This window comes from Phenylobacterium sp., assembly GCF_035944335.1.
Lineage (GTDB): Bacteria > Pseudomonadota > Alphaproteobacteria > Caulobacterales > Caulobacteraceae > Phenylobacterium.
The window spans coordinates 1-47,731 of the sequence record NZ_DASZBG010000082.1 but is presented as its reverse complement, the minus strand read 5'-3'; the positions used below and the strand labels follow the sequence as shown (position 1 = coordinate 47,731).

The 47,731-nt window shown below is 69.0% G+C and carries 37 protein-coding genes and 1 tRNA gene; 25 read left to right on the top strand and 13 right to left on the bottom strand.

The window, feature by feature from the left end:
• The 3 genes from VGT80_RS13760 to VGT80_RS13750 all read right to left on the bottom strand — a co-directional run.
• Nucleotides 1-802, bottom strand: an 802-nt coding sequence (locus tag VGT80_RS13760; protein ID WP_327456707.1) for a hypothetical protein, incomplete at its 3' end; no start/stop codon positions are given.
• Between the two features lie 84 nt (nucleotides 803-886).
• A complete protein-coding gene (locus VGT80_RS13755; RefSeq protein WP_327456705.1) occupies nucleotides 887-2,662 on the bottom strand; it encodes an ATP-binding protein in 1,776 nt (591 codons plus the stop codon).
• Between the two features lie 75 nt (nucleotides 2,663-2,737).
• On the bottom strand, nucleotides 2,738-3,991 hold the full coding sequence (locus VGT80_RS13750; protein ID WP_327456703.1) for a hypothetical protein: 1,254 nt from the start codon (nucleotides 3,989-3,991) through the stop codon (nucleotides 2,738-2,740).
• Nucleotides 3,992-4,112: 121 nt separating this feature from the next.
• On the opposite strand from VGT80_RS13750, the gene VGT80_RS13745 reads away from it, so the two are divergent.
• The 16 genes from VGT80_RS13745 to VGT80_RS13670 all read left to right on the top strand — a co-directional run bounded on the left by VGT80_RS13745 (nucleotide 4,113) and on the right by VGT80_RS13670 (nucleotide 21,338).
• Nucleotides 4,113-4,679, top strand: coding sequence for a hypothetical protein (locus tag VGT80_RS13745; RefSeq protein WP_327456702.1), 567 nt, complete (start codon nucleotides 4,113-4,115; stop codon nucleotides 4,677-4,679).
• A gap of 1 nt (nucleotide 4,680) precedes the next feature.
• Nucleotides 4,681-6,726: a TonB-dependent receptor gene (locus VGT80_RS13740; protein WP_327456700.1), complete on the top strand. Its 2,046-nt coding sequence runs from the start codon at nucleotides 4,681-4,683 to the stop codon at nucleotides 6,724-6,726.
• A gap of 21 nt (nucleotides 6,727-6,747) precedes the next feature.
• Entirely contained in the window at nucleotides 6,748-7,206 is a 459-nt protein-coding gene (locus VGT80_RS13735) for a DMT family transporter (RefSeq protein WP_327456698.1), read from the top strand.
• A 32-nt stretch (nucleotides 7,207-7,238) separates the two neighbouring features.
• The gene (locus VGT80_RS13730; protein WP_327456696.1) at nucleotides 7,239-8,144 is read left to right on the top strand and encodes a sugar kinase; all 906 of its coding nucleotides are present in this window, start codon (nucleotides 7,239-7,241) and stop codon (nucleotides 8,142-8,144) included.
• Nucleotides 8,145-8,251: 107 nt separating this feature from the next.
• Nucleotides 8,252-8,719, top strand: coding sequence for a helix-turn-helix domain-containing protein (locus VGT80_RS13725; protein ID WP_327456694.1), 468 nt, complete (start codon nucleotides 8,252-8,254; stop codon nucleotides 8,717-8,719).
• A gap of 147 nt (nucleotides 8,720-8,866) precedes the next feature.
• Entirely contained in the window at nucleotides 8,867-9,871 is a 1,005-nt protein-coding gene (locus tag VGT80_RS13720; RefSeq protein WP_327456692.1) for a PAS domain S-box protein, read from the top strand.
• A gap of 205 nt (nucleotides 9,872-10,076) precedes the next feature.
• Complete coding sequence (locus VGT80_RS13715) at nucleotides 10,077-10,706, top strand: lytic transglycosylase domain-containing protein (RefSeq protein ID WP_327456690.1); 630 nt, start codon at nucleotides 10,077-10,079, stop codon at nucleotides 10,704-10,706.
• Nucleotides 10,703-11,008: a TrbC/VirB2 family protein gene (locus tag VGT80_RS13710; RefSeq protein ID WP_327456688.1), complete on the top strand. Its 306-nt coding sequence runs from the start codon at nucleotides 10,703-10,705 to the stop codon at nucleotides 11,006-11,008. The genes VGT80_RS13715 and VGT80_RS13710 overlap by 4 nt, the downstream gene beginning before the upstream one ends.
• Nucleotides 11,008-11,292, top strand: a complete 285-nt coding sequence (locus tag VGT80_RS13705; protein ID WP_327456686.1) for a type IV secretion system protein VirB3 — start codon at nucleotides 11,008-11,010, stop codon at nucleotides 11,290-11,292. Before VGT80_RS13710 ends, VGT80_RS13705 begins: the two co-directional genes overlap by 1 nt.
• Nucleotides 11,289-13,679, top strand: coding sequence for a VirB4 family type IV secretion system protein (locus tag VGT80_RS13700; RefSeq protein ID WP_327456684.1), 2,391 nt, complete (start codon nucleotides 11,289-11,291; stop codon nucleotides 13,677-13,679). Before VGT80_RS13705 ends, VGT80_RS13700 begins: the two co-directional genes overlap by 4 nt.
• Nucleotides 13,676-14,827, top strand: a complete 1,152-nt coding sequence (locus VGT80_RS13695; RefSeq protein ID WP_327456682.1) for a type IV secretion system protein — start codon at nucleotides 13,676-13,678, stop codon at nucleotides 14,825-14,827. The genes VGT80_RS13700 and VGT80_RS13695 overlap by 4 nt, the downstream gene beginning before the upstream one ends.
• Nucleotides 14,824-15,609: a TrbG/VirB9 family P-type conjugative transfer protein gene (locus VGT80_RS13690; protein WP_327456681.1), complete on the top strand. Its 786-nt coding sequence runs from the start codon at nucleotides 14,824-14,826 to the stop codon at nucleotides 15,607-15,609. Before VGT80_RS13695 ends, VGT80_RS13690 begins: the two co-directional genes overlap by 4 nt.
• Complete coding sequence (virB10, locus tag VGT80_RS13685) at nucleotides 15,606-16,661, top strand: type IV secretion system protein VirB10 (RefSeq protein ID WP_327456679.1); 1,056 nt, start codon at nucleotides 15,606-15,608, stop codon at nucleotides 16,659-16,661. The genes VGT80_RS13690 and virB10 overlap by 4 nt, the downstream gene beginning before the upstream one ends.
• Nucleotides 16,662-16,665: 4 nt before the next feature.
• On the top strand, nucleotides 16,666-17,670 hold the full coding sequence (gene virB11 / locus VGT80_RS13680; RefSeq protein ID WP_327456677.1) for a P-type DNA transfer ATPase VirB11: 1,005 nt from the start codon (nucleotides 16,666-16,668) through the stop codon (nucleotides 17,668-17,670).
• A 151-nt stretch (nucleotides 17,671-17,821) separates the two neighbouring features.
• Nucleotides 17,822-19,729, top strand: coding sequence for a DUF1800 domain-containing protein (locus tag VGT80_RS13675; RefSeq protein WP_327456675.1), 1,908 nt, complete (start codon nucleotides 17,822-17,824; stop codon nucleotides 19,727-19,729).
• A gap of 10 nt (nucleotides 19,730-19,739) precedes the next feature.
• Nucleotides 19,740-21,338, top strand: a complete 1,599-nt coding sequence (locus VGT80_RS13670; RefSeq protein WP_327456673.1) for a DUF1501 domain-containing protein — start codon at nucleotides 19,740-19,742, stop codon at nucleotides 21,336-21,338.
• 223 nt (nucleotides 21,339-21,561) lie between these two features.
• Here the strand turns inward: VGT80_RS13670 and VGT80_RS13665 are convergent, their stop codons facing one another.
• The 3 genes from VGT80_RS13665 to VGT80_RS13655 form a co-directional block, all read right to left on the bottom strand.
• The gene (locus VGT80_RS13665; RefSeq protein WP_327456670.1) at nucleotides 21,562-21,819 is read right to left on the bottom strand and encodes a hypothetical protein; all 258 of its coding nucleotides are present in this window, start codon (nucleotides 21,817-21,819) and stop codon (nucleotides 21,562-21,564) included.
• A 10-nt stretch (nucleotides 21,820-21,829) separates the two neighbouring features.
• Nucleotides 21,830-22,996: a serine hydrolase domain-containing protein gene (locus tag VGT80_RS13660; RefSeq protein ID WP_327456669.1), complete on the bottom strand. Its 1,167-nt coding sequence runs from the start codon at nucleotides 22,994-22,996 to the stop codon at nucleotides 21,830-21,832.
• Between the two features lie 75 nt (nucleotides 22,997-23,071).
• Nucleotides 23,072-25,045, bottom strand: a complete 1,974-nt coding sequence (locus tag VGT80_RS13655; protein ID WP_327456667.1) for a serine hydrolase domain-containing protein — start codon at nucleotides 25,043-25,045, stop codon at nucleotides 23,072-23,074.
• Nucleotides 25,046-25,166: 121 nt separating this feature from the next.
• Here VGT80_RS13655 and VGT80_RS13650 point away from each other — a divergent pair, with 121 nt between their 5' ends.
• The 4 genes from VGT80_RS13650 to VGT80_RS13635 all read left to right on the top strand — a co-directional run bounded on the left by VGT80_RS13650 (nucleotide 25,167) and on the right by VGT80_RS13635 (nucleotide 31,897).
• Complete coding sequence (locus VGT80_RS13650) at nucleotides 25,167-27,290, top strand: S9 family peptidase (RefSeq protein WP_327456665.1); 2,124 nt, start codon at nucleotides 25,167-25,169, stop codon at nucleotides 27,288-27,290.
• Nucleotides 27,291-27,400: 110 nt separating this feature from the next.
• The gene (locus VGT80_RS13645) at nucleotides 27,401-28,705 is read left to right on the top strand and encodes a dipeptidase (protein ID WP_327456663.1); all 1,305 of its coding nucleotides are present in this window, start codon (nucleotides 27,401-27,403) and stop codon (nucleotides 28,703-28,705) included.
• Nucleotides 28,706-28,732: 27 nt separating this feature from the next.
• Nucleotides 28,733-29,839 (top strand): hypothetical protein, encoded by a 1,107-nt coding sequence (locus VGT80_RS13640; RefSeq protein ID WP_327456661.1) that lies wholly within the window; start codon nucleotides 28,733-28,735, stop codon nucleotides 29,837-29,839.
• Nucleotides 29,840-29,935: 96 nt separating this feature from the next.
• Nucleotides 29,936-31,897: a serine hydrolase domain-containing protein gene (locus VGT80_RS13635; RefSeq protein WP_327456659.1), complete on the top strand. Its 1,962-nt coding sequence runs from the start codon at nucleotides 29,936-29,938 to the stop codon at nucleotides 31,895-31,897.
• A gap of 24 nt (nucleotides 31,898-31,921) precedes the next feature.
• Here the strand turns inward: VGT80_RS13635 and VGT80_RS13630 are convergent, their stop codons facing one another.
• Genes VGT80_RS13630 through VGT80_RS13615 form a run of 4 tightly spaced genes read right to left on the bottom strand, consistent with a single transcriptional unit; the run spans nucleotide 31,922 to nucleotide 38,666 of the window.
• Nucleotides 31,922-33,544 carry a serine hydrolase gene (locus VGT80_RS13630; protein WP_327456657.1) on the bottom strand — a complete coding sequence of 541 codons (1,623 nt, stop codon included), beginning with the start codon at nucleotides 33,542-33,544 and terminating at the stop codon, nucleotides 31,922-31,924.
• A 22-nt stretch (nucleotides 33,545-33,566) separates the two neighbouring features.
• Nucleotides 33,567-35,687: a S9 family peptidase gene (locus VGT80_RS13625; protein ID WP_327456655.1), complete on the bottom strand. Its 2,121-nt coding sequence runs from the start codon at nucleotides 35,685-35,687 to the stop codon at nucleotides 33,567-33,569.
• A gap of 55 nt (nucleotides 35,688-35,742) precedes the next feature.
• Nucleotides 35,743-36,693: an ornithine cyclodeaminase family protein gene (locus VGT80_RS13620; RefSeq protein ID WP_327456653.1), complete on the bottom strand. Its 951-nt coding sequence runs from the start codon at nucleotides 36,691-36,693 to the stop codon at nucleotides 35,743-35,745.
• Between the two features lie 8 nt (nucleotides 36,694-36,701).
• Nucleotides 36,702-38,666: a serine hydrolase domain-containing protein gene (locus VGT80_RS13615; RefSeq protein WP_327456651.1), complete on the bottom strand. Its 1,965-nt coding sequence runs from the start codon at nucleotides 38,664-38,666 to the stop codon at nucleotides 36,702-36,704.
• A 260-nt stretch (nucleotides 38,667-38,926) separates the two neighbouring features.
• On the opposite strand from VGT80_RS13615, the gene VGT80_RS13610 reads away from it, so the two are divergent.
• Nucleotides 38,927-39,646 carry an XRE family transcriptional regulator gene (locus VGT80_RS13610; protein ID WP_327456711.1) on the top strand — a complete coding sequence of 240 codons (720 nt, stop codon included), beginning with the start codon at nucleotides 38,927-38,929 and terminating at the stop codon, nucleotides 39,644-39,646.
• Here the strand turns inward: VGT80_RS13610 and VGT80_RS13605 are convergent.
• Nucleotides 39,609-41,060, bottom strand: a complete 1,452-nt coding sequence (locus VGT80_RS13605) for a M81 family metallopeptidase (protein ID WP_327456709.1) — start codon at nucleotides 41,058-41,060, stop codon at nucleotides 39,609-39,611. The genes VGT80_RS13610 and VGT80_RS13605 overlap by 38 nt on opposite strands.
• A gap of 89 nt (nucleotides 41,061-41,149) precedes the next feature.
• On the opposite strand from VGT80_RS13605, the gene VGT80_RS13600 reads away from it, so the two are divergent.
• Both VGT80_RS13600 and VGT80_RS13595 read left to right on the top strand, forming a co-directional pair.
• Nucleotides 41,150-42,487: an MFS transporter gene (locus VGT80_RS13600; RefSeq protein WP_327456649.1), complete on the top strand. Its 1,338-nt coding sequence runs from the start codon at nucleotides 41,150-41,152 to the stop codon at nucleotides 42,485-42,487.
• The gene (locus VGT80_RS13595) at nucleotides 42,484-43,638 is read left to right on the top strand and encodes an FAD-binding oxidoreductase (RefSeq protein WP_327456647.1); all 1,155 of its coding nucleotides are present in this window, start codon (nucleotides 42,484-42,486) and stop codon (nucleotides 43,636-43,638) included. Before VGT80_RS13600 ends, VGT80_RS13595 begins: the two co-directional genes overlap by 4 nt.
• Here VGT80_RS13595 and VGT80_RS13590 read toward each other — a convergent pair.
• On the bottom strand, nucleotides 43,626-44,321 hold the full coding sequence (locus VGT80_RS13590) for a hypothetical protein (RefSeq protein WP_327456645.1): 696 nt from the start codon (nucleotides 44,319-44,321) through the stop codon (nucleotides 43,626-43,628). The genes VGT80_RS13595 and VGT80_RS13590 overlap by 13 nt on opposite strands.
• Before the next feature lie 120 nt (nucleotides 44,322-44,441).
• Between VGT80_RS13590 and VGT80_RS13585 the strand changes: the two genes are divergently transcribed.
• On the top strand, nucleotides 44,442-44,924 hold the full coding sequence (locus tag VGT80_RS13585; RefSeq protein WP_327456643.1) for an Lrp/AsnC family transcriptional regulator: 483 nt from the start codon (nucleotides 44,442-44,444) through the stop codon (nucleotides 44,922-44,924).
• A gap of 287 nt (nucleotides 44,925-45,211) precedes the next feature.
• Complete coding sequence (locus tag VGT80_RS13580; protein WP_327456641.1) at nucleotides 45,212-47,422, top strand: TonB-dependent receptor; 2,211 nt, start codon at nucleotides 45,212-45,214, stop codon at nucleotides 47,420-47,422.
• A gap of 148 nt (nucleotides 47,423-47,570) precedes the next feature.
• Here the strand turns inward: VGT80_RS13580 and VGT80_RS13575 are convergent.
• Nucleotides 47,571-47,646 (bottom strand) — tRNA-Ile (locus VGT80_RS13575).
• Nucleotides 47,647-47,731: the final 85 nt, after the last annotated feature.

Sequence of the window (47,731 nt, the reverse complement as noted above, 5' to 3'; positions counted from 1 at the left end):
GCGGCTGATAGGAGGGCTGCGGACGGCGCTCGGGCGCGACCCGCGGAGCGAGCTGCGCCGCATAGGCCTGGCGCATCGCTTGCTCGCGATCCCAGCGCGCGTGGTCCTCGCTCTGGTGATCGGCATGCCAGGCGCGCCATTCGCTATCCTGCTGCTGCTGGGCCTGCCACGCTTGCTGCTGGTCGAGGATGGCGTTGCGCCGAGCCCGCCAGGCCGCGGCATAGGCGGCCTGGCGCTGGTCGTGCAGGGCTGCGGCATGCAGGGCGCGCGCCCGGGCGAGGTAGCGCGCCGAGCGCTCCGCCGCGCGGGCGTCGTAGTCCATGGGCCGGCCCCGGGCGTCGTAGATCACCACCAGCGCGCCCTGGTCGTAGCCGTAGGCATATTGCGGATCGCGCACCAGGAAGGGCTCGTCGCTGTCGCCCGAGTAATAGTAGTCGCGCTCGCCGTCGGGCGTCGGCTCGACCACGCGGTAGTCGCCGTTCTCCGATCGCCAGATCCACGGGCGTTCGCCCTGATAGTCGACGGTGTAGTCCGGCGGGCTCTCGCCGAACGCCTGGCCCATGGCGTAGGCGCGGTCGATGTAGCTGTAGCGGGCCCGCGGCGGCGGCCGTCGGACAAGCACGGGCGGCGCGGGCGGCAGCTGATCGGCGATCGGCGCATAGGCGGTGGGCGGGGCCGCCCCTTCCGCGAGCGGCAGGCTGGCGATCGGCGCGCCGGTGGCCGGCGGCGGCTGTGCCTGGCGATCGCAGGCCGTTAGGCCGCCGGCGAGGGCGAGCGGAAGGATCAGCAGGCGTGGGCGCATGGGGCGTGGCTCCAGGACGTGGTCCGTCCAGGAGATAGAACGCGTGAACATGAACGAGGGGGGAATGGGGCCGGGCCGAACGTCCTAGGCCACCGCGCTGGCCTCGTCGCCGTCGGAGCTTTCGAGGACGGCGGAGAGGGCCTGGAAGAGGTCGGCGGCGGAGATCGGCTTGGCCACGTGGCGGTCCATGCCGGCGGCGCGGTACTGCTCCACGTGATGGGCCATGGCGTTGGCGGTCAGCGCCACGATGGCCGTGCGCCGGCGGCCGGTTTCCCGCTCTATCTTGCGGATCAGGGCGGTGGCGGCCAGGCCGTCCATCACCGGCATCTGGACGTCCATCAGGATCACGTCCCACTCGCTGGCGCGCCAGGCCTCGACGGCCGCGGCGCCGTCCTCGACGACCGTGGGCTCGAGGCCCAGCTGGTGCAGCAGGGTCTTGAGGACCAGCTGGTTCACGGCATTGTCCTCGGCGGCCAACACCCGCAGGCGCATGGGCCTGAGGTCCGTGGCGGGCGCCGGAGCGAGCTGCGGCGAGGCCCTCTCCTCGCCGATCATCGGCATCGGCAGGCGCACGATGAAGCGCGAGCCCTGGCCCACCTCGCTCTCGACGGCGATGTCGCCGCCCATCAGCTGGGCGAGCTCGTGGCAGATGGCCAGGCCCAGCCCCGTGCCGCCGTAGCGGCGGGTGGTGGAAGAATCCAGCTGATCGAACTTGTGGAACAGGCGGGCCAGGTTCTCCGGCGAGATGCCGACGCCGGTGTCGGAGACCACGATCTCCAGCACAGCGCCATCGTGGCGGGCCTGGACGCGGATCTCGCCCTGGTCGGTGAACTTCAGGGCGTTGGAGATCAGGTTATAGAGCACCTGCCGCAGGCGGGTCGGATCGCCCAGGTAGCGGCCGCGCGCAGCGGCGATGTCGAGACCGAAGGACAGGCCCTTCTTGTTGGCGAGCGCGGTGAAGGCGGAATAGGCGCCCTGGGCCACCTCGCCGAGATCGAACTCGATGGTCTCCAGCTCGAGCTTGCCGGCCTCGATCTTGGAGAGGTCGAGCACGTCGTTGAGGATGGCCAACAGGGCCTCGCCGGAACGATGGACGACGCCCAGGCGCTCGCGCTGGACCTCGCTGAGCTCGTCGGCGGCCATGGCCTGGGCCATGCCCAGCACGCCGTTGAGCGGGGTGCGGATCTCGTGGCTCATGGTGGCCAGGAAGGTGCTCTTCGCCGCGTTAGCCGCGTCGGCGGCGTGCTCGCCGAGCTGGGCCTGCTTGCGGGCGGCGCGCAGGACGGTGCGCGACCGGTCGAGCTGCCGCCGCGCCAGGAAGAAGAAGTTGACCAGGGTGACGAGCGCCGCGCCCACGGCGACCACCTCGCCGCTCTTGAGGCCGTCACGCAAGGCCAGGTCGACGCCCATGTAGAGCATCAGCATCGCGTAGGGGGTGAGCAGCAGGCGGAACAGGCCGAGGTCGGAATAGTACTGCAACAGCACATAGGCGGAGCCGACGAAGGTGCAGGTGAGCGCGAAGAAGCCGGCCACCGCATCGCCCGTGCGCCACAGCGCCACCAGCAGGACGACCTGGACCAGGGTGCCGACGATGCTGTTGGCGGTGATCGCCCGCATGGGCCGCGGTCCGCCGGACGTCGCCGCGGTCAGCCGCAGCCCCACCATCAGGCCCGTCCAGACCGCCATCAACCACAACAAGGTCCAGCCGGGGCCGACATAGCAGGCGCCCACCGCGCCGAGCGCGAGGCTGGAAATCAGGCGTGGAATGAGGTTGCGCGCCGAGACGGCGAACAGGTGTGCGCCGCTGGCGTGGTCCTTCGGCGACGCGCTTTTCCCCGCGCTGTCGGCTGAATGGCTCAACAGCCGCCTCCCCTTTTGTTGTCGGGAGAATGCCTGCGGCGGGTTAACCACGCGTCAAGTTCGACGAACGCCGTTTCAGCCGGCGGGGAACTGCGGGGCGTTCCTGGGCGGCGACCAGATGTGGGCCGCGTCGAGCGGCGCGCCGACCAGCAGGCGTCCGCCGAGGTTGGCGCGGCGCATCCCCTCGGCCTCGAACAGGCCCTCGAAGGCGTCGCTGCGGCCGGCGGCGGCCAGCAGGCCGTTGAGCGCCGCGGGATTGGTGACCGCCTCGGCGGTCTGCATCAGGCCCATGTCGCGGGCCCCGGCAAGGATGACGATGCGGTTGCCGCCGGGCCCGCGGAAAGCGGCGAAATAGCCGAGGTCGCGCTGGCTGGCCTGGCCCTGCGCGGGGCCGCCCTCCTGGCTGGCGTAGCGGCGGCCAGTGCGGGTGTCGATGAGCTCGTCATAGGTCTCGCCGACGCGAAACCTGGAGCCCGCGAAGACCGGGTCGCGCAACAGGCGCAGCGCGCTGAGATAGCCCACGTAGAGCACGTCGTCGCGCTTCAGCATCTCCGGCGTCAGGTCGGAGGCCTGGACCACGCGGACTTCGTCGTGACGGCCGGTCCGGGGGGCCAGGAGCGGCATGACGTCGCGCAGCGCCGCGGCGGTCCCCACCGGGAGGTAGAAGAGGTCGAGGTCGCGATAACGGCCGACCGCCTGGGGGTGGTCCATCAGCCAGGCGTCGAGGTCCTGGGCGGAGTTGACGCCGTATTCGCGCACCAGGCGTCCGGCGCCGGTCGCCTGATCGAGGTCGCCGAAGATGTAGTAGTCGCCGACCACCACCAGCAGCGGACGGTCGCGACCCAGGAGCTGCGCCCAGGGCGGCATGCGGCGGACGGCCTCGTAGCCGTCGCGGTGGCTGGCCCACCAGCCGGCCCAGGCGGCGAGGTTCAGCGCCGCCAGCACGGCGAGCGCCATCATCCACGGCCGCAGGCGGCGCGGCGTCAGGGAAATAGGCCGCGGGGCCTGTTCGGACGGCACGGCGATCAGCCGGTACTCGCCGCGCGGCACGGTGAGGTGGAGCGGCTCGTCGCGCCCGGGACCGGAATAGTAGTCCACGAGCTTGCGGCGTAGCCGGTGCACCGCGACGCGGACCGAGGCGTCCTGGGCGCCGTCGAAGGTGGAGTCGCGCCGGAAGACGGCGGCGGCGACCTCGACCTCCTTCGGCCTCCCGCCGGCGGCGGAAACCTTGGCGAGGTAATCGAACAGGCGGTTCATCACCTCGGACCGGCCAAGGGCCTCGGCGCCGCGCAGGCGCTCGGCCAGGATCGCGATGTCGTCCGCGGCCACCGGTGATTCCCTTGCTGTAACGTCGCTGTAACGGTCCCTGACACCGTTCTTAACCGGACACGGCCACGGTTGGCAAAGTATGCAGGCTCAGCCAAGCTGGCGGCCGTCCGAGGATCGACCTTTGAAGCGCATCATGACCTTCGCGGCCTGCGCCGCTCTGTTGACCGCCTGCTCGCCGCAGAAGCCCGCCGCGCCGGCCGCGCCTGCGGCCCAGGCCAAGTTCAACACCAGCCTGCCGACCAACGAGCTGATGGCCCACGTGGTGGACCCGGCCTCCTTCGTCTACTGGAAGGGCGCCGGCGAGGAAGTCACCGCCAAGGGCGTGCGCAAGCTGGCGCCGACCACCGACGAGGGCTGGGAGAGCCTGGAGAGCGCGGCGGCCACCCTGATCGAGGCCGGCAACATGCTGCAGCTGCCGACCCGGCCGCGGGCGCCGGAGAAGGACTGGGACGGCTTTGCCCAGCAGCTCACCGATCTCGCGATCATCGCCAAGGCCGCCGCCGAGAAGCACGATGAGAAGGGCGTCTATGACAGCGGCGCCAAGATCTACCAGGTCTGCACAAGCTGCCACGAAGAGTACGTGATCCAGCCGCAGTTGAAGGCCACGGGCCCGGCGCAGGGGAACCCCCTGCCCGACTGGCCGGCCGACGTGAAGGCCAAGCAGCAGAAGTACGCCGGCAAGCCCTGAGATGCGGCTCCAGCTGCTCGCGGCCGCCGCCTCACTGGCGGTCGCCCACCCATGCCTGGCCGACGATGCGGCGCCGGCGCCGAAGCAGCTGTCGGAGGTGGTGGTGACCGCTTCCACCCAGGACGTGCTGGGCCAGGCGACCACCGCCTCGGAGGGCGTCGTCACGAAGCAGGAGCTGGAGCTGCGGCCGGTCTACCGTGTGGGCCAGCTCTTGGAGACGGTGCCGGGCCTGGTGGTGACGGTCCACTCCGGCGAGGGCAAGGCCAACCAGTACCTGCTGCGCGGCTTCAACCTCGACCATGGGACCGACCTTGCGACCTTCGTCGGCGGCATGCCGGTCAACGAACGCACCCACGCCCACGGCCAAGGCTACACCGACCTCAATTTCCTGATCCCCGAGCTGGCCTCGGGCGTGCGGTTCACCAAGGGGCCCTACTATGCCGACGAGGGCGACTTCTCCTCGGTGGGCTCCGACCACATGGGATTGGTGCAGGACTTGCCGGCGCAGATGGCGCTCAGCGCCGGCACGCTGGGCGACCAGCGGCTGTTCGCCGGCGCGACCTTCAGGCTGGGCGAGGACGCGCGGCTGATCGTGGCCGGCGAAGGCGTGCATCTGGATGGCCCGTGGGACCATCCGGACAACCTCAGGAAGGTCAACGGCGCGGTGCGGTATGCTGAGGGCGACGCGGCCAACGGCTTTGCGGTGACGGCGCTCTACTATCACGGCCTGTGGAACGCCACGACGGACCAGCCGCTGCGCGCGATCCGCGAGGGGCTGATCGACCGGTTCGGGACGCTCGATCCCTCTGACGGCGGCAAGTCGGAGCGGTTCTCGCTATCGGCGGAATATGCCCGCGAGGACGTGGGTCCCGGGCGCATCGCGGCCAACGCCTATGTGATCCGCAACCAGCTCACCCTGTTCAACGACTTCACCCATTTCCTCGACGATCCGGTGCGCGGCGACCAGCATGGGCAGAACGATCGGCGCATCACCGCGGGCGGCGAGATCGCCTACCGCATGGACGGGACGGTGGCCGGGCAGCGGGTCGAGACGGAGTTCGGCGTGCAGGGCCGCTACGACCGCATCTATGTGGACGCGCGCCATACCCAGAACCGCCAGGACCTCGAGACCCTGATCGCCGACCGGGTGGAGGAGTGGAACCTCTCGGCCTACGGCCAGGCGACGCTGCACCTCGGCGACTATGTGCGCGCCGTGGGCGGCCTGCGGGTCGACCGCTTCCAGGGCGATGACCACAACCTGGCGGGCGGGCTGTCGGCCAACGAGGGCCAGAGCCTGGCGCAGCCGAAGGCCAGCCTGATCTTCGGGCCCTGGGCCAGGACCGAGCTCTATGTCAGCGCCGGCCGCGGCTTCCATTCCAACGACACCCGCGCCGGCACACTGGCCGACGTCGGCATCGTCGCGCGACCGCCGTTCCTGGTGAAATCGACCGGCTATGAGGTGGGCCTGCGCACCAGCGCCATCCCGCACGTGCAGGCCGCCGCCACCCTGTTCCAGATGGAGTTCGCCTCGGAGCTCACCTACAATGCCGACGCGGGCCAGACCGAGGCCGGGCGCCCCGGCCTGCGGCGCGGCCTGGAGCTGACGGCGCAGTACCGGCCGGTCCACTGGCTCGAGCTCAACGCCAATGTGGCGATCAGCCGGGCGCGCTATACCGACGGCGATCCGGCGGGCAGTCACATCGAGGACGCCCCGGCCCTCGTGGTTTCGGCCGGCCTGCTGCTGGACAACCTCGGGCCCTGGTTCGGGGCCGTGGAGGTCCGCGACCTCGGCGCCCACCCCCTGATCCCCGACAATTCGCAGCGCTCGGCCGGCTACCGGGAGGTGAACCTCAACCTCGGCTACAAGATCACCCCGAAGCTGCGCGTGCAGGCCGACGTCTTCAACCTGTTCGATTCCAAGGACGACGCGGCGGACTACTTCTATGTCGACCGCCTGCCCGGCGAACCGGCGGCCGGCGTGGCGGACATCCACGTCCATCCGCTGGAACCGCGCTCGGCGCGGATCGGAATCACCGCTAGGTTCTGACCTCGGAAGGCGGGGGCGGACATGTTCAGATCATCGGCCGAGGCGGCGCTGGTCGCCCTCGTCATCGTGGCCGGGGCCTTGCTGCCCCTGCAGGCGCTGATCAATGCGCGGCTGGGGGGTGCGCTGGGCAGTCCCCTGTGGGGCGCGGCGGCGCAGAACCTGATCGGCGCCCTGGGGATGATCGCGATCATCATGGCGTTGCGGCCCGCCACGCCGTCGCTCGCGGCCGTCGGGGCCGTGCCCGCCTGGGCCTGGCTCGGCGGGCTGATGGGCATGGTCTATGTGTTCAGCGTGCTGGTCGCCGCGCCGGCGCTGGGCGCGGGGCGGATGATGGTCTGCGTGATCGCCGGGCAGATGGTCTGCTCCATCGCCCTGGACCATTTCGGCGTGCTGCACGAGCGCCGCCCGATCAATTTCAGCACGCTCGCCGGCGCCGTCCTGCTGCTGGCCGGCGCCGCCCTGGTGCTGCGGCGCGAGTAGTGCCCGCCCTTCGTCTCTGCTAGGGCGCAGCCATGGTCGACGCAGTGGTCATCGGCGAGTGCATGGTGGAGCTCAGCCTGGCGGGGAGCGACCACGCCGAGCTGGGCTACGCCGGCGACACCTTCAACACCGCGGTCTATCTCAGCCGGCTGGGGCTTTCCGTCGACTATGCGACCGCCGTGGGACGCGGCGATCCGTTCAGCGCGGGGATCCTGGGGCTGATGGCGCGCGAGAGTCTGGGCCGCGGCCTCGTCGTCGACGCCGAGGGGCGGCTGCCCGGCCTCTATGCGATCGGCCGCGACGAGCGCGGCGAGCGCAGCTTCTACTACTGGCGCGACCAGGCGCCGGCGCGGGACTATCTGGCGCTGGTCGACCGCCCGGCGCTGGGCCGGGCCCTGGCCGCCGCGAAGCTGGTCTATGTCTCGGCCATCACGCTCGCGATCCTGCGCGAGACGGGCCGCCAGGCGCTGACCGACAGCCTCGCCGCCGCCGTGCGCGCCGGCGCCACGCTCGCCCTCGACACCAACTACCGCGCCCGACTGTGGCCGGGCCCCGAGGCGGCCCGCGAGGCTATCGAACCGCTGGCGCGCCTGGCCGGCTACATTTCGACCGCCGAGCCGGATCTGGAGGGCCTTGGGCTCGATCCGGACGGCGCCGTCCGCCGCTGGGCCGAGCCGGGATGCGAGGTGGTGCTGCGCCGCGAGCGCCGCGAGATCGAGGTGGTCTCCCGCGGCGGCACGGAGACCTTCGCGGCCGAGCCGCCGGTCACCGTCGTCGACACGACCGGCGCGGGCGACGCCTTCAACGCCGGCTATCTGTCCGCGCGGCTGGGCGGCGCGAGTGTCGCTGCAGCCATCGCCACGGCGCGCCGGCTGGCGGGCGCGGTGGTGCAGCATCGCGGCGCGATCATCCCGCGCGCCGCCATGCCGGGCGGCTGAGGGTCGCAGGGGCCGCAACAAGCGGGCGACAAAAGATCGCTTCACGATATAATTCTCGGCGGCCAGGCGACCCTCCGGCTCGCGCAAGGCCTGCCTGCGAGGTGCTCGTGAAGCGCGCGTCCGTCCCCGTCCCGACCCCACCGCGGCGCGCGCGGCTGTCGGCGGCCGACTACCAGGCGGTGGGCGCCTTTCGCCTGGCGCTGCGCCGGTTCGCCGCCTTCGGCGACGCCTCGGCCCAGGCGGCGGGCCTGACGCCCCAGCAGCACCAGGCCCTGCTGGCCATCCGGGCCCACCCCGGCCCCCAACCCATGACCATCGGCGAGCTCGCGCAATGCCTGCTGATCCGGAACCACAGCGCCGTGGAGCTGGTCGCCCGGCTGGTCGCCGCGCAGCTGGTCACCCGCGCGCCGTCGGGCGCCGATCGGCGTCGGATCCTGCTGCGCCTGACGCCGGACGGCGAGAATCGGCTGGAGGCCGTCACCCGCCAGAACCTGCGCGAACTGCGAAGCACCGCGCCGATCTTCCGCGACCTCCTCAAGACCCTGCGCCGGATCGGGCGCGAGACCGACGACTGACGCCAAAGCCCGGCTATTTCGGCCCATCGAGGTCGCTCAGCGTCGCCGCGGAGGCGGCTCCGGGCGGACCGAAACGCGCCGGGAGTCCAAGATACCGGCGTTATCCATTAACCGGATCACAACCGGATAGTGAAAGGTCCAGGGTTCATGCCCGCTGCCTCGCCCCGGACATCGCTGAAGACGCCCTTGATCGGCTTCGCCCTCGCCTTGACGGCGGAGGCGCTGCATCTGGTGTTGACGGGACCGCCGAGCCCGGCCGGCGTCGCGCTGCATCTCGTCGCCCTGGCCGCGGTCGCCGGCGTCGCGGTCTGGGCGATGGCGGGCGCGGCGGCTTCGCGGCGCGAGTTGGCCGAGACGCAGGCGCAGTTGGCCGAACTGCAGCACGCCATCGAGAGCCAGGAAGAGCTGATCGACGGCGCGGGCGAGGCGATCGTGGTCATCGACGATCAGGCGACCATCGTCACCTTCAACCGCGCCGCCGAGCGGATCTTCGGCTATGGCGCCGCGGAGATGATCGGAACCAGCCTCGAGCGGCTGATGACCGAGGGCGGACGGCGCGCCCACGCCGAATACATGGCCAGGACCGGCGTCACCGCCATGGTCGAGGCGGCCAAGCTGCGCACCGTCCACCGCGGCGTTCGCAAGCGCGGCGACGTCTTCGCCTTCGAGCTGACCATGACCGAGTGGTCGGACGCCGGGCGACGGATGTTCACCGGGGTCCTGCGCGACGTCACCGACCGCGAGCGCACGGCGGACGCCCTGCGCGACGCCAACGCTCACTTCAACCAGCTCTTCGAGGCGATCGGCGACCCTCTGTTCGTCTACGCGATCGGCGGCGACGGCGGATTCGTGCTGGATTCCATGAACTCCGCCGCCGAGGCCTTCACCGGCCGCTCCCGCTACGCGATCGGCGGCTGGGCGCCCGAGAAGCTCGCCAAGGACGAGGGCCGCGCCCTGAAGCGGGCGCTGCTCGAGTGCCTGAGCTCGGCCGCGAGCACGACGGCCGAGGTGGCGCTGCTCGCCACCGACGGCCCCCGCACCACGGCCCTGACCTTCACGCCTATGCGCAATCCGACCGGAGAAATCACCCGCGTGCTCGTCCACGGCCGGGGCGCGCAGAGGCCCGCGGCGCGGACCAAGGACGCCGCCTAGGGCAAGGCCACGCTTTCGTTGAACTGGGTGACCTCGGGCTGGGTCAGAGCCACCCGCATGTCCGCTGATCGGCCCGGCAGGGCTTAAGTCATCGACAGACCCGGATCCCGCTCGGCCCACCGCGACGTCCTGCCGCCCTGAGGCAGTGCTTCCGCCGGCCGTGACGCATGAGTATGGTGGAACCTCACAGGTCGGGGAGGACCGTTTGACGCGCGCTAAGGTCGGCCTAGAGCCACCGCCGCTGAGAACCGCCGCGCTGGCCTTCGGGCTGGCGCTGGCGGTCGCCGGCGGCGCCTGGGCGCAGGTGCTCGAGATCGCGCCCGACGGTTCGGTCACAACCTACAACGGTCCCGGCGTCTATTCATCCGGGAAATTCAGGCGGATCGCCGAATTCGACCCGCCGCCTGTGCCCGCTGAGAGATCGAGGGCCGATGTCGTTCGCGAGCTCCACGCCGCGGCCGCGCGGCATCGGCTTCAGCCGGAACTGGTCTCTGCGGTCGCCCGGAAGGAATCGGCGCTACGCCAGGATAGGCGGTCGCCCAAAGGCGCCGTGGGCGTCATGCAGCTGATGCCGGCGACGGCCCAAACTTTCCATGTGGATGCCGCAGACCTGAGCGGCAACGTCGAGGGCGGCGCGGCCTACCTCGCAGCGTTGCTCGATCGCTACGGCGGCGACGTCCGGACGGCGCTCGCGGCATACAATGCTGGGCCCAACGCAGTGCGGCGCTATGGGGGCCCGCCGCCGTTCGCCGAGACAAAGGCCTACGTCAACGCTGTCATGGCAGACTGGATCGCAACGACGCGCAAGGCGGGCGACACGAGGATAGTAAAATGAAATCGTGGACGGCCGGTCTCGTGCTGGCGCTGCTGACCGCCAACGCCGCCGCGGCCCAGGCTGCGGGTACGCCGGAGGGCGCTTCGCCCCTGGTCGGCGCGCTGAGCTGGGTGCAGGACACCTTGCTTGGCAACTTCGCCACGGCCGCGGCGGTGATCGCCGTCGCCGCCGTCGGCTTTCTGATGCTCACCGGGCGGATGGACTGGCGCCGCGGGCTGACGGTGGTGGTCGGCTGTTTCATCATCTTCGGGGCCGCGGCGATCGTCGCGGGCATCCGTTCCATGGCCACGGGCTTGCACTGATGGCGCGTCTGGCCACCGACCCAATCTTCTCGGCGCTTACCCGGCCGCAGATGATCGGCGGGGTGACCTACACCTATGCGGTGTTCAACTTGATCGTCACGGTCGAGGCGTTCCTGCTGACCCGATCCTTCTGGGCCCTGGCGCTGGCGGGCGGTCTGCACGGCGTTGGCTATGTGGGCTGCCTGCGCGAGCCGCGCTTCTTCGACCTGTGGATCGCCCGGGCCCGCGGAGCGCCCAGGGTGCGCAATTTCTGGTTCTGGCGCGGGAACGCCTATTCGCCGTGATCAGCAGTTTCCAGACGACGCGCATCGCCAAGGCGCTGGCCCCGAAGGAAACGCCGATCGGCGACCGGCTGCCCTATGCCGAGCACCTGGACGACGCCACCGTCGCCTTGCGCGACGGCAGGCTGTTGCAGGTGTTGCACCTCAAGGGCTTCTCCTTCGAGACGGCGCCCGACGAAGAACTCAACTACCGCAAGGCCGTGCGTGAGACCCTGTTGCGCAGCGCGGCCGATTCCCGCTTGGCCATCTACCACCACGTCGTCCGCCGCCAGGTCGACCCGAACTTCGGGGCCGCGCCGGGCAATCCCTTCTGCGCTCAGCTCGACGCCGAGTGGCGCACCCGCCTCGCCGGCCGACGGCTGTTCGCCAACGATCTGTTCATCAGCCTGGTACGACGCCCGACCACCGGGGGCGCGGGGATTCTCGAGCGGTTGTTCCAGGGCGGGTCCACCGGAACGCAGAACCTCCACCGCGAGCTGAAGGCGCTGCATGCGGTGCGGGAGGCTTTCGTGGCGGCGCTGGCGCCCTACGGCGCGCGCACCCTGTCGCGGTATCGCAGCAAGCGCGGTGAAGGCTCCGAGCCCGCCGAGTTCCTCTCTCTGCTGATCAACGACGCGCCGCGGCCCGTGCTGACCCCAGGCGGCGACCTTGGCCAGGCTCTGCCCATGCGGCGGTTGGCCTTCGGTTTCGACGCCATGGAATTCGGGCCCCTGGGGTCGAACGACGACCGCACCTTTGGAGCCATGGTCTCGCTAAAGGACTATCCCGCCCGCTCCGCGCCGGGGATGCTGGACGGAGTGCTGCGCCTGCCTTTCGAGCTGGTGCTCGCCGAGAGCTTCGCCTTCGTCGATCGGCAGGTGGCGCTCGACCGGATGAGCCTGGCGCTTCGCCGCCTTCGAGCGGCGGAAGATGACGCTGTCAGCCTGCGCGGCGAGCTCGCTCAGGCCAAGGACGAGGTGGGCGCCGGACGCGGGGCCTATGGTGAGCACCACCTGACAATTCTCGCCAAGGCCGCATCGCTTGACGAACTGGACACCGCGGTCGCCGAGGTCCAATCGGCGCTCGCCGAGGCCGGCGCCATTGCCGTGCGTGAGGACGTCAACCTGGAACCCGCCTTCTGGGCCCAGTTTCCAGGCAACCTGCAGTACATCGCCAGGCGAGCTCTCGTCTCGACGGCCAACTTTGCGAGCCTCGCCAGCCTGCACAACCATCCGCTCGGCCAGCAGGAGGACTTGCACTGGGGCGCGCCGGTCACTGTGCTCGAGACCACGGCCTTTGGGCCCTACCACTTCAATTTCCACGCCGGCGACCTCGGCAACTTCACCGTCATCGGGCCCAGCGGCTCGGGCAAGACCGTGCTGCTCACCTTCCTGCTAGCCCAGGCCGACCGCTTCCAGCCACGCGTCGCCTATTTCGACAAGGATCGTGGCGCCGAGCCCTTCATCCGGGCGGTCGGCGGCCGCTACGAGGTGATCGCGCCGGGCCAACCGTCGGGTTTCAATCCGCTGGCATTGCCGGATTCGGCCGAGAACCGCGCCTTCCTGATCGAATGGCTGGCGCGTCTCCTGGGCGTTGACGGAGCGCGCCTCGACGCCGAGGACCGCGCCTTGATCGCCGACGCCGTCGACGCCAACTTCGCCCAGCCGCCGCAGCATCGGCGGCTCCGCTACCTGCGCGAAGTGTTCCGCGGCGGACGACGTCCGGCGGCGGGCGACATGGCCGGACGGCTGGCCGCTTGGTGCGAGGGTGGCGAGCACGCCTGGCTGTTCGATAACGCCGAGGACCGCCTCGACCTCGACAGCCGCATCCTCGGCTTCGACATGACCCGTCTGCTTGACGCCCCGCTGACGCGGACCCCGGCTATGATGTACCTGTTCCACCGGCTGGAGCAGCGGCTCGACGGGACCCCGGCGATCATCGTGGTCGACGAGGGCTGGAAGGCGCTGGACGACGACGTCTTCGTCCGCCGGATCAAGGATTGGGAAAAGACCATCCGCAAGCGCAACGGTCTGGTGGGCTTCTGCACCCAGAGCGCGGCGGACGCGCTGGAAAGCCGGATCGCCTCGGCGATCATCGAACAGGCGGCCACGCAGATCTTCTTCCCCAACCCCAAGGCCAAGGCCTCGGACTATGTGGAGGGTTTCGGGCTCTCCGAGCATGAGTTCGAGTTGATCCGGACTCTGCCGGACACGTCGCGCTGCTTCCTGATCAAACAGTCGGACCATTCCGTGGTGGCGCGCCTCGATCTCTCGGGCCTGACCGGTGAGCTGCGCGTGCTGGCCGGCACCGAACGCGCTGTCCGGCGCCTCGATAGGCTGCGTGAGACGCTTGGCGACGACCCCACCGAGTGGTTGGAGCCGTTCATGGCCGACGGGGGCCGCGCGCCATGAGCGACATCTGCGCCGCTGCGCCCGCAGCCGGGGTGATCCGCGGGGTGATCTCCGCCGTCGACTGCCGCACGCGCGACTTTGCCGAGATGGGCTACCACAGTCTCACCGGCGCGCCGTTGTTCCAGACCGCGCTCACCTTGTTGCTGACCATCTATGTCGCCGTCCTGGGCTATCGGCTGTTGTTCGCCACCCAGGGCGCGCGGATGTCCGAAGCCCCCGGCGTCGCCATCCGCATCGGGGCGGTCCTTACTCTGGTAGCCAGCTGGAGCACGTTCCAGACCCTGGTGTTCGACCTCGCCGCCAAGGCCCCACTCGAGATCGCCGCGCTGGTCGCGGCGCCGCTGCAGGCTCAGGGCTCGAACTTGGCGGCCGATCCGGTGAATGGGCTGCAGAGCGCCTATGATGAGCTGAACGCCGGAGCTACGGCCTTCGGCAAGGTGGCGCCGGCAGTCGCCAAGTCCTTCACCAGCGCCGAGGCCGCCGCGGGTCAGGCGCTCGCCGACGCCGCCGGCGCGCTGTTCGCCACCACAGCGGGGGTCGTCTCGGTGGCGGCCATAGCCCTTGCCGTGCTGAGCGCCCTTGGTCCGGTGTTCATCACGCTCTTCCTGTTCCGCCAGACGCGGGGTCTCTTCGAGGGATGGGTGCGCGCCATGTGCGTGGCCGCCCTCGCGCCCCTGGGGTCGTGGATCCTGATCATCATGATGCTGACGGTGATCGAGCCGGGGCTCGGAGCCATGGCGCGTCAGCGCGCCGAAGGCGTGCTCGATCCACAGGCAGCCATGACGCTCTCCGCCACGGTGGCGGTCTTCTGCGCCGCCCAGGTGGCGTTGCTGGCCGGCGCCTGCCTGGTGGCAATGGGCTTCCGCTGGCCGAGCCGGGAGCGGAGCGCTGCGGCCCCCGCGCCGGGCGCCATCACCCTCGAAGCGGCGGAAACCGCGCCGGCCCTGATGCTGTCCCGCGCCCAGCGGATGAGCGCTGCGGTGCGTCAGCTCGACGGTCCGCTCGCCTTCACCTCCATTCGCAGGACCGTCGTCGTGCGCGGGCCGGGCGGCGCGCCGGGCGTGGCTCTGACAAGCTCCGAACGGATGGCCGATGGGCTCCGCCGGCCTCCAGCGGCGCCGCGGCGACGCCTCGGAGCCGCCCGATGAGGTCCATCTGCACACGCCTCACCGCCGGCTTCGTACTGCTGGTCGCCTGTCCCGCCGGCGCCGTCGTCCCACACGCCCGCGCCAATGATCCGCGCATCGGCGAAGTCCTCTATGCGCCTGACCAGGTCGTTGAGCTGACCGGGGTGCTCGGCTACCAGCTCTCCATCACATTCGATCCCGCCGAGCGGATCGAGAACGTCGCCATAGGCGACGGCCAAGGCTGGCAGATCACGCCGAACCGCGGGGCCAACCTTCTGTTCGTCAAGCCCATGGGCCGGCGGAAGGCCACCAACATGACGGTGGTCACCACCCTTCGCCGCTATGATTTCCGACTGGCGACGACCACCAACAGCCGTCGGCGCTCGCTGTTCTACAGCATCCGGTTCGACTACCCGCCTCCGGCGATCCCGGTGGTGACCCTGGCCAACGCCGCGCCCGTCGCCCCGCCTGAGCCACAGGACGTCAACCACGCCTACAGCTACCAGGGCTCGGCGCGGAACCTGCCGGAGCGGGTGTTCGACGACGGCAAGGCGACCTACTTCCGGTTCACCTCCGACGGCGACGTGCCGGCGATCCTGGTGATGGAAGCCAACGGCTCGGAATCGGTGACCAACGTCGCCATGCGCGGCGGCTACATGGTGGCCGACACCATAGCGCGCGGCTTCGTCCTGCGCCGCGGGCCCGACGTCACCCGCCTGTTCAACGACGGCTTCCAGGAGCCCGCGCCCGGACCGCTCAGCCCGAAGCCTCGCCCGAAGCCGACCCCATGGTGGCGCAGATGACCGACCCAACCGCCCAAAGCCGGGTCTTCGACCGCGATGGCGCGCGTCCCCGCGTGAGCCAGCCGAGTTCGCCCCTGACCCTCGCCGCGGGTCTCGGGGCGGCGGGCCTGATGGGACTAGTGGTGTTCGCCGTCCTCAGCCACGGCCGTCAGGCCCATGCCCAGGCCTCCCCCCCCGCGCCGGTCGCCTACCTCCCCGCCGCGACGCCGGCCCTGAATTCGGTCCCCGCAACCCCGCCGGCGCCGCTGATGCAGCCCTTGCCGGAGCCAGCCGCGCCGAGCCCCTCTCCCTATGCAGTTCAGGCCGACGCCCAGGATCTGCACGCCCCCACCATGGTCGTCGACCTTGCGGAGCCCGCGGCGGCGACGACCGCCGCGCGGATCGCTGGGCCGCCCGCCGCACGACCGGCAGATCCCGGAGCGTTGAGCGCCGAGGAGCGGTTCGCGGCGCGCGTGGCGGGGGCCAGCGTCGATGTCGCCCGGGCGACGCGGCTGCGCGACCCCTCGCGGACCATACCTCAAGGCGCCGTCGTCCCGGCGGTCCTGGAGACCGCCATAAATTCAGACCTGCCGGGCTCGGTGCGCGCCGTCGTCAGCCGCGACGTCCGCAGCTTCGACGGCCGCCAGGTGCTGATCCCGCGCGGCTCGCGTCTGGTCGGTCAGTACAAGAGCGCGGTCGCCGTGGGCCAGACGCGGGCCTTCGTGATCTGGTCGCGCGTCCTGACCCCTGACGGGATTTCGGTCGATATCGCCTCCCCCGGCGCCGACAGCCTCGGCCGCGGCGGCCTGGACGGCGAGACCGATGACCACTTCCTGCGCCGGTTCGGCGCCGCCGTCCTGCTCACCGTCGTCGACACCGCCGCAGCCGTGGCGGCGAATGGCCATTCCGGCGGCAACACCTTTGTGATCGGGTCGCCCGTGCAGGCCAACCGGGTCGCCGAGATCGCCCTGCAGAAGCAGATCGATATTCCCGCGACCATCAAGGTGGCGCAGGGCACGCCGTTGCAGGTGTTCGTGGCGCGAGACCTGGATTTCTCCGGCGTGGCGCCCTGAGCCGGTGAGCGAGACCGTCTATCTCGAAGCCTATCTCTCGCCCCTGGCCCCCTGGCTGGAGCGGCCCGACGTCACCGACCTGCTGATCAACCGGCCGGGCGAGGTCTGGGTGGAGACGGCGGCGGGCGCCATCCGCGAAGCCGCGCCGGAGCTCACCGAGCAGGCGCTCGGCCGGCTCGCTCGCCAGATCGCCGCGGCCAACCACCAGGGCGTCAGCCGGGAGCAGCCGCTGCTTTCGGCCACCCTGCCCGATGGCGCGCGCGTGCAGGTCGTGGCTCCCCCGGCGACGCGCGGCGGCCTAGTGATGGCCGTTCGCAAACATGTGATCTCCAACCTCTCGGTCGACGAACTGGCGGCGCGCGGCCTGTTCTCCGGCGGTCCGCCCGAGACGGCTCAGGACCGCAACGCCGCCCTCCAGGCGCGGCTCGATGCCGGGGACACGCCGGGATTCCTCAAGGCGGCCGTCGCCGCCCGCAAGACCATGGTCATTTCCGGCGGAACCTCGAGCGGCAAGACGACCCTGCTGAATGCCCTGCTCAAGGAAGTCGACGCCGGTGAGCGGCTAATCGCCATCGAGGACGCGGCTGAGGTCCGGCTGGACCATGACAACGCCGTCGGCCTGATCGCCGTGCGCGGCGAACAGGGGGAAGCCCGGGTCGACGCCAATGCGCTGGTGGCCGCCGCCCTGCGTCTGCGCCCCGACCGCATCCTGCTCGGAGAGCTGCGCGGCGCCGAGGCCTTCGCATTCCTGCGCGCCGTGAACAGCGGTCACCCCGGCTCGCTGACCACGGTGCACGCCGACAGCTGCGACGCGGCCCTCGACCAGATCGCGCTGCTCGCCCTGACCAGCGGTCTTGACCTCGACTATGTGCGGGCTCGCGCCTACGTGGCCAGCGTCGTCGACGTGGTGGTTCAGCTCGAGCGCGCGGGCGGAGCCAGGCGGGTCAGCGAGGTACGCTTTCGCCCACGCGAAGCGTCCGCTTCGGCCGCGGCGGAGCCGCGGGCATAACCCCGTTCATCCTGCGTTCAAATTACTGAGGCGCAGCTTAGCCATAAGTTTGAATGTGGCCGTAAGCACGCTGGGGCTAGCGTGCGACAAACCGGCGTTAACGCCAGGCTTGAAAAGAGCCTAGCCTGGCGTCGTGGGCATGGGGGCCGGCATGGCCGAAGACGGCGCAATCAACGTCAAGACCGCTGGCGGCGTAGCTGTTGTCGGGGCCGCCATCGCGGCGGCGGCGGTGATCGCGCCCAAGATTGGCGGGGCCCTTGGCGGCTTGACCACCTCGGACGCGAGGGCGACAGCGGCCGGATTCCTCAATCGCGCGACCTTCGGGTCGACCGACGCCTCGGTGCAGGCGCTGGCGGCCGCCACGACCGACGCCTGGTTCTCGACTGAAAAATCTGCCGCGCCGACCCCTGGCGGCGCGCCCGGATTCTGGACCTCGCCAGCCAATTTCCATCTGGGCTGGGTCATGCGCCGGCAGGCGGACTTCGACGCCCAGTACAAGCTGGACCTCGCCGCGGCCGGATCCGATCCAGCCGCCCAGAAGAAGGTCAACCACCGGCGCGTCGACCGAAATCAGTTCCAGGAGAGCTTTTGGGCGCGTGCGGTCACAGGCGACGACCAGCTGCGTCACCGCATGGCCCTAGCCCTCTCCGAGATCTTCGTTGTCTCGTTCCAGGGATCGACCATCACGCCACGTATCGCGGGCTCCTGGTACGACATGCTGAGCGCGCGGGCCTTCGGCTCGTACTTCGACCTGCTGAAGGCCGTCACCCTTCACCCCGCGATGGGCCTATACCTGAACATCGTCGGCAACCAGCAGGCCGACAACAATCCCGCGCGCCACCCCGACGAGAACTACGCCCGCGAGATCATGCAGCTGATGTCGATCGGGCTGGTGCAGCTCAATCCTGATGGCACTGCGAAGACGGACGCCACGAATACGCCGATCCCGACCTACACGCACAACGACATCGCCGGCCTCGCAAACGCTTTCACAGGCTGGGGTTGGTATGCGGCCAAGCCGACGGCGAGCACTTTCGCCAAGCAGCCCGGCGACGGAGCCGACGCGGCGGCCGCCGACGTGCAGAACCTGATCGCCTACCCCGCCTACCATTCGCAGCTGGCCAAGACGTTCCTGGGCGCCACCATCCCGGCCTATGCCGGCCCGGCGGCCACCACTACACCGGGCATGACGGCCCTCCGCGATTACCAGACCCAGGGTCTCGACGCGGCGCTCAAGGTGATCGCAGCGCATCCCAATGTCGGGCCGTTCATCGGACGGCGGCTGATCCAACGCTTCGTCACCAGCAATCCGAGTCCAGCCTACGTCGGCCGTGTGGCCGCGGCCTTCGCAGGCGACCCGAAGGCCCCGGCCAGTAGAGGCGACCTCTTCGCGACCTTGAAGGCCGTGCTGACCGACCCCGAGGCGCTGAACCGCGACGTCTCGCTCGCCTCACCGACCGCCGGCAAGCTGCGAGAGCCGACACTGCGGATGGCGCACTGGCTGCGCGCCTGCGAGGCGGTCTCCAAGCCCACCGCCACCTCGGCGGTCGGCAACTTCGTGCAGTTCGCCGACCTCGGCGATCCCGCCCAGCTCGCCCAAGCGCCCCTCGAAGCGCCGACCGTGTTCAACTTCTGGGATCCCGACTACACCCCACCGGGCTCGACGATCTCGGCGGCCAAGTTGGTTGCGCCGGAGTTTCAGGCCGTCGATGTCCTGACGGTCGCCGCCTACGCCAACCTGATGTCCTCGGTGGTGGAGCAGAAAGGCTGGCCCGGCGGGGATGTCACGGTCACCTACGCCAAGGAGATCGCCGCCCTGACGCCTGCGACCGCCGGCGCGGCGGACCTCAATAGCGCCCTCATCGACCGCATTAACCTGCTGTACTTCGGCGGCGCCATGAGCCCGACCCTGCAGGGCCGGCTGACCCGGGTGCTCAACGGCACGGCCTCCACCGCCAGGACGCCCACGGCGGCGCAGATCGCGGCCGTGCGGCTGGACAAGGTGCGCAACGCCCTGCTGCTCACCCTCACCGCCCCCGAATACATCGTGTTGCGCTAGGAGAGCCGAGATGGACCGTTCCAGCCTCTCCCGCCGCGCGCTGCTCGCCTACGGCGCCGGCGCGCCGCTCGCCCTGAACCTCGCCGCCATCGGCCGGGCCGCCGCCGACACGCCGGACAATAGCGGCTACCGCGCGCTGGTCTGCGTGTTCCTGCAGGGCGGCAACGACGCTAACAACCTGCTGCTCGCCACGGACGCCGGCAGCTTCAACCAATATTGGACGGCGCGCCTCGCCGGCAGCGACCCGATCGCCCTGATGCCGCCTGGAACCGCGCCGGTGGCGATCGGCCAGGTCTCGCCGCTCACCAAGCGGACCATCTCAACAACCGACATGCCGGAGCACTGGGGCGGCGTGTTGCCGATCACGCCTGCGACCCCGCAACTTGTGCCGGCCGCCAACAAGACCACGACCGCGCCGCAAAACCGCACCTTTGCGCTGCATCCGATGCTGACCGGGGTCCAGGCGCTGTTCCAGGCCAAGCGCGCCGCGGCCATCGCCAACGTCGGAACCCTGCTCGCCCCCCTGACCAAGGCGCAGTACCAGAACTCCGGTCAGAATGGCGCAATCATCCCTCAGCGGCTGTTCTCTCACGCCGACCAGCAGTCGGCCTGGCAGTCCGGCCAGGTGGACGGCTCGGCGACTGGCTGGGGCGGGCTGATGGCCGACACCTTCCAGGCCTCCGGGTCGGCGGTGCAGTTCGAGGCCATAACTACCGCCGGGAACACGGCCTTCCTGTCGGGCCTGACCACGCGCTCGTTCCGGGTCAACTACACTGGCAATAAGTCCATCGCCCAGACCATCAACCTCGTGGGCATGAAGGGCCGCTACAACTCTTCCGACATCTTCCTCGACGAGATGCGCCAGAACCTTCAGGAGGGCTCGCTGGGCTTCACCCAGTCGAGCGACATGGTGAAGGATTACGCCGCGGCCGTGGGCCGTTCGATCCAAGCCTCGGTCGTGTTCGACAGCGCCCTCGGCGCGGCCGGCGGCCCCTATGCGCTGGTCCCAGTCCCGCCGCCATTCACCAACCCGATTACCGGGAAGGTCATGGACAACCCCTTGGCCGACCAACTCGAGGCGGTGGTCCAGACCGCGGTCGCCCACGCCGCGCTCGGGATCGGCCGGCAGGTGTTCTTCGTGCAGCTTGGCGGATTCGACACCCACGACGGCGAAAACCCTCGCCAGGGTCTGCTGATGGCCCAGCTGGACCATGCGCTTACCTACTTCGACACGGCCCTTACGAAGGTCGGCATGGGCGATCAGGTCACCGCGTTCACGGCGTCGGACTTCAACCGCACGTTCGTGACGAACGGCGACGGCACCGACCATGCCTGGGGCGCCCACCACCTGGTGGTGGGCGGCGCAGTGAAGGGCGGCGACATCTACGGGACCTACCCGACGCTCGGCGTCGACAAGCCGGCCAGCGGCGGGACACCCGCCTTCGCCAATCCGGACGCGGTCGGCAACGCGCTCATCCCGACCACCTCGGTGGAGACCTACCTGGCCACGATGGCCACATGGTTGGGCGTGAAGCCCGCCCAGATGACGGCCGTCTTTCCGCGTCTCTCCGCCTTCCCCGTCCAGAACCTGGGCTTTATGGCCGCGTAGCCATCGAACCCCAAAAGCTGGCGGAGGGCGTGCGGATCGACCGATCCGCGGCAGGACCTATACACAGACGTTTATCTCTGGTTTCTCAACAACTTATAAGATCTCAGGTTTGAGAATACCCACGGGCGCACCAACCCCGGAGCCGGATGCTATTGAAGGTCCCAGGCGCCCACCACTTGTCGCGTTGGATGGAAGGGCCTTTTCGAATGGCGCGAGAGTGTCGCTACCCATCCGGCAAGGGGTCGGCGGCCACGTGCATGGCTGCGGAGCTCACCGACACCAGGGCCTGGAACCGGCTCAGGCAGAGTTCTGCTTCACGCCGTCCCGCAACGAACTGGACGTCGATGCTCAGACCGCCGGGGCGGCCATAGGAGGTCAGGACGAGCGGCGTCAGGTCGAGGAGCGCCATCACGCCGACGACGCGGCTAAGATTGCCCGCGCCGCCTTGGGTCTCGATGTGGGCTTCGAAGCGCAGGCTCATGGCGCCCTTCTCAGGCGGCCAGGCCCGCGGCTCTCAGCGCCTTCTGGATGTCGCCGGGGGCCGCCAGGAAGGCCGGCGTCGGCTTGGATCCCCCGTCGGCATTGATGATCATCGCGATGGTCAGGCGATCGTCCGGCAAGGTCTCCAGGTTGGAGGCGAAGCCGTGGATGTTGCCGCCGTGGGCGACGGCGCGGTGACCGTCGATCGGATTGAGCGCGATTCCGAATCCGTAGCGGACCGCTGTCTTCTCGCCCTTGCGGCCCGGCTGCATGGGCAGGGAGCCGTCGGCGAGCGTCGCGGGCGTCAGCATCGCGGTCAGCATCGCGGGTTGCAGCACCTTGCCGCCCAGCAACGCGACGTGCCACGCGCAGAGATCCTCGCATGTCGAACGGATCGCTCCGGCGCCGCCCGGATAGCTCATCGAGACGAAGGAGGCGTTGTCGAAACCGCTCGGCGCGGCGGGGTCGTTGCTGTAGCCGCTGGCGCGATGGGGCAGGACCTCGGCGGCTGAGTCGACGGAGGTCCGCGCCAGTCCCAGCGGGCCGAACAGCCGCGTCTGCATGACGTCCCGATAGGACCGGTCGGCGACCTTCTCGATCACCAGGCCCAGCAGTACGAAGCCGTTGTTCGAATAGCGGTATCCGGTCCCGGGCTCGAACAGCAGCTTGCTGCTGGAGGGACGCATCAGCTCCAGCAGCTCGGCCGAGGTCCTGTCGATCCGGCTCTCCTGCCAGACGAGTTCCGGCGGCGTCGTTGCGGTGTAGTTGCCGAGACCGGCCGTATGGCTGAGCATCCGCCGAAGCGTCAGGCGATCGGCATTGGGGAAATCCGGGAAAAACCGCGACAGCTTGTCGTCGAGCGACAGCTTCCCGTCCTGGGCCAGGAGAAGGACCGCCGCGGCCGTGAACTGCTTGCTGACCGAGCCGATCCTGCAGACCGTCGTCGGTGTCATGGGCATGCCCCACTCCAGGTTCGACTTGCCGAATCCCTCGGAGAAGACCACCGCTCCCTTGCGCCGGACACAGACCTGCAGGCCGGGCGTGAGGCGATCGGCGACGGCCTTCTGCGCAATCGCCCGGACCCGGGACCAGGCGCCGCCCGGCTTGGCCGCAGCAACCGCTGAACCGGTCGTCAGCGCCAGCATGGCCCCCAGCGATGCGCGTCTGCTCAGTTCCATCTGCCTAGCCCTCAGCCCTTTGTTTTCCGATCGGGAAAATCTGTCCCGCGTTGAAGTAGCGCTACGGCGCCGCCGTCATCGCACCTCGGTGTAGACGTAGTCGTGCTGGCTATCGTGGATGGTCAGGGTGCGAACCCCGTTGCCGTTGCCGATCAGGGCGTCGACGCCGATGCCGCCTGGGGCGATCGACACGAGGGAGGTGCTGCCGTCCGCATTCTTGCGCGTGGCCACCGGGCCCTCGATGAAGCCGGCCTTGATCCATTTGGCGCCGTTGCGCTCGGTAAGGGTGATCGTATTGCCGATCTCGGGGTCATGGTACTTCGCCGCCAGGCTCGCAAGCACCGCCGGATCGCCCGGCACTGTCAGCTTCGCGCGGCGGGCCTTGGCCTGGACCTTGAGGCGCGCGGCGGCAGAGGCCACCTGCTGCGCGGCCTCCGGCTTGCCGTCGTACACGACCTCCATCAGGCGACGCAGGAAGGGCCCCAGCAGGGCGGGGCCGGAGTCCGAATTGGTCAGGATGACCGCGCCGATCCCGGTCCCCGGCAGCACCCACCAGTCGCTGTGGAAACCCTGCAGGGTGCCGCCGTGGGTGACGACCTCCACGCCGGAGATGACCTCGTCGAAGAGGCCCATTCCGTACCAGGCGTCCTCGCCGGTGGGCACGCCGCGCTTGCGGCGCTCCAGCAGGCTGGCCTGGCTCACCAGGCGCTTGCCGTTCGGCATCACCCCCTTGGACAGTTCGAGCTGGGCGTAGCGCGCAACGTCGGCGGGGCTCGACCAGGCGCCGCCGGCCGGACGATAGGGCGTGATCAGATGGTTGAAGTAGTTCGACATCTCGACCATCCGGCCGTCGACGTCGTAGCCGTGGGGCCGGGCCCAGTCGCCGCTCTCGCCGACCTTGAAGTCGAAGGTCGTGTCATGCATTCCCAACGGCCCGAAAATCCGCGTCTGCATCGCCTTGTCGTAAGCGGCGCCGAGCTCGAGCCTGGGATAGGCGAGCGAACCGCCCAGGTACCCCGCCGCCGCCGCCATCAGGTTGCTGTACTGGTACAGCTCGCCGAAGGTGCTGGTGGGCTGGGTTTCCGAAAGTTGCCGGAAGGTGTCGGTGGCCGGCAAGCCCTCGTCGGCGAGGATGAACGCATAGTCCCTGCGCGGCATACCGGTGCACGCGCAGACCAGGTGGCGGACCAGGGTCGCGTGGGTCGTGGCGTCGCTGCCCAGCCGGAACGACGGGTAGAGGTCGGTCACCTTCTGGTCCCACCGCAACTTGCCCTCGTCGGCCAGGATCGACAGCAGCAGCGTCGACATACCCTTGGTGTTGGACGCGATCATGAACTTGGTGTGCGCATCGATCGGCGCGGGCGAACCCAGCTCGCGCACGCCATAGCCACCCGCGTAGACCACCTTACCCTGGTCGATCAGGGCGATCCCCACGCCGGGCACCTCCAGGCTCCGCGCCGACTCGGCCACGAAGTCCCGCAGCGCCTTGATCCGCGCCGGCGTCAGCCGGTGGGGCGTCCTGCCGGCGAAGGTCTCGCGCACATAGCCGGCCGGCCGCAGGCTGCCCTCGATGAGCGCGGCCGCCGCGGCGCGCTTGTTCATGGTGGCCTCCGCGCCGTCGACGATCGCGACGGTCCAGGAAGTTCCGCTGCGCATGGCCAGCGCCGACACCGCCGCGCGTTCGCTGGGCGAAGTCTCGTAGACGATGCCGACGCGCTCGTCCCAGCCGTCCCCCGGGGCGCCGGGGGCGACGAGCCGCACGGCGCGCTCCGCATTGGGCTTGTAGAGCGACCAGGCCTTCGCCGCGGCCGCCTGGGCGGTCGGCGCGGTCCCGCCGTCGATGACGGCGATGTTCAGATTTTCCTCGGGCGCGACAAAGATCGTCGCCGCGCCCTGCGCCGTCACCGCCCAGTCCTTGGGTTGGGTGTAGGCGATGCCGGACGCGGTCTTCCCCGGCGTATCGGCCGCGGCGCGGACCTGGGCGAGCAACGCCGTCGGCGCGCTCAGCAAGGCGAGGACGATCGCAAGCTTCAGCGCTAACCTGTTCATTTGATCGCCGACCCCGAGAAGACGTGAGTGTTGACCCACATGTCTAAATCGGAAAATCTCTTTGCCATAGTAGAAATATGGTCCAGACCGCGCCGTACGGATCGAGTTCGAGGGAACGCCAATGTTCAGACAAACCCTGCTCGCCGTCGTCGCCGGCGTGACGATGATCGTCGCCCTCGACGCGGCCGCGGCGCCCGGTCCGCGCGCCACGCCGCCGGCGAACCTCGAGCGGTTCCTGGCTTACCCCTTCCTCAACGGGCTCACGGCCTCCGAGGGCGGCGACCGGATCGCCTGGATCGAGACCAAACAGGGCCGGCGCAACATCTGGATCGCCGAGGCGCCGGACTTCCGTCCCCGCCGCCTGACAGACGGGACCGCCGACGACGGCATGGAGCTCGCCGAGCTCAACTTCTCACCGGACGGCAAGACGCTGGCGTGGTCGCGCGGCGGCGGTGAGGGGAACGGCTGGTCGATCGGCATGCCGCCGCCCAATCCCGCTTCCGCGGTCGACGAGCCGCACAAGGAGATCTGGGCCTCCGCGGCCGGGGCGGCGCCCATGCGCGTGGCGCCCGACGGCGAAGAGCCCGCGCTCTCGTCCACCGGCAAGCTGGCTTACCTGAAGGACCGTCAGGTCTGGACGGCGGACCTCACCGGGAAGGAGAAGCCGAAGCGGCTGTTCTACGATCACGGCAAGGCGAGCCAGCTGGCGTGGTCGCCGGACGGCTCGCGGCTCGCGTTCGTGTCGCGGCGGGGCGACCACAGCTTCATCGGCGTCTACAGCGGCCCGGACCATCCGCTGACCTGGCTGGCGCCGGCCACTGCCTTCGACAGCAACCCCGTCTGGTCGCCCGACGGCCGCCGCATCGCCTTTTCGCGCGTGGCGGGCATCGCCGGACCGCTGGCGTCGTCTCTCGTGGAGGCGCCCAATCCGTTCTCGATTTGGGTGGCGTCGGCGACCGACGGCGCGGGTGGCGCCGTGTGGCGCAGCCCGGTCAGCCTGGAGGGTTCCTTCCCAGAGGTTCCTGACGGCCTCTTCCTCATGTGGGGCGCCGGAGACCGGCTGACCTTCCGCGCTGAGATGGACGGGTGGCCCCACCTCTATTCGGTCTCGGCAACGGGCGGCGAAGCCACCTTGCTGACGCCCGGCCCGTTCATGGTCGAGCACGTCGTCATGACGCCGGACCGCCGCGCCTTGCTGTTCAGCGCCAACAGCGGCGGAGCGGAGGGCGATATCGACCGGCGGCACCTGTTCCGCGTTGCGGTCGATCGTCCGGGACAAACGGCGCTGACGCCCGGAACCGGCCTCGAGTGGACGCCCGCGCCGCTCCAAGATGGCCGCATCGCCTACATCTCGTCGACCGCAAGCAAGCCCATGCAGGTCGCGATCGCGGGTGGTGACGGACGCGGGGCCAAGCCGCTGGCGCCGGCGGAGGGCGACTATGCCGCCAAAGGGCTCACCGTCCCAAGGCCGGTCACCTTCAAGGCCGCTGACGGCCTGCCGATCCACGGCCAGCTCTTCATGCCGCCCGACGGCAAGGCAAAGCATCCCGCCCTGATCTTCGTGCATGGCGGGCCGCCCCGGCAGATGCTGCTCGGCTGGTCCTACATGGACTACTACACCCACGCCTACGCGATGAACCAATACCTGGCCTCGCGCGGCTTCGTGGTGCTGTCGGTGAACTACCGTCTCGGCATCGGCTATGGCCGGGCCTTCCAGCACCCGAACAAGGGCGGCCCAGCCGGCAATTCGGAATACCAGGACGTCGTGGCCGGCGCGCACTTCCTGCAGGCCCTGCCCCAGGTCGACCCCACGCGCCTCGGCATCTGGGGCGGGTCGTACGGCGGACTGCTGACCGCCCACGCCCTGGCCCACAACAGCGACATCTTCAAGGCGGGCGTCGACTTCCACGGCGTGCACGACTGGTCCCTGACACCGGGTCTCGCCGCGCGTCCGCAGCGGTACGAACAGGGCGACTACGACGCGATGATGAAGACCGCCTTCGAGAGTTCGCCCGAAGCCGCCATCGCCGGATGGAAGTCGCCGGTCCTGCTGATTCACGGAGACGACGATCGCAATGTCCGCTTCGACCAGACCACGGACCTGGCCCGGCGCCTGGCGGCGCAGGGAACCCCCTTCGAGGAGCTGATCCTGCCCAACGAGATCCACGGCTTCCTGCGCTACGACAGCTGGCTCAAGGCCGACACCGCCACCGTCCGTTTCCTCGAGGACAAGCTGAAGCCCTGAGCTCCCGCACGCCCCGCGGCGCTGGCGCGAATGCCGGTTCCCGAAAGAGCTTGGCCTGTGCCATGGTGAATTTGCCAAATCGGCAAATTGAAGAAACCGGGGGTTTTTCGATGGCGAACGGGCGCGCGCGCAAGGTCATGGCCGGCCTTGCCATCACGGCCCTGGTCGCCGGACTGGCAATGGCGGCCCCGGCCGCTGCGGATCCTGCCGCCGACGCGGCCCGCCTGGACCGGATCCTCGCCCAAACGCCGCTGATCGATGGGCACAATGACCTGCCGTGGGAGCTTCACGAGCGCTACGCCGACAAGGCGGCGCTGATAGACCTCCAGCACGGCGCGGGCGCGCTGATGACGGACATCCCGCGCCTGCACATGGGCCGTGTCGGCGGACAATTCTGGTCTGTGTACATCCCGGTGGAGATTCAGGGGCCGGCGGCGGTTCAACTGACGATCGAGCAGATCGACCTGGTGAAGTCGCTGGCCCGGCGATACCCCGCCGACCTGGAGATGGCCTATTCCGCCGCCGACGTGGCTCGCATCCACAAAGCCGGCCGAGTCGCCTCGCTGATCGGGATCGAGGGCGGGCACCAGATCAACGACTCGCTGCCGGCGCTCCGGCAGATGTACGCGCTCGGCGCCCGCTACATGACGCTGACCCATACGCGGAACACCGCCTGGGCGGACTCGGCCACGGACAAGCCCGTGCACCATGGCCTGACGCCCTTCGGCCGCGAGGTGGTGCGCGAGATGAATCGCCTGGGCATGCTGGTGGACCTCGCCCACGTCTCCGAGGACACCATGAAGGACGCCCTGCAGACGTCGCGGGCGCCGGTGATCTTCTCGCACTCCTCGGCGCGCGGCCTTGTGGACAATGCGCGCAACGTCTCCGACGAGGTGCTGCGCCTGGTCGCCACGAACGGCGGCGTGGTGATGGTCAACTTCTATCCCGGCTTCGACTCCGACGCCCGGTTCCGCTGGACAGCCGCGCGGGCCGGCGAGCAGGCCCGGCTCAACGCCCCCACCTTCGGCATCGATCTCGGCCAGCCCGAGAAGGCCGCCGCGGCGCTGAAGGCCTGGGAGCAAGCCCATCCCGAACCGCCGGTGACCATCGCCGACGTCGCCGATCACATCGACCACATCCGCGCGGTCGCGGGCGTCGATCACGTCGGCCTGGGATCCGACTTTGACGGCATCCCCGAAGCCGTGACCGGGCTGGGCTCGGTGGATCAGTTCCCTGCCCTCTTGCTGGAGCTCATGAAGCGCGGCTGGACCGACGGCGACATCGCCAAGGTCGCCGGCGGCAACGTGCTGCGCGCCATGACCCAGGCCGAGCAGGTCGCGGCCCAGCTCCGGGCGCGGGAGCTGCCGTCTACCGCGACGCTGGAGGATGCCGACGGCCCCGGCGCGCGGCCCTGACGCGCTGCGCAGCAAGGAGCTAACCTCGTGAGCGAGAAGACCGGCTGGTTCCAACGGTGGCTGCTTCCAGGTCTCGCCTTCAAGGCGGTGGTCATCGGCGGCGGCTACGCCACCGGCCGGGAGCTGGCCTCCTACTTCTTGCCTAGCGGGCCCTGGGGCGGGCTCTACGCCATGCTGCTGTCGACCGTGATCTGGAGCACGGTCTGCGCGGTCACCTTCCTCTTTGCCCTGCGCACCTCGAGCCAGGACTACCGGACCTTCTTCAAGAACCTGCTGGGCCGGTTCTGGCCGGTCTACGAGGTCGCCTATCTGGCGGCGCTGGTCGTCATCCTGGCGGCATTCGCGGCAGCGGCCGGAGCCATTGCGCAAGCTGTGTTCGGCCTGCCGCCCATCGCCGGCGCCCTGGCGCTGATGGCGATGATCACCCTGGTGGCGGCCTGGGGAAACGACTCGGTCGAGCGGCTCTTCAAGTGGGTCTCGTTCCTGCTTTACGGCACCTACGCGGTGTTCCTGACCCTCTCGCTGCTGAAGTTCGGCGACCGTATCAGCGGGGCCTTCGCGACGCAGACGCCCTCGACCGGCTGGGCGGTCGGAGGCCTCACCTACGCGGGCTACAACATCATCGGCGCGATCATCATCCTGCCGGTCACGCGCCACCTGACCTCGCGCAAGGACGCGGTCGTCGCAGGACTGCTGGCGGGGCCCCTGGCCATGGCGCCGGCGGTCCTGTTCTTCATCGTCATGGCCGGCTTCTATCCGACGATCCAGCGGCAGGTGCTGCCGTCGGATTTCCTGCTGGGACAGCTCGGCCTCCCGGCGTTCCGGATTCTCTTCCAGGTGATGATCTTCGCCGCCCTGCTGGAGAGCGGCACCGGCGGCGTGCACGCCATCAACGAGCGTATCGCCCACGCCTATCAGCGGGGTGACGAGCGGGTCTTCAGCAAGCCCATGCGGCTGGCGGTGACGGTGGCGATCCTCGCGGGCTCGGTGTTCGTCGCCGATCGCGTCGGCTTGGTCTCACTGATCGCCAACGGCTACCGCTGGCTGTCCTACGTGCTGCTGGCGATCTACGTCGCGCCGCTGCTGACCTACGGGCTGTGGCGGCTGTCCCGGCCGCGGCTCGCCGCCGGCTAGTTTGCGTTGCAGAAATTTAATATCGGTTTTAGAAAATCACGTGCCACGAACGGCTTCTTTCGCGCTGGGCCGCGCGGTCCTCTTGAGAGCTTCGTCATGAAAAAACGATCGATGGTCGCCGCCCTGATCGCGGCCGTGGCGTTCGCCGCCGGCGCCGGCGCCCAGGCGCCTGCGCCGAAGTCGGCGGAAAAGCCCGCGGCGGTGCAGGGGCCCAAGACGGCGACAGGGCATGAGCTGACTGCAGTGGACGCCGAAGCCTGGCTGGACGGCCTGGTCCCCAATGCGCTCAAGACCGGCCAAGTCCCCGGCGCCGTGATCGTCGTGGTGAAGAACGGACAGGTGCTCGTCGAGAAGGGCTATGGCTTCGCCGACAACGAATCCCGCGCGCCCGTCGATCCGAGGGCCACCCTGTTCCGGCCGGGGTCGACCTCCAAGCTGTTCACCTGGACCGCCGTGATGCAGCTGGTCGAGGCCGGGAAGCTCAACCTCGACGCCGACGTCAACACCTACCTGGACTTCAAGATTCCCGCCTACAAGGGCTACCCCGTCACGCTGCGTCAGATCATGACGCACAGGGCCGGTTTCGAGGAACGGGCCAACGACACCATCGGCTTCGGCAAGCCGCCGGCGCCGCTGGGCGACTTCCTCAAGAAGTACGTTCCGCCGCGCATGTTCACGCCGGACGAAGGGCCCGGGTACTCCAACTATGCAACGGCGGTCGCCGGCTATATTGTCCAGAGGGTCTCGGGCGAGCCCTACGACGACTATATCGAACGCCACATCCTGACCCCGCTCGACATGCGGAACTCGACGTTCCGCCAGCCCCTGCCGGCCGCGATGCGGCCCCACATGGCCACCGGCTATGTCACTTCGGAAAAGGTGGGCTCCGGATATGAATTCGTCGGGCCTGGACCCGCGGGAGCCCTCGCCTCGACAGGCGACGACATGGCCCATTTCATGATCGCGCACCTGCAGCTCGGGCGGTATGGCGACACCCAGATCCTGAAGCCGGAAACGGCGAAGTTGATGCAGACCACCGTGACCCGCGCGATGCCCGATCTGAACGGCAACCTGCTGGGCTTCATGGAGCGCAACATCAACGGACACCGGGCGATGGGCCACGCCGGCGACACCAACTACTTCCACTCCGACCTGGTCCTGTTCCCTGACGATCAGGTCGGGTTCTTCATTTCCGTCAACGCCCCCGGCAAGGGCGGCGCGGGCGCGATCCTGCGCGATACGCTCATGCAGGAGTTCGCGGATCGCTACCTGCCGGCCGCCGCCACGGTGACCACGCGGGTCGACACGGCCACCGCCAAGAAGCATGCCGCGATGATGGCCGGCGCCTACAACAACACCCGCGGCGCGAAATCGACCTTCCTGTCGCTGCTCGGCCTACTCTCGCAGAACACGGTGACAGCCAATCCCGACGGCACCATCACAGCGCGGCCACTCTACTATCCGGCCAAGTTCGTCGAGGTGAAACCGTTCCTCTGGCAGGAGGTCGGTGGACACGACCGCATCGAGGCCCTCGTCAAGGACGGCAAGGTGGTGCGTTGGGCCAGCGATGGCGTGGCGCCCATCGAGATCTATGTGCGCCCGACGGGGTTCGCCGCCACGGGCCTGGAGAAGCCGCTGTCGATGGCCAGCCTGGCCCTGCTGGCCCTGACGGCGCTGCTCTGGCCCGTCGTCGCCTTCGTCCGCTGGCGCTACGGCCGGTCGTTCGAACTGACCGGAGCGCGGGCCCATGCCTATCGGGCGGTGCGCGTTGGCGCGGTTCTGTCGATCGCGGGCATCTGCCTCTGGCTGTTCGACTTCACCCAGGCCCTGTCCACCAAGGGCGCCAACCTCAACCTCTTGATCCACCTCGCCCAGCTGACCTGCCTGCTCGGTTTCGCGGGCGGGCTTGTCGCGGCGATCTGGAACCTGACGCTGGTGTTCAAGCCGGGAAGCAGCTGGTTCGCCAAGCTCTTCGCGGTGCTGCTGGCGCTCGCGTTCGGCTTCATGCTGTGGATGTGCCTGCACTACCACCTGATCGGCACAGGCGTGATCTTCTAGGATCCGCCGAGGCGGCGACCGCGGCTACTTCGCGGTCGCCGCAGTGCGAACGAAATCGAGGTCCTGGAAGTCGAAACTGAAGTCGGTGGTGGGCGAGAGCGGCGCCATCGTCATGCCGCTGACCTTGCCATCCATCCCGGTGCGGAAGTTGACGAGGGCGTCGGCCTTCAGGGTCTTGTCGTCCCAGCGCACTGCGAAGACATTGCCCTTCATCACCTGCATGTCGCCGGCCATGTCCGAGGTCCGGCTAAACACCATGCGGAGCTTGTCGCCCTGCTTCCTGACCGTCACGTCGCCCCGCCAGGAGTCGTGATAGACGCCGACGTAGGCGTCGAGCGGCAGGAAGGCGCGGCCGCCGGCTGACTTGATCGCGGCCTCCGCGTCGCGATCGGCGGCATCGGCGAGCTTGGCCTGTTCGGCTTGTCGATCCGCCCAGACCTTCACCCAGTCCTTGGCCGGCTTGCCGAGGAACGGGTCGAGCAGCGACTGCATCATCGCCGACATGGCTCCACCGCTCTGCTGGTTGGTAAGCACGATGACGCCCAGATGCTGTTCCGGCAGCAGGGAGACGTAGCTCACCATTCCGACCAGGCCGCCGGTGTGCGTGATGCGCAAGGCGCCCTGATAGTCCTCGATGAACCAGGCTAGGCCATAGTTGCGGAAGTGGGTCTGGGTCGCCGCGGCTGACTCTGGCAGGGGCGCGACGATGGTCTGCGGCATCCACATCTCCTTCTGCCGAGCCCGGGTGAACAGCGCAGACCCGTCCCTGAACTTGCCCCCTGCCAGCTGAAGCTCGGCCCAGGCGGCCATGCCGCTGGCGTTGCACTGGATAGAGCCGGCCGGGTCGTAGGCGGTGCTCGGGTCGGGGGTGACCACGGTCATCCTGTCGCCGACCACCACGTGCGGCATGGCCACATTGCGCCCCGCGATCAGGCTGACCGTCGCGGCGCAACCGGTCCCCAGCCGGTCCAGGATCTTCGTCTGGACGAAGGTCTCCCAGCTCATCCCGGTGACCGCCGGCACCAAGTCGCCGGCGACGATGTAGAGCAGGTTGTCGTAGGCGAATTTCGACCGGAAGCTCGAGGCGGGCGGCAGATACCGGAGATTGTGGATGATCTCCGCGCGGGTGAAATCGCTGACCGGAAACAGCATCAGGTCCCCGGAGCCGAGGCCAAGCCCGCTGCGATGGGTCAGCAGGTCACGGACCGTCAGCTCGCGCGTCACATAGGGATCGTAGAGGCGGAAGCCCGGGAGCCGGTCGATGACCTTGTCGTCCCAGCTGAGCTTGCCCTCGTCGACCAGTATCGCCAGCGCCGCCACCGTGAACGCCTTGGTGTTGGAGCCGATGCCGAAGAGGGTGTCCGCATCGACCTTGTCCGGTTTGCCGGCTTCGCGCACGCCGTAGCCCTTGGCGAACAGCACCTTGCCGTCCTTGACGATGGCGACCGACATGCCGGGCACGTCGAAGGTCTTCTGGATGCGCGCGGCGAGCCGGTCGATGTCCTGTGGCTGCGCGCCCACGGGCAAGGCCGGGGAGGTGGGCGTCGCGGCCAGGCCGGGCGTGGCCAAGGCGAGCCCGAGGACGCAGGCGAGAGCCCCGCCGAAGAGGCGCTGGCGCGGGGTCGAAGCGGTGCGTGGAACTTGCATGGCGATCGTCCGTCCTCGTGGTCTAGCGGCGCGCGGGCTGCGAATGCAGATGCCTGGCGAAGAAGTCATCGGTGGCGTGGAAAAACCTGTTCCAGGAGGCCGCGCGAAGCAGGTCATGGATCTCGTCGGGCAGGACGATCTGCTCGAACTCGACGTTGTGCCGCCGCAGGCCCTCGACCACCTCGACGGTCTGCGAGAACGGGACGTTGCGATCGTCGTCGGCATGGATCAGCAGCACCGGCGACTTCCACTTGTCGATGGCGCCCATGGGCGAGGACTTGAGGGCAAGGTCGGCAGCGGGGTCCCCGGCCCCCGGCCCGAGCCGACCCCCGATGGTGCTCCAGTCGTGCACGCCCGCGTAGTCGACGCCCGCGGCCAGCAGGTCAGAGTGGCGCGACAGGCCCAGCGCGGTCATCAGCCCGCCGTAACTCCCGCCCCAGATGCCGATGCGCGCGGCGTCGACATCGGCCCGGGACGCCAGGTATTTGGCCGCTCCGACGATGTCGTTGTCCTCGCTCGCGCCCTTGGCGCCGAAGGCCTTGGCTTCGCGGAAATCAAGGCCGTAGCCGCTGCCGCCGCGGTAGTTGACCGAAAGGACCACGTACCCCTCGTCGGCGAGATACTGGTTCAGGCCGTACATGTAGGCGTAGGCGTCCATCGGATGCCAGCCGAGCAGCATCTGTCGGGTCGGGCCGCCGTGGAAGAACAGGATCGCCGGACCCCGTCCGGTGCGCCCGGCCGGGGGCAGGAACAGCTGGCCATGGACCTTCACCCCGTCGGGTGAGATGAAGACAACCTGCTTGGGTTCGGTGAGCCGCGCGGCCGGGAAGTCTGCCGGCATGGCCGCGGCCGCAAGTTCGACAAGCTGGCCCGCTGCGGTCAGCGAGACCGGGCGGATCGGCTTGCGCCAATCCCCGTGCAAGGCGACGATCCGGCCGTCACTGGTCACCGCCGGACTGTCCTCGATGGTGGCGCCGCGCGTGAGTTGCCGAGGCGTACCGCCGGCGAGCTCCCAGAGGTGGCGGTGATCGATGTCGCCCTCGTTGGAGGAATAGACGATCCGCTTGCGATCGGCGCTGAGGCTGGCGCTGAACACCTCGAAGTCGCCATGGGTAAGCCGGGTCGGCTCCCCGCCCGCCGGCGAGATCGAATAGAGCTGCAGCCAGCCGCTGCGCTCCCATGGGAAGACCAGCCGGTTGTCGGCCGTCCACATCAGGTTGGTTTCCGACTCCAGCGGATGGAAGGCGCTTCCGGCCCCCGCGCTCGCGGTCCACACGGCGGTCGCGGCGCCCGTGACGGGGTCGCCGACCCACAGCGACCAAGGCTGCGCCTCATGGCTGTCGGCAAAGAGGCCCGCGTTGCTCGCCGCGATGCGGGCGTAGGCGAGGCTCCGGCCGTCAGGCGACCAGGTCGGGGCGACGTCGCGGTCGACGCTGGGACTGAGCCAGACGATGGTCTTGGCGGCAAAGTCGTAGACGCCGACCAGGCTGTGGTCGCCACGCGAACTGACAAACGCCAGGCGCGAACCGTCCGGCGACCAGGCGATCTGCCCGCTGCGGCCGCGGTCGTGGATCAGCTGCGTAGGTTGCCCGCCCGCCGCCAGCGGCGCAACCCAGACCTGGCCGGCCTCGATGTAGGCCACGACATCGTCGCGGGGCGACGCAGCCGCCGAGTGTCCTGGCCCGATGCGGCGCGTCGCGGTCCCGTCGACCGAGGCGACCCAGATCTCCTGGCCCAGCGCGCCCGAGGGTTTGCTGAGGACGTTCACCGGACCGCCGCCCTCCAGGCTGCCGCCTCGCGAATAGACGACGTGGCGGCCATCCGACGTCCAGTCCAATTCACCGAGATCGACCCCGTCGTCCCCGGCATAGGCGCTAATCGGATGGGCCGTGAAGGCGCCGTTCGCCCCGGGCTCGGCGACCCAGACATTGCGGCTGCCGTCCTTGTCGAACACCCACGCCACCCGGCCGCCCTGCCCAGCCGCGACAAGGCTGGAGGGGAACGGCGCGCTGAGCACCTGCTCGATGGTGAAGCCGTGGGCCGGGGCGCGCGGGGCGGCTGTCGCGGGCCACGGCGCCAGGATCGCAGCGACGGACACGGCGGCGGTGGACAGGCGCATGCGGCCGGGAAGCTTGAACATCATCGGACACCTTCAAGGACGGTTCGAGTTTCGCGGCGCCACGCCCGGAGGGCGCAGCTCATGCGAGGGCCTGATAGACGTACCAGCCGCCCCACAGATCCTGGGCGACGGAACCGAGGGACTTGTAGGCGGTGATCTCGGAGGCAGATCGGCGGCCTTCGACCTTGCCCGCCAGCACCTCGCCTATCTCCCCGGCCACATGGCCATCGTCGATGCGGCCGGACTCCACGGCGCGGCGGAGCTCCGTGCCTTGGGAGAGCACATTGGCGCGGCTGTCGGCGAAGTAGCGGGCGCGCACGACCAGGTCGTCGTCGACCTCAGTGGGCCCCAATCGGCTGGAGCCGACGATGTTCACGTGGGCGCCGTCCTTCAGCCAGGCGCCCGCCAGCACCGGTTCGGCCGACGCGGTCGTCGTGCAGAGGATGTCGGCCTTGGCGGCGGCGGCGGCAAGGTCCTCGGTGGCCTCGACCGCCAGACCGTCCTCCTCGGCCAGCGCCTTGGCCAGCCGCCTGGCGTGCTCAAAATTGCGCCCCCAGAGCACGACACGGCGCAGCGTCCGGACGGTGGAAATCGCCCGGATATGGGCCTCCGCCTGCTCCCCTGTCCCGAGGACGAGCAGGCTGTCCGCGTCCGGCCGAGCGAGAATGTCGGTGGCCAGCGCGCTGGCCGCGGCGGTGCGGATGCGGGTGATTTCGCCCGCGTCCAGCACACAGACCGGTGCGCCGGTCTGCGGATCGAACAGCACCACGACGCCCTGGTGCGACGGAATCGACGATCCAGGGGGCTGCTGGAAGGCGCTGATCAGCTTGGCCCCGAAGCGGTCGTCAGCGATCACCCCGGACATGACGCCGAACACCCCCTTGCCGCTGGGCAGGGGCAGGATCTGGCGCGGCGGCTGGTTGATGCCGCCAGTCGAGACCGCGATCATCGCCTCGCGCATCAGCGGCACACAGGCCTCGAAGGTCAGCGCGTTGCGGATCTCCTCGCGGCCGATGAATCTGAGCTCCATATGAGGCCTCAATAAGCGATGTTCGGATGGATCAGGCGCAGGGTGACGATGAACCAGATGCACGCTAGGCAGGCCGCCGCAATCGCTGCGCTCGACACCTTGGCGGGCCAGCCTCGGGCCGGATCGGCGAACACCGCCCCTGCGTTCATCAGCGGCGCGAGCGTCCCGACCACGCAGACCACCCCCAGGAGCTGGATCAGTCGGACGATCCAGTCGTCGCCGCTGGAGGCATGCCCCCCGCGGTTGAGGAGCCACCACCAAAGATATCCGAAGGCCAGGTAGGCGCAGCAGACCGCCCTGGTGGACCGGTAGAGCGTCGCCGCTCGCCCGGCCAACGCGAAGCTGCAGCCGTAGCGCCTGCGGATGATGGCGGCCAGCGGCCAGCTGAGCGCTGCGATCGCGAGTATACCGCCGCTCAGATACAGGAGCGGCAGGTTCCAGGCCGCCGACAGGCTGGCCGGCACGGGTTGCAGCGCCTCCACCGGCGGGTAGTCGTCGCGCATGATCAGGCTGACCCTGCCGTCCCGGACGAGCGCACCCATCCGGCTGGCGCTGCCGATCGCCTGGTACTGGAAGGGTCCGATCTCGCGCCAGCGCTGGAGCTGATGGCTCACGCCGCGATAGGAGGAGACGGTGACCACCCCATCCTTGTCCGAGGACACCTTGGTCTGGCCGAGCAGGAAGCTGCGGATCCTGACCCAGCTGGCCTCCGAGCGCCCGGTGTCCATGTAATAGCCGGCGAGCACCCGACCATCGGCCTTGGCGTTCGCCCAGGTAGGCGGCGTGGCCTTTGGCGCCGGGAAGTAGCGGTTGGTGAACCCCTTGAAGACCGAGGTGCGCAGGCCGGTCCCCAGCGCGCCCGCGCCGCCCGTGCCGGCGCTGTTCAGCGAGATGTACAGGCCGACGTGATCGTCGAGAAACAGGTGCAGGTCGCTGTGGAACAGGCCGGTATCGCCGGCGTGACCGATCACCCGGTGTCCATTGGCGGGCTCCTGGTAGAAGCCCAGCGCCATGCCCGGGAGCCCCGGCACCGGCTGGAACTGCAGGCCGTGCATGTATTGCGCGGTCGCGGCGCCCAGGATGTGCTGACCCTGGAATTCCCCGTCCTGCAGATGGGCGATCATGAAGCGGCCGAGGTCAGAGCCCGTGGTCGCCAAGGCGCCGGCCGGCGGCATCTGGACCAGCTCGTACGGCCCAGGGTGGCCCGAAGCGGTGCGGTAGCCCTTTGCCATGTCCGCGGACCAGCCCTTCGGCAACGGCTGCTCGAAGGTCGAGTGAGTCATGCCGAGCGGCGCGAAGATGTGGCGTGCGATGTAGTCTTCGAACCGCTCGCCGGACACCCGCTGCACGATGTAGCCGGCAAGCGAGGCGCCGTAGTTCGAATAGGCGGGCGTGGTCCCCGGGGCGAATATCCGCGCGGGCATGGCGACCTCGCCCATCTGGCGCATCGTCTTGAGGTGCTTGATATCGGGGGGGAACAAGTCCTTGGAGGCATCTGCGAAGCCCGCCGAATGGGTCATCAGCTGCCGCATGGTGATCGGCTTGCCGTCGTAAGGCGGGACCTTGAGATCGAGGTACCGATTGATGTCCGCGTCGAGGTCGATCTTGCCCGCCTCGACCAGCTGCATGACGGCCGTCCAGGTGAACAGCTTCGAGATCGAGCCCGGGCGGAACAGGGTCTTGTCGGGATCGACCGGCCGCCCTGCCGCGACGTCCGCAAGACCGTAGCCGCGTTCGAACAGGGGCTGGCCGTCCTTGACGACGACAACAATCACGCCGGCGATATCGGCGCGCTCCATCTCGGGGGGCAGCATGCCGTCGAGATATGCGGAGAGGTCCTCGGCGGTCAGCGGGTGTGCGCTCGCCGGCGCGGGCGCAGCGATGCGAGCCGGCGCGCTCACCGGGGCTGGGGCAAACCCGCAAAGCGCGATGAACAGCGCGCCTAGTGCCGCGAACCTGGATCGTAGCGTCATCCGTCCAACCCCCTGGCGCTGCGCGAGATCCGCCCCACTGAAGACCGGGAGCCCGTGGACAGGAGCGTTCAAGCGCCATCGAGGCCCGCCGGCCGCCATCACGATCAGTTCATACGATTTCTCATTCCGCAAGCTGTTTCAGGTTTGGATATAATGCCGCTTTCCGGGAAATTTTCCCTGTGTAGAGCCGCGGATCCGCAGGGCCGGGATGGGGCGAATTGGACCTCGGAACCCGGCGCGTAGTAGGGTGCGAAAAGCAGATGTGGAGCCGAGCGCGCGTGAGCACCAAAGCAAAGCCGGGGTCAGTCCTGAAGAGCCTGAGACTCGCGAACGGCTGGACATTGTCTGAGGTCAGTCGGCGGACCGGGTTGCCGGTTTCGACCTTGTCGAAGGTCGAAAATGACAAGATGTCGCTCAGCTACGACAAGCTCGCACGGATCAGCCGGGGGCTGGAGATCGACATCGGAGTGCTCTTCTCGTCGGAGGTCGCAGCCCCGCTGAGCCTCGTCACCGGACGCCGCAGCATCACTCGGGCCGGCGAAGGCCGGCTGATCGAGACCGAACCTTACGAGCACGTCTATCCGGCGGCGGATCTGCTGAACAAGCGCTTCGTGCCGATCGTGGTGGAGATCCGCGCCAGGTCGATCTCGGAATTCAGCGAGCTCATCCGCCATCCCGGCGAGGAATATACCTACGTCCTCGAAGGCACGGTGGAGCTGCATACCGACGTCTACGCCCCGGTCACCCTCAACGTGGGGGACTCGATCTACTTCGACAGTGGCATGGGCCACGCCTACCTGTCGGCGGGCCCCGGCCCCTGCCGCGTCCTGACCATCTGTTCGGGCGAGGAATCCCAGCTGATCGCCGCGCTCGGGCAGGAGACGGCCGCGCGTGCGGAGCCCACCAGCGCGCCGCTGGCGCCCGTCGACACCATCAAGGCCGTCAAGCCAGCGGGTCGGCGACGCGCGGGTAGAAGTTGAGGTCCGACTTCTTGACGTAAGGCAGTGTGGCGAAGTCCATCTGGATCGCACCCGACGTGGCGGCCCGGATCACCTTCGCCGCGATCGGCGCGAACCCGCCATAGAAGTGTTGGCTCGACTTCACCGCGACGATCTTCTTGTCCTGCAAGTCGATGCCAAGCCCGGTGAAGGCGTCCGGTGAAAAGACCTGGGTGCGGGTCGAGATCAGGACCACGTCGATCCCGGCGACCTCGATCCACACGGACAATCCCATGGGGGACCGAGCCGTCCCCAGACCCCCTTGGTCGTGCGCCTCACGGACGGCCCTTACCGTGGCGTCGACGTCCAGCGGCTCGCCTGACGAGGCCCCGGACTTGCCGCCGATCCGCAGTCTCAGAGTGGCGCCGACGCCTGCGTCCGCACACACCGAAGCCGCGATCGGGTCCCAGATGGCGGCGAGCGCGGCCGCGCGGACGCCGCGGTCCAGCATGGCTTTCAGCAGGCCCGTGTTGTCGCCGGGGGCGCCTCCCCCGGCGTTGTCGGCGGTATCGGCCACGACGACCAGCCCCGGGGTCTCGACAGCTTCGGCGAGCGCCGCCTCGACACTTGGAAACCGCGGCAGCAGCTCGTCGCGGGCGGCGTAGATCTCCAGGCCGATCTGCTGGCTCAGCCGCGCGGCAAGCGAGCGATCTCCGTCGGTGATGACCAGCACCCGCGAACCGGTATCGGGCGTATCGCCCCACGGAAAGCCGTGCGCGAAGCTCACGGACAGGACGCCCGATTCACGCTCGATCATCTCGAAGCGCGCGACGAAGGAGGCCATCGGCTCCTGCGTGGTGGGATAGAAGCCGACCATCCGGCAATCGAACAGCGCCGAGGTCGGTCGCACCTCGCCCCGCGCCTTCGCCGTGCACAGGCTGTAGAGCTCGACCGCACGCTCCAGATAGTCGTCGTGCGGATAGTGCTTCATGAGGATGACCGCGTCGGCGGCATCGACGAGCGCCTGGGTCAGGTGACAGTGCGGGTCGAGCTCGACGCCAATCACCGCCGCGGGGCCGACGATCTCGCGCACCCGGCCGACGAGATCGGCCTCGCAGTCATCGCACCCCGACGAAACCATCGCCCCGTGCAGGAAGAGCAGGACGACGTCTGCCGGCCCTCCCGACCGGAGGTCGGACAGGATCTCTTCGCGAAACCCCTCGTAGACGGACTGCACCATCGGCCCCGACGGTTGGGCCCAGGCGAACAGGCTGGGGGTAAAGTCGTGACCGTCGCGGACGCACAGCTCGCGCCACAGCTGCGCCGTCTTGTGGTCGGACCCCGAACCTTCCAGCACCTCGTCGCCGCGGCGAATGCCCGCTTCCTCGAACGCCCTCGCGCCCGTGGGCCAGGGGGCGAAGGTATTTGTCTCGAGCTGCAGGCCGGCTGCGAACACGCGCAAACTCGATCTCCTAGATTTCGGTTGTGGAAAATCGTTTTCACATATGCCAAATCGTAACCTGACCCTAGCGACCGACACAACCGATGATGACCACTCCGAACATCGATGGCTCGCTGGCCGGGGAAGCGCCTTGGCCGGCGCCCTCGCGCGCCTGGTGGGCGGTGGGGGTGTTCTGCATCGCGGCCGTGCTGTCCTATAGCGACCGCCAGATCCTCAGCCTGCTGGTTGATCCGATCCGCGCGGACCTGCATGCGACGGACGTCCAGATCGGCCTGCTGCAGGGCGCCGCCTTCGCCTTGATCTATGCCGTGGCAGGGGTGGCCCTTGGCCGCGCCGCCGACGTCCTGCCGCGTCGGCTGGTGATCGTCGCGGGCATCGTCATCTGGAGCCTGGCGACGGTGGCCTGCGGCTATGCGACCTCGTTCTGGACCCTGTTTGCCGCGCGCGCCGCGGTTGGCATTGGTGAGGCCGCGTTGGCGCCGGCCGCGATGTCGATCATCACCGACAGCTTCCCCGTGAACCGCCGCGGTGCGGCGACCGGGACTTTCCTGATGGGCATGATCGTCGGCGGCGGCGTCGCGCTGGCTCTCGGCGGAATTATCCTCCAGGCGGCGCAGTCCGGAGCCCTGCGCGGCCTGCCGATCGTCGGCGGGCTTGCCCCTTGGCGGGCGGGCCTGGTGATCCTGGGTCTGCTCGGACTGCCGGCCGCGACGCTCGCCCTCACCGTCCCCGAGCCGCGGCGCCGGCACCTGATCGCCGGCGCCACCGGACGCCCCGTCCCGCTGCGTGACGCCGCCCGGCGGCTGGCGCTGCTGTGGCCGGTCCTGCTGCCGCTCTATGCCGCCATGGGCCTGAGCAGCCTGTGCGACTTCGCCATCCTGAACTGGACGCCGACCTTGCTGTCGCGGCGCTTCGGCGTCGGCGTCGCCGAGATCGGCGGCGTCCTTGGCGCGGTGGTGATCGTCGGCGGCGTGCTGGGGTCGGCCGGCGCCGGGGTCGTGGCCGACCGGATGGTGAAGCGGGGCGGCGCCTCCTCGCGACTGCTCCTCGCGGTGGGCGCGATGGTTGCGGGAATCCTCAGCACGCTCTTCGTCCTGGCGCCCCTGCCGGCGGTGATCTTCGCCCTGGCCGGCGTCTGGATCTTCGCCTCGACCACGGGTCAGGCGGTCGGGATCACCGTCCTGCAGGAACTGGCGCCGGGCGACGCCCGCGGGCTCAGCGTCAGCATCGTCTCGCTGATCAATATCGGCGTCGGCCTTGCCCTCGGCGCCGCGCTTCCGGCGTTGATCCTGGAACACGTTCTGCACGACCCGGCGGCCGTGGGGGCCGCGATCACCGCCGTGGCCTTGCCGTGCGCCGTTGTCGCGACCCTGCTCTATCGTCTCGCTCTGTCCGCCGCCCGAGAGATCGACAAGTCATGAAGACGATCGCCGCCGACGTTGTTGTGATCGGCGCCGGGATCGCCGGCGCCTCGGCCGGCGCGGCGCTGGCGGAATCCCACAAGGTGGTCGTGCTTGAGCGCGAGGCGTTTCCCGGCATGCACTCGACCGGACGCTCAGCCGCGCTGTTCTCCGAGATCTACGGAAGCGGGCCGATCCGGGCCCTGTCCCGCGCGAGCCGCGATTTTCTCTATTCACCGCCGGAAGGATTCGCGGCCGCGCCCATCGTCCATCCTCGCGGAGCCCTGCACATCGCCTCTCCGGCCCAGATGGCGAAGCTCGACGCCTTCTGCGCCCTGGCCGATGTTGCGCCGTCGATCCGCCGCCTAACCGCCGCGGAGGCGCGAGCCCAGTGCTCTGTCCTGCGGCCCGACTATGTCGCCGGCGCCGCGCTCGAGACAGGGTCTGCCGACGTGGATGTCGACGTCCTGCACCAGGGCTGGCTTCGCCAGCTCAAGGCGAGGGGCGGCGAGGTGATCGTCAACGCCGAGGTCGTGCGACTGTCCCGTTCGAAGGCGGGGTGGCGCGTGGAAACGCCGGACCTGCAGATCGACGCGGCGACGGTGGTCAACGCCGCCGGCGCCTGGGCCGACGCGATCGCCGGGCTCGCGGGGGTGGCCCCAGTGGGGCTGCAGCCAAACCGCAGGACAGCGCTGATCGTCGCCGCGCCGGAAGGGTCGAACAGCGACGAATGGCCGATGGTGATCGACGTCGACGAGCAGTTCTATTTCCGGCCGGACGCCGGCGCGCTCCTGCTGTCGCCGGGAGACGAGACGCCTACGGATCCCTGTGACGCCCAACCGGACGAGTGGGACGTGGCCACTGCCATCGACCGGGTTCAGACGGCGACCACGCTGCAGGTGCATCGCGTCCGCAGAAGCTGGGCAGGCCTGCGCAGCTTCGTCGCCGACCGCAGTCCCGTGGTTGGCTATGCCCCGGACGCCCCCGGATTCTTCTGGCTGGCGGGCCAGGGCGGTTACGGCATCCAGACGGCGCCGGCGATGGGTGAGCTTGCCTGCGCCCTCGTTCGCGGCGAGCCCACGCCCGAGAACCTCCTGCGGTTTGGCGTCGAGGCGCGAGACCTTCGGCCGGATCGCTTCACCGAAAGCCGGGCCACCGTTCAAGCCGACTGACGCCTTGTACGCCGCGTCAGATGTGGATCGCCCCCGGGGCCTTCGGCGTTCGGACCGGTCTCGGGAGAGACCGGGCGTGGAATTTCACGCGCCTGCGGCCGCGTCGCGACCCATGCGGTGCGGTGCTTCGCGCCCCGGTGCTGACGGGCGAGATTGGTGGCCGACAGCCGGGCCGCCAAGTGGTCGTTGAGGTCGGCCTTTCCCAGTATGACCAGGTCTCCGGACCGCAGTCCGTCCGCGCGATCGAGCGCCTGAAGACGTTCGGGCAAGGACGCGAGGTCGGCGGGCGAGGCCGAGAGGCCCGGCGCCAGATCCCCGAACTCGTCCCGCGTGACCACGGCCGGGCAACCGCGCTCATCCTCCAGCAGCACATAGCCCAAGATGCTGCGGAATGGGTTGCGGCGACCGGTCAGGGACGTCCCGATGACGGCGGCCAGCTGCCGTGCGCCCGGCGGACCGGCCCCCGGGATCTGCAGGATCCGGCTCAGCAGGGGTCGAAGGCTCGACAGGGGTTCTGCGATGGGTCGGACTCTCCCGGTCCTGGGCAGGGCCCAAACGCCTTCCCCGCCCGCGATGCGCGCGCTCCAGGCGGTCAGCTCGCCGGCGATATGGCGCACCACACCGTCGTCTTCGTCGACCACCGCCCAACTAGGTTGCTCCCCGTCGAACCGAACCAACTGCACCTGTGAGCTCCGAGCCAGCCATCGATGCGGCAGGATAGAGCCGGCGCCGGACTGGGTTTGGGCGTTCTTCCGACATTGCCATGCTTTCACGCATAGATAAGAGTGCCGAAGAGGTATTTCGTGGATAATTCCAATCTGAACTTGGACGATATCGACCTGCGCATTCTGGATGCGCTGCAGAAGGACGCCTCCCTCTCCACGAACGATCTTGCGGAGGTGGTCGGGCTTTCGCAATCACCCTGCTGGCGGCGGCTGTCGCGTCTTCGGGCGGCGGGGTACATACGCGGCCAGGTGATGCTCCTGGACGCCGAGAAGCTCGGCATCAACACGGTGGTCTTTGCGAGCGTCCGGCTCTCCGCGCACGGTCGCGCCAATCTCACCGAATTCTCGGAAGCCATCCGGCGATTTCCCGAAGTCGTTGAATGCCATGCGATTATGGGGCCGTTCGACTTCCTGTTGCGGATCGTGACGCGGGACGTGAGGGCCTATGAGCAGTTCGTGTTTGGCCGCCTGTCGACACTCCCCACGGTCCAGGAGATCAACTCCACGATGACCTTGTCCGAAATCAAGTCGACCACCGCCTTGCCCCTACGAACGCGCTGAGCAGGGCCTCACCGAGCGCTGCGACGCCTCGACATCGCGGACCCCTGACGACCTGCGACTTGATCAATCCAAGGATCGTCGTTTGGCGCGTTGATGGGCCCTCCCTGGATGGGCGCGATGCCGCCGCCGGTCGGCCCCAGACCCACCGTTATCCCGGTGAAGCGACAGGACTTTCAGTTCCGACGTATCGAGCTCCGCATTGGGAGGCGACGTGCAGATTTTGAAAGCATTTGCCAGTTCTGCAAAAACATTGTCATCATCGGGTCAGGGACTATCAGGGGGATTTCATGAACGCCGTCACGAAGCTGAACTTGCTTGCCGGGGCCGCCTTCGCCGCCCTCACGCTTCCGGCCGTGAGCCATGCCGCCGACGCGTCATCCGGCTCCAGAGCCAACACGGTCCAGGAAGTCATCGTCACCGCCGAAAAGCGTGAGGAGAACCTGCGCGATGTTCCGCAATCGGTGACGGCCATCTCCGGCGACGCGCTGGACCTGAAGCGAGCAACCACCTTCGAAGACTATGTCACCACCGTTCCGGGCATGAACCTGATCTCGTCACAGCCGGGGGCGACCCGGCTGGTGCTGCGGGGCATCAACGCCGGCGGCGTAAGCGCCACCATCGGGACCTATGTCGACGAAACCCCCTACGGCTCGGTCACCGGCCTGGCGAACGGGGCGGTCCTCGCGCCCGATCTGGACACCTTCGACATGCAGCGCGTCGAGGTCCTGCGCGGCCCGCAGGGCACCCTCTACGGGGCCAGCAGCCTCGGGGGCCTCCTGAAGTTCGTGACCAACGCGCCGGACCCCTCGCGCTTTGCGGCGAGGGTCGAGGCGGACGCCGAGGACACCGCCTCGGGGTCCACCGGGGGGTCGGTAAAAGGCATGGTCAACCTGCCGCTCAGCGACAAGGCGGCCTTCCGCGCCAGCGGCTACTACAGCAATCAGCCGGGCTTCGTGGACGACCCCGTGCGCCACGTCAAAGATGTCGACTCGGCGAAATTCAGCGGCCTGAAGGCGAGCGTCCTCTTCCACCCGACCGAGAAATTTTCCGTCCGGATTTCGGCCGTGGGCCAGGACATCACCAGCAAGGGCACGTCGACCGTGGACGTGAACGCCGTAACGCTGGCGCCGATCTTCGACGACCTGTCGCACAGCCGTACCTTCGACCAGCCCAACAAGGTCACCTACCGGATCTACAATGCGACGGAAAACTACGACTTCGGTTTCGCCAATCTGCTGTCAGCCACCAGCTACGCGACGCTCCGCCAGACCGGCGATCAGGACGGAACGGTGCAACTGGGCGGACTGCTGACCGCGCTGTTCAGCCCTGGCACGCCGATTGGCGCGGGTCTCGCGCAGGACCTCAGGCAGAAGAAGTTCACGCAGGAAATCCGCCTGTCCTCCCCCGCGCAGACCTTCGAATGGCTGGTCGGCGCCTTCTACACCCATGAAGAGAACGAGCTTCACCAGAACCTCAGCGGCATCAGCCTGCAAAACCCGCCCGCGATCGTGCCGGCCGCGGCAGGGGCGGAGGTGATCGCGCTGCCGTCCGACTACAAGGAGTACGCTGCCTTCGCGAACGTGGACTACCACTTCACCGATCGCTTCGATGTCAGCGTCGGCGGCCGCTACAGCCACAACAAGCAGTCCGAAGTCCAGACCACGGTTGGCCGCGGCCCGCTGGCCGCCATCTCCTCCGTCTTCCCGGGATCCTCGTCCGAGGGCGTATTCACCTTCGCCGTGGCGCCCAAATTCAAGCTGAGCGACGACGCGACCCTCTATGCCCGGGTCGCCAAGGGCTATCGTCCTGGCGGTCCCAACGCCGTGAACCCGGCCGCCGCCGCGGCGGTGCCGCGCAGCTTCCAGTCGGACACCATCGTCAACTACGAAGCTGGGGTGAAGGCGGACCTCTTCGAACGCACCGCCTCCGTCGAGCTGACCGCCTTCTTCATCAAATGGGATCGCATCCAGCTGCTGGCCAACGTCGCCGGATTTGGCGTCAACACCAACGGCGGGTCCGCCGAAAGCAAGGGCGTGGAAGGCGCGTTCACCGTTGTGCCGACGCCGGGCCTGACCCTGTCCGTCAACGGAGCCTATACCCAGGCGAACCTCACGGCGGACACACCCGCCATCCTCGGCGGCAAGAATGGCGATCACCTGCCTTACTCGGCGCCGATCAGCGGCTCGGTGAGCGCCGACTACGCGACCCCCATCGGTAACGACATGCGCCTGTTCGTCGGCGGGAGCGTCCGCCTCGAGGGCCGCCGGCACTCGGACTTCGCCCCCTCCGGCCAGGTATCGGTTCCGGCCTACACCAGCATCGATCTTCGCGGCGGCGTGGAATGGAGCAACTACCGCGCCGAGCTTTACGTGAAGAACCTCGGTGACGAGCGCGGGATCCTGTCGATTGGGGGAACGGGCAACACGCCGAACGGCGCGCGTGCGGAAGGCATCATCCGGCCGCGCACGATCGGGCTGTCGCTCAGCGCCAGCTACTGACGGATAGCCGGCGCGGTGCGGATGGTTGCGGCGCGGGAGAGCCGACCGCCGCCAGCTTAGCGCAGGTGAGACTGCGGAAGCTTCGCCTGTGGCCTTCACGGGCGCCGCCAATGGTCAGGGCGCAACAGGACCGTCCGCGGAGCGCTGCTGGTAGGCCCGGCAGGACTTGAACCTGCAACCAGACCGTTATGAGCGGCCGGCTCTAACCATTGAGCTACGGGCCCCCGCAGGGAACCCAGCGCGGTTAGCATGGGCGGCACGGGCCTTAAAGCTTGCGTTCAGAAAGCGACGCGCAGCTTGTCGGCGAAG

Coding starts and splice junctions, on each gene's coding strand:
- VGT80_RS13740 (WP_327456700.1), top strand. CDS start 4,681: ATGCGGCTCCAGCTGCTCGCGGCCGCCGCCTCACTGGCGGTCGCCCAC.
- VGT80_RS13735 (WP_327456698.1), top strand. CDS start 6,748: ATGTTCAGATCATCGGCCGAGGCGGCGCTGGTCGCCCTCGTCATCGTG.
- VGT80_RS13730 (WP_327456696.1), top strand. CDS start 7,239: ATGGTCGACGCAGTGGTCATCGGCGAGTGCATGGTGGAGCTCAGCCTG.
- VGT80_RS13720 (WP_327456692.1), top strand. CDS start 8,867: ATGCCCGCTGCCTCGCCCCGGACATCGCTGAAGACGCCCTTGATCGGC.
- VGT80_RS13710 (WP_327456688.1), top strand. CDS start 10,703: ATGAAATCGTGGACGGCCGGTCTCGTGCTGGCGCTGCTGACCGCCAAC.
- VGT80_RS13705 (WP_327456686.1), top strand. CDS start 11,008: ATGGCGCGTCTGGCCACCGACCCAATCTTCTCGGCGCTTACCCGGCCG.
- VGT80_RS13695 (WP_327456682.1), top strand. CDS start 13,676: ATGAGCGACATCTGCGCCGCTGCGCCCGCAGCCGGGGTGATCCGCGGG.
- VGT80_RS13690 (WP_327456681.1), top strand. CDS start 14,824: ATGAGGTCCATCTGCACACGCCTCACCGCCGGCTTCGTACTGCTGGTC.
- virB10 (WP_327456679.1), top strand. CDS start 15,606: ATGACCGACCCAACCGCCCAAAGCCGGGTCTTCGACCGCGATGGCGCG.
- VGT80_RS13675 (WP_327456675.1), top strand. CDS start 17,822: ATGGCCGAAGACGGCGCAATCAACGTCAAGACCGCTGGCGGCGTAGCT.
- VGT80_RS13670 (WP_327456673.1), top strand. CDS start 19,740: ATGGACCGTTCCAGCCTCTCCCGCCGCGCGCTGCTCGCCTACGGCGCC.
- VGT80_RS13665 (WP_327456670.1), bottom strand. CDS start 21,819: ATGAGCCTGCGCTTCGAAGCCCACATCGAGACCCAAGGCGGCGCGGGC.
- VGT80_RS13660 (WP_327456669.1), bottom strand. CDS start 22,996: ATGGAACTGAGCAGACGCGCATCGCTGGGGGCCATGCTGGCGCTGACG.
- VGT80_RS13655 (WP_327456667.1), bottom strand. CDS start 25,045: ATGAACAGGTTAGCGCTGAAGCTTGCGATCGTCCTCGCCTTGCTGAGC.
- VGT80_RS13650 (WP_327456665.1), top strand. CDS start 25,167: ATGTTCAGACAAACCCTGCTCGCCGTCGTCGCCGGCGTGACGATGATC.
- VGT80_RS13645 (WP_327456663.1), top strand. CDS start 27,401: ATGGCGAACGGGCGCGCGCGCAAGGTCATGGCCGGCCTTGCCATCACG.
- VGT80_RS13635 (WP_327456659.1), top strand. CDS start 29,936: ATGAAAAAACGATCGATGGTCGCCGCCCTGATCGCGGCCGTGGCGTTC.
- VGT80_RS13630 (WP_327456657.1), bottom strand. CDS start 33,544: ATGCAAGTTCCACGCACCGCTTCGACCCCGCGCCAGCGCCTCTTCGGC.
- VGT80_RS13625 (WP_327456655.1), bottom strand. CDS start 35,687: ATGATGTTCAAGCTTCCCGGCCGCATGCGCCTGTCCACCGCCGCCGTG.
- VGT80_RS13620 (WP_327456653.1), bottom strand. CDS start 36,693: ATGGAGCTCAGATTCATCGGCCGCGAGGAGATCCGCAACGCGCTGACC.
- VGT80_RS13615 (WP_327456651.1), bottom strand. CDS start 38,666: ATGACGCTACGATCCAGGTTCGCGGCACTAGGCGCGCTGTTCATCGCG.
- VGT80_RS13610 (WP_327456711.1), top strand. CDS start 38,927: ATGTGGAGCCGAGCGCGCGTGAGCACCAAAGCAAAGCCGGGGTCAGTC.
- VGT80_RS13600 (WP_327456649.1), top strand. CDS start 41,150: ATGATGACCACTCCGAACATCGATGGCTCGCTGGCCGGGGAAGCGCCT.
- VGT80_RS13595 (WP_327456647.1), top strand. CDS start 42,484: ATGAAGACGATCGCCGCCGACGTTGTTGTGATCGGCGCCGGGATCGCC.
- VGT80_RS13580 (WP_327456641.1), top strand. CDS start 45,212: ATGAACGCCGTCACGAAGCTGAACTTGCTTGCCGGGGCCGCCTTCGCC.